Consider the following 56434-nt stretch of genomic DNA (forward strand, 5'->3'; position numbering starts at 1 on the left):
GATGGAGACAGCACGCCTAGCCGAGCGAGATCATTCGGATCTCGTGCACCGGCTCGTCCGGGCGGCACATGTCGATGGTCCGCTCCTGCCCGATCCACTCGGTCAGCTCGATGCCCTTCATGCGGTCCAGCCGGAAGTTGCGTGGTTCGTCGCGCAGCCGGCACCAGGCCAGCAGGTACCAGCCATTGGTCCCGTGCAGCAGTGCCACCGGCTCCACCTCGCGCTCGCTGAGCACTCCGGAGCGGTCCAGATATTCGATGCGCAGCACGCGCCGCGCTACCACGGCCTGTTCCACTTCCGCCGGGATCGGCATCGGCGCGACGGCCTCCGGTGACTCCAGCAGGCGCACCCGCAGCGCCAATTCTCTTGCCGCGTCGGCATTCTGCTGTGACATGGCGGCCAGGATCTTGCGCAGGGCGCTGTGCCCGGCCGCCGCGAACGGCGCGTCGTCGGAGCGGGCCACGGCGACCGCCAGCGCCACCGCCTCGGCCGCGGTGAAGTTCAGCGGCGGCAGCGACATGCTCTTCTCCAGCGCGTACCCACCCCGCCGCCCCACGTCGGCGTAGATGGGTACCCCCGACTGCTGGAGCGCACTGATGTCCCGCTCGACGGTGCGCACGCTCACCCCGTGCCGCGCCGCCAATTCCCGTGCGGTCCGCAGGCGCGGGGAGACCGCCCGCAACTCCTCGACAATCGCGTAGAGCCGATCCGTGCGGTTCACGCCCACACCGTAGCGGCGCCCACCGACAATCCGGGATCAGCGCAGTGGTTCTTCCTGGTCAGCGCCCCGACTTCCACGGCGGATCGGGCGGCACCTGATCGCCCTTCTGGTCATAGGTGTCGTTGTACTGCTTCTCGGTCTCGGGATCGTCCACCGGCTGATCACCCTTGCCCGTCGGATCCATGCTCACTGCCTTTCTCGAAAACCCTTGTCCCGCAGGCTAATCATCCGTTCATGACCGATTCGTGACGACGAACGGAAACCCCGGTCCGATCGGGGATCGAACCGGGGTTCCGAGGGTGAGCGCTACTGCCTCAGGCGGTTTCGCCCGCGGCGGCCTCCGCGCGGCGGCGGACGCGGCGAGCCGCGGCGACCATATTGCGCAGGGACGGGTCGAGCTGCCAGTGGTGGCGGGTCTTCAGACCGCCGTCCGGGTTGGCCCACAGGCGTTCCGGGGTCACGGCTTCCGCCGCGGCGGTGAGCAGTTCGTCCAGCTCGTCGATGTCCGGGATCCGGGCGGACCGAGACTCGTAGACGCCCGGGCCGACGCCGTGGGTGAGCCCGCGGCCCTCGGCACAGTCCTCCTTCAGCGCCTCCAGCACCCACTCGATGGAGCGGGTGGCGACGATGGCGGTGACGTCGGCGTCGAGTTCCTCGATGGCCTCCACCACGTCACCGCGGCTGGAATAGCCGATATGCGTGTGGATCTGGGTCTCCGGGCCGACGCCGGAGGTGGCCAGCTTGAACGCGCCGACGGCCCAGCGCAGGTATTCGGCCTGGCCCTTCTTGCGCAGCGGGAGCAGCTCGCGGATGGACGGCTCGTCCACCTGGATGATGGCGATGCCCGCCTTCTCCAGATCCACCACCTCGTCGCGGATGGCGAGCGCCACCTGGTCGGCGGTCTCGTAGAGCGGCTGGTCCTGGCGCACGAAGGAGCGGGCCAGCATGGTGACCGGGCCGGTGACCATGCCCTTGACCGGCTTGTCGGTGAGCGACTGCGCGTAGGCGGTCCACGACACCGACATGGGCTCGGGGCGCGACACGTCGCCGTACACGATCGGCGGTCGCACACACCGGGATCCGTACACCTGCACCCAGCCGAAGTGGGTGGTGGCGAAGCCGTCCAGCAGCTCCGCGAAGTACTGGATCATGTCGTTGCGCTCGTGCTCACCGTGCACCAGCACGTCGAGGCCGATGTCCTCCTGCAACCGGATGGTGGACTCGATCTCGGCTTCGATGCGCTTGCGGTACTCCTCGTAGGACAGCCGGCCCTGACCGAGGTCGTGGCGCGCCTGCCGGGCCGTCTCGGTCTGCGGGAACGAGCCCAGCGTGGTGGCGGGCACCAGCGGCAGCCGCAGCCTGGCCTGCTGCGCGGTCTTGCGCGTCTCGTAGGGCTCGCGCACCCGCATCTGCGGAGTGACGGCGTAGACGCGCTGGCGCACCGCGTGTTTCTGCTTGAAGTGCACCGAGGTCGGCTTCTTGCGCCACTTCTCCGAGGGGCCCTCGGTGAGCGCCTTGGCCAGCGAAACCACTTCCAGCACCTTCTGTTTGGCGAAGGCGAGGCGGTCGGCGACGGGACCCTCGAGCTCGTATTCGACGAGCACGTCGTAGGGCACGTGCAGCAGCGTGGCGCCGGTCGACACCACCATGTCGGGGCAGACCTGGGCGAGCTTGTTGAGGTATTCCAGCGTCACGTAGCGGTCGGCGCGCCACACATTGGTGCCGCTGATGACGCCGGCGTAGAGGCGCTTGCGCTTGATGCCGGGGATCTTCGCCAGTTCCTCGGGCACCACGCGGTAGCCGGCCAGGTCGAGTCCGATGGCCTCCACCGAAGTGCGGCACAGGATTTCGATCGCCTCACCGAAATCGCCGTACTGTCCGGTGACCAGAATGCGCGGGCGCAGCGGGGCCTTGGACAGCCGCTGGTAGGTCTTCTCGAACAGCTCCATGGTCGAGGGCGAGCGGTCGCTGGTGAAGCAGGGCTCGTCCAGCTGCACGCAGGTGGCGCCGCGCTTGGCGAGGATCTCGAACAGTTCCTCGTACACCGGGAGCAGCTTGTCCAGCAGCACCAGCTTGTCGAATTCGGTCTCGCCGGGAACGTGGCCGGTCTTGGACAGCAGCAGCAACGACAGCGGGCCCAGCACGACCGGCCGCAGCTCGATGCCGACGGCCTTGGCGCGGTCGAACTCGTCGAGCAGCGCCTCGGGATGCAGGGAGAATTCGGTGTCGGGCTCGAGTTCCGGCTGTCGGTAGTGGTAGGGCGTGTTCAGCAGCTTGACCAGCTCGAGCGGCGGCAGGTCCGGCCGCCCGCGCGCCATCAGGAAGTAGAAGTCCAAGGGGTGCAGGCCTTCTCGTTCGGCCTCGAACCGCTTGGGGACGGCGCCGAAAAGCAGCGCGTTGTCGAGAATGTGGTCGTAGAAGGAGAAGGTGTTGCCGGGGACCTGCGTCAACCCGGTCGCCGCCAGCTCCAGATACTGGCTTTCTTGAATCTCGCGCCCGACGGCCAGCAGCTCGTCGCGCGACAGCGTGCCGTGCCAATAGGACTCCAAAGCACGCTTGAGTTGCCGGTGCTCGCCGATTCGCGGGTATCCCAGGATGCTGGATCCGAAACCATCGGTGACGTTGACCATGAACGGACACTCCTTCCGAGCTGCCGGTCCCGCTCGACCTGTTTGCAGCTTATGCCCGGTTGAGGTGGACGCCGCCACAAGCCCGGCGACGCGCACCTTGGGTAAAAGACGCGCTCCCCGCCTCCCCGCGAACCCAGCGGGCGGCCGAGAGCCGTCGACGTTGGGCACCCGTGCCGCCAGTCGAGTGACCTCTCAGATTTTGGACGTACCCGGCGAGCTACCCGAACCGCACGAAATCAGTTGTCGCGTTGGGACGTGGTGCTCGCCGGGCTGAGTTCGCGATCGGCGGCAGGGAGACCTGTTAGGTACGAGGGGAGGAGGGGGAGTTGTACTGGTAGAAGCCCGCACCGGCCTTCTTGCCCAGCAGGCCCGCCTCGACCATGCGCATCAGCAGCGGCGGCGCGGAGTACAGCGGCTCCTTGAACTCTGCGTACATGGAGTCCGCGATGGACTTCACGGTGTCGAGGCCGACCAGGTCGGTGAGCGCCAGCGGGCCCATCGGGTGGGCACAGCCCAGCACCATGGCCTTGTCGACGTCTTCCTTGGTGGCGAAACCGGATTCGACCATGCGGATGGCCGAGAGCAGGTACGGCACCAGCAGCGCGTTCACCACGAAGCCGGAGCGGTCGGCGGAGCGCACGACCTGCTTGCCCAGGACGTCGGCGGCGAACTGCTCGGCGCGCTTGGTGACGGTCTCGGTGGTCTTGAGGGTGGTGACCAGCTCGACGAGCGGCAGCACCGGCACCGGGTTGAAGAAGTGCATGCCCACGACCCGCTCCGGGTTGTTCGTGGCCACGGCGATCTTCATGATCGGAATGGAGGAGGTGTTGGAGGCCAGCACCGCGTTCGGATCGGTGACGACCTTGTCGAGTTCGGCGAAGATGGCCGTCTTGACGTCCTCGTTCTCCACGACGGCCTCGACGACCAGCTGGCGGTCGGCGAAGTCGCCGAGGTCGGAGGTGAAGCGCAGCCGCCAGGCGGCCTGCTCGCGCTCGCGCTCGGTGATCTTGCCGCTGGACACCCCGCGGTCCAGCGACCGCAGGATGCGGGCGCGGCCGGCGGCGGCGAGTTCCCGGGTCTGCTCGAAGACGAGCACGTCGACGTGCGCCCGCGCGCAGACCTCGGCGATGCCCGCGCCCATCTGTCCGGCGCCGATGATGCCGACGCGCTGAATCTTTTCGCTGCTCACGTCCCGCTCCGTTCCGCCTCCCCGCAACTCTTGCGGGCGGCTGAGTGCCGTTGCCACTTCTGCATCCGTGCCTGCGTCGAGTGCCGAACCGATTTCGGTCGTACCCGGTGAGTCACCCCTACCGGTACGAAATCGGTTGTCTCGTATCGAACGCCGCCAGTCGGCCGTCGTGGCTGTGGGTGAAGGCGTCGGACTAACTTTTTCGACCCTGCGCCTTCTTAAGGTCTTCGCAAAAAACGCTATAGGAAAATGCCCTCCCCGCCGGGGCTGTCGACGGGAAGGGCGGATGAACTCCGCCGGGAGGGGGCTTGCCATCCCCTCCCGGCGGGGTTCCGGGTCCCCGGGGCGGCCGAGGTTGTGATGCGACTGCCGGCCCCGAGGGTTTTGTCCACTCCACCGCCTCCCCGGGTATTCAGCGGACGGCCGAGAGCCGTCGTCGCCATGCACCCGTGTCGGCGGTTGGGTGGCGAACCACTTTCGATCGTCCCCGGGGAGTTACCCGAACCCTCACGAAATCAGTTGCCACCGTGGGAAACTCAGTGGAACTGGCCCTCTTCGGTGGAGCCCTTCAGCGCCGCGGTCGAGGTGTTGGGGTCGACCGTGGTGGCGATGGTGTCGAAGTAGCCGGCGCCGACCTCACGCTGGTGCTTGACGGCGGTGAAGCCACGCTCGGCGGCGGCCTTGAACTCGCGCTCCTGCAGGTCGACGAAGGCGGTCATGCCCTCGCGGGCGTAGCCGTAGGCCAGGTCGAACATGCCGTAGTTCAGCGAGTGGAAGCCGGCCAGGGTGATGAACTGGAACTTGAAGCCCATGGCGCCCAGCTCACGCTGGAACTTCGCGATGGTCGCGTCGTCCAGGTGCGCCTTCCAGTTGAAGGACGGCGAGCAGTTGTAGGCCAGCAGCTGGTCCGGGAACTCGCCGCGGACGGCCTCGGCGAACTTGCGCGCGACCTCGAGGTCCGGCACGCCGGTCTCCATCCAGATGAGGTCGGCGTAGGGGGCGTAGGCCTTGGCACGCGCGATGCAGGGCTCGATGCCGTTCTTGGTGCCGAAGAAGCCCTCAGCGGTGCGGGTGCCGTCCAGGAACTCGCGGTCGCGCTCGTCCACATCGGAGGTGATGAGGGTGGCGGCCTCGGCGTCGGTGCGGGCGATGATCACCGACGGCACGTCGGCGACGTCGGCGGCCAGACGCGCGGAGGTCAGGGTGCGGATGTGCTGCTGGGTGGGGATCAGCACCTTGCCGCCCAGGTGGCCACACTTCTTCTCGGAGGCCAGCTGGTCCTCCCAGTGCACGCCGGCCGCGCCGGAGGCGATCATGGCCTTCTGCAGCTCGTAGGCGTTCAGCGCGCCACCGAAGCCGGCCTCGGCGTCGGCGACGATCGGGGCCAGCCAGTTGGCGACCGAGGTGTCACCCTCGACCTTGGCGATCTCGTCGGCGCGCAGCAGCGCGTTGTTGATGCGGCGGACCACGGCCGGAACCGAGTTGGCCGGGTACAGCGACTGGTCCGGGTAGGTGTGGCCGGAGAGGTTCGCGTCACCGGCGACCTGCCAACCGGACAGGTAGATGGCCTTCAGGCCCGCGCGGACCTGCTGCACGGCCTGGTTACCGGTGAGGGCGCCCAGGGAGTTGATGTAGTCCTCGTTGTTGACGAGATCCCAGAGGATCTCGGCACCGCGGCGGGCGAGGGTGTGCTCCTCGACGACAGTGCCCTGCAGCTTCACGACCTGCTCGGCCGTGTAGTTGCGGGTGACGCCCTTCCACCGGGGGTTGGTGTCCCAATCCTGCTGGATCTCCGCAGCGGTCTTCGGGGTGCCGACCTTCGACATCTCTGACTCCACTTCTTCGTTCGGTCTCGGTAGCCCCGCGAGTCGAACCTGGCGCCGGATGAGAGGGAGCCGGATGTTCGACCACTGCTGGAGCGGCAATTTGCAGACTTGCTAGGCCCGCGAGGTGTACTTCCACACGATGGCACACGAAAAAATATGCGTCTACCTGTTGCAAGTGTGAATACACGCTAGCTTTCGCCCGCATTTTGCTAACTCTGCAAAATTTGCTTGCGAATAGCAGCGGTGAAATCTACTTGCCAGTAGCGCTGACGTGCGGTTTTGCATAACGCCCGTACTGTTTGCGTGACGGGGGCCACCGGCACATGACGCGCCGACGGCCGTCCAGGTGTGAGCATCTTCACAGCACATTGTGATCTTGATGGTTGTGAGGCGGGCCACCGGGCGTCCATTTCAGACCATTCGGTCAGCTGGCAAATCCGAAATCTAGCATCGCTAGACAAGCTAGCTTCGGGTTGATATCGTTGCTTCAATTCCTAGCAACGCTAGACACAAGCCGAAAGAAGCCCCCGATGCTCGTCCTGACCGGCCAGTTCCTCGCCGCCCTCGCCGTCCTCGCCAATGCCGTCGTCTACGGCACCGACTGGTGCGCCGCCCTCATCACCCGGTCCGTCTATCGCCGCCTCGACGACGCCGCCGTCACCGTCAGCGCCGGCTGGGGCCACTACTACGGCGACAAGCGCATGCCGATCTTCGGCGCCGGCGGCGTCGTCACCGCCGCCCTCACCCTGATCGTCGCCGCGGTCTCGGGCCATGCCGGCGCGGCCGTCGCCGCCGCCGTCGCGCTGGTCGCGCTCGTCAGCTGGCTGGGCTTCTACGTGAAGGTCGCCAAGCCGGTGAACACCGCGCAGAAGGCCGCCGCCCGCTCCGGCGTCATCCCCGCCGATGCCCGGGCCCTGCAGGACCGGTGGGACAGCATCATCGACCTGCGGGTGGCCCTGCAGTTCATCGCGCTGTCGGGCCTGCTCGCCGCCCTGGCCCTCTTCTGATCGCTCCGGAAGTGGCGGGCCCCGCACCGAATCCGGTGCGGGGCCGAGCCGTGTTCAGTGGCTGGGCAGTGGCCGCCGGTCCCGGCTCGGCGGCAGGTGGCATCGCTCGACCGGCCGCCGGAGCTGCCGCGCGTCCTGCGCCGGATCGCCCGAGCGCTCGGAACCGTTGTCCCGCAACGCGAGCAGGCACATGGCATCGGTGACCGTGAGCCCGATCATGCCGGCGTGCAGAGCCGCGACCTCGCCGTCGAATTCCCCGCCCGGGCGCAGCAATCCGAGCAGGATCATCTCCGCGAGCACCACCCCGGCCACGGCCTGATCCCGCGTCAACCGGCGGCTGGTCGGGAGATACGACAGCACCCACCGCCCCCGGTTCTCCTCGGGCACGTCCACCCGGAACGCGACCTCGTGGGCCACATCGCTGGTGATGAGCCATCCGAATTCCGTCACTGCCATCGATCCGATCCTCCGTTCGATTCGGACCCCGCCCCGACCCGGCACCGCCCGACACCTCCATTGGACCGTCCCGGACCGACCGGACCGCTACCCGATCGGCGCGGGATTTGTTCCCCGCCGAATCCGGCCGTGACCTGCGGGGAGCTGCCTGACGGCGGGCTTTGTTTCCCCGCGAGGGGATGATTTCTTCGCTACCGTCGATAGCGAATCAAGCTGTCTGCCAACTGAATACGGCCCGGTCCCCGATCTGCCGAGCGCGGCCGGGCGGGCGAGGAGGTCTCCGATGACTCAGGCCGCCACTTCCGCACCCGAGATCGCTCGGCTCGGCCGGTCGCTGCGGGCGATCGGGCTGAGCGACTACTGCCTGGTCGAGCCGCTGGCCGTCGAACTGATGCGGCGCGGACTGCGCCCGCGCATCGCCTGGCGCAAGGCCAACGGCCTCAATCAGCGGCAGGCCGCGGATCGGTTCAATCAGATCGCGCCCCTGGTGGATTCGGACGGGCACCGGGAACCGCGGATGAAGAACAGCCGGTTGTGCGAGATCGAGAAGTGGCCCGCCCGCACCGCGGAGGGCAACCGCTATCGGCCGCCGGCGCTGCACACGCTGGAGCTGCTCGCGCTGGTCTACAACACCACCTGGGATCGACTCATCGATATCGAGGACCTCGCGTGCCTGGCGCACGACGAGCGGGCCGCGTATCAATCCATCCGGGAACGCCTCGGGCACAACCGAATCGGGACCGGGCAGCCCTTCGTAGCCTCCTTCGACGCCTCGACGTTCGTCGGGCGGCGCGGGCCGATGGAGGAACTGCGCCGCCGGGTCGACCTGCATATCCTGGGTGACACACGCGCGCAACTGATCACGGGGGTGGCCGGGGTCGGCAAGACCGCCTTCACCCGGCAGCTGGTGGCGAGATTCGCCGATCGCTTTCCGGACGGCTCGGTGTGGCTGGAGATGCGCAGCCATGACCGGGACGCCGGATCCAACACCACCTCGCGCCTGCTGGCGTCCGCGCTGAACCAGCTGGGGGTGCGGCCACGCCTGCACGCCGACCAGGCCACGCTGCTGCGGCAGTGGCATCACGAGACGACGGGTCGCCGGCTGATCGTGGTGTTCGACGATGTGCTGGAGAGCAAGCAGATTCGGCCGCTGCTGCCGAAGTCGGCGAGCTGCTTCGTGGTGATCACCAGCCGGCGGCCGCTGACCGGCATGGTGCGGGTGAACCAGCTGGAGCTGACCCCGCTGGACCTCGACGAGGCCGAGGAGATGCTGGCCACCCTCGGCAATCTGGGCGCGGGCCACGATTCGGCGGCGGTGCGCCGGATCGTGGAGGTGGCGGGCGGGCTGCCGCTGCCGATCCGCCTGGTGGCGGGGCGGATCAGCCGGACGCCGGGCCTGCTCGATGATCTCCGCGACGAACTCGACACCCTCACCATGCTGCTGACCCTGCCGACGACGGCGCCGCGCGCCGGGCACTGCCCGGCCGAGCTGATTCTCGACAAGTTCTCCGCCGAGGACGAATCCACCCGGGACGCCTTCGCCCAGTCCTACGCACGGCTGCGCGACGAGGAGGCGCGGCGGGCGGTGCGGCTGCTCGGCTGGTTCCCGAGCGCGACGGTGTCGGCCGACGATTTCGCGGCCATGGCGCAGGCCGAGGATTCCGCCGCGAAACGCCTGCTGCAGCGGGTCTTCGAGGACGGCATGATCGATCAGCTCACCAGTCGCCCGGGCCATCAGCGCTACCGGATGCACAATCTGCTGCACCTGTACGCCCGCTGCCGCGCGGATGCCGAGAGCCGGCCCGGCGAGCGCGGCGCGGCCGTGGGCCGGCTGCTGCGGCACTATCTCGAGACCGCGAGCGAGATCGGCAAGCCGCGTCCCTTCGACACCGTGCACCATTCGGCCCCGCACGCGCGCAATCCGAACATGGCCGTCATGCAGGCCCGGCTGTGGTTCGAGGAGCGGCTCGACACCATGCTCGCGTGCGCCCGCACCGCCGAACGCACGTCGGACACCGCGCGATTCGCGGATCTGCTGGCGAGCCAGCTCGCGACACTCGGCTATTTCACCGAGAGCCGCAGCATGTTCGAGCTCGCGGGCGGGATCGACCACGCCATCGGGGACCGCGCCGCCGAGTGCGACGCCCACTTCGGGCTCGGCCATCTGCTCCGCACCATGCGCGAATATGCCAGGGCGGCTTCCTGTTTCGAGTACGCGCACCGGCTGGCGGCGGACCTCGGGGACGATGCCCGGACCGCGCGCACCCTGCTGTGGCACGCCGTCGCGCTGCGCCACCAGAACAGCTGTGACGCGGCGCGCGCCGAGGTCCGTCAGGTGCTGCGCATCGCGCATTCGCTCGACGATCTGCACCTGGAGTGCGATGCCCTGCGGGAGCTCGGGCATCTCGATCGGCTCACCGAGCAGTACGCGGCCGGGGACGAGAACTACCGGGAGGCGCACGCCATCGCGCTGCGGATCGGCGACCGCTATTGCGAGGGCTGGTCGGTGTGGGGCCTGGGCGGGATAGCCGGAGTGCGCGGCCGGCTGGACGAGGCCTGGGCGCTGTTCGAGCAGGCGTATCGGATCAGCAAGGAGATCCCGGACCCGCTGCTGCAGATCGACACCCTGCGCGGCTTCGGCCACATCCACCGCCATCGGGGCGAATTCGATGCCGCCCGGATCAAATACGAGGAGTCCCGGGCTCTCACCCGGGGAATCTCCGACGCCGACGGCGAGGCCGCCGCCTGGTGGGCCCTCGGGGAGCTGGAACGCCGCGCCGACAATCCGGCCCTCGCCCTGGTCTATCTGGAGAAGGCCCGCACCCTCTGTGAGGGCATCGACCCCGGCCGGCTGCTCAAGGTCCAGCAGACCCTGACCGCTCTCGGCAGCTGAGGCGGCGTGCTCGCGCCGGCCGGTTTGCCGGGCCACGGCCGGTCAGGCAATCCCTGATGGTCGCTTGATCAGCGAAGCCGCGCGGACGGGATTACCCTGCTCGCGTGAGTCCCGAACGCTGCGATGGAATTCTGCTCGCGGCCGGTGCCGGTCGGCGATATGGCATGCCGAAAGTGCTGGCCGAGGACGGTCGCTGGCTGCGCGGGGCGGTGGCGGCGCTGCGGGACGGCGGCTGCGCGCGAATCTTCGTGGTATTCGGGGCGACCGGGCCCGCCTACCGCGCGCCGGACGGCACCTGGCAGGTGTCGCAAATCTCGGGCATCAGCCTGCCCGCCGGAGTCCGCCCGGTCTGGGCATCGGACTGGGATCTCGGCCTGAGCGCCTCCACGCGGGCGGGCCTGGCGGCGGCCGCCACCCCCGGACTGGGTATCAGGCAGGCGGTGGACCAGGGCGGCGAGCCCGCGGAACTGGTCACGATCATGCCGGTGGACACGCCGGACGTCGGACCCGCGGTGGTCGAGCGGGTGATCACGGCGGCGCGGGCGAGCGCGAGCCGGTTGGCCCGAGCGTTCTTCGGAACAACGCCGGGGCATCCGGTGGTACTGGGGCGGGCGCACTGGGCGGGGGTCTGCGCGAGCGCGGCGGGAAATTCGGGGGCGGGCACTTATTTACGGCAACGAGCGGATATGGTGTGCGTCACGTGCGATGACCTCGCAACGGGGATCGATCGGGATTATCCGGCGGACAGCGCACTGTGAGCGGGAGCATGTGATGCGGGAAATCGTCGACGACCTTCTTCGAATTTGGCACAGCGGACGCACCGGGGGACTGGCCACTCTCGTTCGGGCACAGGGCGCTACGCCCGTGCCGATCGGATCGGCCATGGTGGTGGACGCCGACGGGCGCGCCTTCGGATCGATCTCGGCCGGCTGCGCCGAGGCCGCCGCCTACGAGGCCGCCATCGAATCGGCACACACCGGACGGCGCGGACTGCAGCGGTTCGGTCCGGGCAGCGGACTGGACGCCCAGATGGACTGCGTCGGCACCCTGGACGTGTTCACCGAACCCTTCTCGCGCAGGCACTTTCCCGAATTCCCGGACGTGGCCGCCGATATGGCGGCACAGCGACAGGTCACGGTGTTCACCGTCGTCTGGCATTCGGACCCGGATGTGATCGGCCAGCACCTCATCACCGACCGCAAGCACGGCACCGAGCTGGTCTCGCTCCCCGACTCCGATGTCTTCGTGTCCTCGTTCGCGCGGCCGCCGCATCTGATCCTGGTGGGCGCCAATGCTTTCGCGAGCGCGCTGGCCACCCAGGCCCGGCTGCTCGGCTACCGGATCACCATCGTCGACGCCCGCCCCACCTTCGCCAACTCGACCGCCTACCCGGGCTGCGAGGTGGTGGTCGACTGGCCGCACCGTTACCTCAACACCCTGGCCTCGGCCGGCGAGATCGGCGGCGACACCGCCATGGTGGTGCTCTCGCACGACCCCAAGTTCGAAATCCCGTTGCTCACAGTCGCTTTGCGACTACCCGAGCTGGGGTACCTGGCCGCTCTGGGCACCCCGGCGTCACACGGACATCGGCTGGAGGCCCTGCAGGCGGGCGGCTTCACCGACGAGATCCTGTCCCGTCTGCACTCCCCCGCCGGTCTCGACGTGGGCGCCCGGACCCCGGCCGAGACCGCCGTCTCGATCGCCGCCGAACTGCTGGCGGTCCGCAACGGCACCTCCGCCGAACCGCTGTCGGTCACCCCCGGCGGAGGGCGGCGGCACGTGCAACTCGTGCGCTGACCCGCCGCCGGCCCTCGATCCCGCTGCGCTACTTCAATTCCGGGTGCTCGGCGAAAACCTCTTTCAGCACCGACAGGTCGAACAGTTTGTCCGCCTTGATATCTATCTTGGCCTTGCCCAGCGCGGCGATGTTCTGTTCGATCAGCGCGTCGGTCATGGTGAACAGCCCGTTGGCCTTGGAGTCGGCCGATTCGACCAGCCCGTTCTGCGCCTGCGCCTCCATGGTCTGCTCACGCAGCTCCAGGCGCTGATCCTTGCCGTACACCTCGACGGCCAGCCGCGCCGCCTCGCCCGGGTCGGCGACAGCGTCCTTCCAGCCCTTGATCTCTGCCATCAGGAACGCTTTGAGCTTGTCGCGCTCCTTGTCGATGGTCTGCTGACTCACGGTCAGCGTCTCCGCGACCAGCGGCAGCCCGAAGTCGGCGAACAGGAAGTTGAAGTTCTGAAACCCCTTGGTGGTCAAGGTGATCGGCTCATTGGTGGCGTAGCTGACCCAGCCGTCCACCTCACCGTTGGCCAGCGGCGTCGGATCGTATTGCGCGGGCACGATGGTGACGTCGGAGGGCGACATGCCATTGGCGGTCAGCAGGGCATTGAAGATCAGCTGATTGGTGTCCTGCACACCGATCTTGCGCCCTTTCATGGCCTGCGGATTCACGATCGGGCTCTTGCCGGAACTCACGATGCAAAAGGGATTCTTCTGATACGTGGTGCCGACGATCTTGGCGGACAGGCCCTCCAGAATCGCGGGCGCGGTGGTCTGGGGCGCGGACATGCCGATCCAGATCTTGCCGGTGCCCAGCCCGGCCTCCACCGAGGTGCTGGCCGCGCCGCCCGCGATCAGATTCACCGACCCGAATCCGGCGTCCTTGTAATAGCCCTTGGAATCGGCGAAGTACTCACCGGCGAATTCGATGTTCTTCAACCAGGACAGCTGCACGGCCACCGTCCCGTACTTGGAACCGTCGGCGACCGAGCCATTGCCGGAACCCGAGGAGTCCTTACCGCACGCGGCCAGCAATCCGGCCCCGCCCACCGCCGCACCGGTCAATCCGGCATAGCGGAGGAAGGATCGCCGACCCATGGACAACTGCGAGGCCGAACCCGGCCGGAGCAAACCACTCATGCGGCGAATGTAAGCCGTTTCGATTTCCGATTTTTTGCTTTTCCGCAGGTATTTGTGTGCGCCGCGTTAACTCGTGTGCTCATTCCCGGCTCCGTTCCGGCGAGAACCGCGCCAGCACCAGGTTTTCCAGCACGCCCACCACCGCGTAAGCGAACACCGACACGACCGTGACCAGCGCGATCGACGCCCACAGTCGGTTGTACTGGAAGGTGGGGATGGCCCGGATCAGCCCCGCACCCAAACCTGTTCCGCTGCCCAGCCATTCGCCGATCAGCGCGCCGATCAGCGCGCCCGGTACCGAAACCCGGGCGGCCGCGAACACCGCGGGCAGCGCGGCCGGGACGGCTACCATGCGCATGGCGGTCCAGTTCGAACCCCCGTAGGCCAGTACCAGTTCCGTGGCCCGCCGGGGTGCGGACCGTAGGCCGGTCATGATCATCACCAGGGCGGGGAAGAACACCACGATGGCGCCCATCACGGTGACACCGAGCAGCCCACGCCCGAACACCAGCACGATGATCGGGGTGATGGCCACCAGCGGCACCGATCGCAACAGCATCGCCACCGGCATGAACGCCTGCGCCGCCGCGGGAACGCCGATGAACAGCGCCGCCACCACCAGCGCCGCGCCCATGCCCAGGCCGAAGCCGATCAGCGCGTCCCGCAGGGTGATTCGCATTTCGTCGAAGATCACCTGACGGGCGCCCGCCGAGGTCGGTCCGGTCACCAGGTATCTCCACACGTCCCCGGGGCTCTTGCCGACCAGCCCGACCTGCGGATACAGCTTCAGGAAGCCGTACCACAGCGCCACCAGCAGAATCAACGAAACCAGCAGTGGCAGCAGGAATCTCCCGATCGGCCGCAGCAGGTCCAGCACCTGCGCGGCCCGGCCCGCCGCCGGGTTCGCCACCTTGTCGGTCATCATGCCTCCGCTCGCGTCCACGGCACCGCCACCCGCGCCACCAGCGCCACGATCGCGTAGCCGAGCCCGGCCAGCGCGGCCGCGGCCAGCGCCGTGCCCCAGGTGCGCGGCACGTTGTAGGCGGTCTGCGCGGCCGTCAGGGCCACCCCGATGCCGCTGTCCACGCCACCCAGGTACTCGCCGATGATGGCGCCCAGCACCGCAGAGGGCGCGGCGATCTTCAAGGCGGCCAAGGTATTCGGCAGCGCCGCGATCAGCTGCACCCGGGTCAGCCGCTGCCAGCGGCCGCCACCGTAGGCGCGCACCAGATCCAGGCTGGTGCGGTCCGCGGACCGCAACCCGGATACGGTGCCGACCATGGTGGTGAAGAAGCAGTACATGGCCGCCAGGAACACCGTCGGCGTGCGCCCGCCGAACACCACCAGGATGATCGGCCCCAGCGCCAGCAGCGGCGTGCAATAGCTCAGGATGGCCAGCTGGGTGACCAGCATTTCGATGGGCGGAATCAGAACCACCAGCACCGCCAGCGCGATGGCGAGCACGTTGCCCCACAGAAACCCTTGCAGCGCACCCCAGGCCGTGATCCGGAAGTTGGGTCCGTACAGCGCCCAGCCGTCGGTGTACATGGTGTGCAGCACGTTCCACGGGCTCGGGACGGTGCCGCCCGCGACCCGGAGTTCGGCCAGCAGGGTCCATACCGCCACCAGGATCAGGATGCCGGCCAGGCCGCCGAACCGGGTGATCGTAATACGTTCTCGCAGTGTGCTTCCGGTCGCGCTCGACAGGTTCATTCCGCCGCCACCCCGCCGTGTCCGCCGCGCCCGAACAGCAGTTCCGACAGATAGTCGTTGAGCTTGTGGAATTCGGGCGTGCGCATCATCTCCGGGGTGCGCGGCCGCGGCAGGTCGATGTCGACGACCTCCACCACCCGGCCGGGCCGCGGGCTCATGACGGCCACCACGTCGGAGAGGAAGACCGCCTCGGCGATGCCGTGCGTGACCATCAGTGTGGTGGCGGGTTTCTCGGTCCAGATGCGCAGCAGCTCCAGGTTGAGCCGCTGCCGGGTCATATCGTCGAGCGCGCCGAAGGGCTCGTCCAGCAGCAGCACGGACGGCTTGACCACCAGGGCGCGGGCGATCGAAACCCGTTGCCGCATACCGCCGGACAGCTGGGCGGGTTTGGCCTTCTCGAAGCCCTCCAGGCCGACCAGCCGGATCAGGTCGGCGACCAGCTCCCGGTCCGCGGGCAGCCCCGCCACTTGCAGCGGCAGCTTGATATTGGATTCCACACTGCGCCAAGGCAACAGCGCCGAGTCCTGGAAGGCGATCCCGAACTCGTGCCGCCTGCGCAGCTCGGCCGGGGTCTCACCATTGATCTTCGCGGTCCCCGCCGACGGCGATTCGAGATCCGCGAGAATGCGCAGGATGGTGGACTTCCCACATCCGGAGGGTCCCAGCAGCGACAGGAAAGCGCCCCGCTCGGTATGCAGATCCACCGCCTCCAGGGCCGGCACCACCCGCCGTCCGGAGCGGAAGGTCTTGCTCAGCCCGCTGATGTGAATACCCGTGCCCGCGGCGGCTTCCGAACTCATAGGGCCAACGGTAGGTGCCCGCAATTGCACTCAGATTGCGAATGAGCAGACGAAATGACCGACTTGTTACACCCGGGACTACCACCAGGCCGGTGGTTCGAACCAGTCCCGCGCCTCCCGGCGGAACAGCAGCACGATCACCACCAGCGAGATCAGCGGACCCAGCGGGCCCGGCGGCCGCCCCTCGGTGATCGACGGCACCGTCCACAGCATGTTCATGACCGCCACCAGGATCGCCCCGATGCGGACCGACTGCCCCTCGGAGTTGAACGTCAGCGCGACCAGCCCGAGCAGGAACGCCGGGATGAACGGCACTCCGGTCCCGATGGCGGCCTTGGCCCCGAGTAGCCAGCCCGACGCGGCCACGCAGGTCAGGCCCAGCACCGCGAGTCCCAGTGCCAGGACCTGCGCGGCCCGCACCACCCGTGGCATTCGATAGCTGTCGTCCATACCCGTCCCCCGATCGGGTTGAATTCCCAGGTCCGACACGCCCTTAACCTAACCCCGTACAACGCCCCGAACCGCGCCACCACGCCGCCGCCGGTCGCAGTTCACAGCTACCTCACATACGGCGTGTCCCCCCGGAGTGTCACGGGCGGGCGGTGACGGATTCCAGTTCTCGCACCCGCACCGTCGGCAGCAGCCGATCCCGCAGCACCCGGTCGATCTCCCCCGCGACCGGAATGACCACGGCGGCAGCCGAAGTGGCGACCGCGTCGGCGAGCAGGACCGGCCAGTCCGGCGTCGCGCCGGTGGCCAGCGCGGCGATGATGGCCGCCACCGCCGCGTCGCCCGCCCCGGTGGGGTTGCCCGCCAGCGGTTTCGGCAGCGCCGCCGTCCAGGCCCGGGTCGGGGTGACCGCGACCATGCCCGCACCGCCCCGGGTCACGATCACCGCGCCCACGCCGTCGGCGATGAGTGGGTCGACCGCCGCGAGAATTTCCGAAATGGTGGCCGCCGGGCGGCCGGTGAGGCGTTCCAGCTCCTCGACATTGGGGGTGAGCACGACGCCCGGCACGCGCGCGGCCAATTCCAGCGGCTGGCCGTCGAAGTCACAGACCGTGGGCACTCCCCGGGCGATGGCCGTGCGCGCCAGCTCGGCGGGCAGGCCCGAACTCACTCCGCCCGGCAGTGAACCCGAGATGACCAGGCCGCTCATATCCGAGAGCAGACCACCCACCCGCACCCGCAGCTGATCCACCGCGTGCGGTTCGGTGACGCGCGGCCCGGGCTCCCACAGCGCGGTGGCGGTGCCGTCATCGGATTCGCTGATCACCACCGTGCGCCGGACCCACGGCAGCGCGTGCACGAAATCCACCGGCATCTCGAGTTCCGCGGCGGCCGCGAAGGAATGGTCCGAGAAGCCCGTGGCGCGCGCGTATTTGCCGAGCTGATTCAGCACCCGCGTGACATTGATGCCGCGCCCGCCCAGCCGCTGATCCACCGATCGCACCCGCTGTGCCCGGCCCCGCTCGAAATGTTCCACCCGATACGTCATGTCGTAGGCCGGGTTCAGGGTCACGGTGAGGATCACCCCACCATCTCGGCACGTCACGGCACCGGATGCAACCCCTGCATCGCAAAGTGGCACCGAATGTCGTTGCCATTCGGAGATATTCGACGGGCAGGATGTCGGCCGTGCATCCGCTCCCACCGAAACATCTGCTGCTGCAGGCCTGCCGCGGCCTGCCCCCCGACGACCATCCGGTGCTGCGCTGCGCCGGCCTACTCGCGGACCTGCACGAGCGGCGGCTCACCACGGCGAACGGCACCGGTCGGATCGACCACGACCGGGCGCGGCTGGTGCACGACATCGACAGCTGGGTAGCGGCCGAACTCCCCAAGGCCGCCCGCGACGCCCACCTGCACACCGAAACCGTCGGGACGGTGGTGGACCGGCTCGCCCAGTTCTCCGCACTCGCCTATCTGACCCTGGCCATGTCGCCCGACGACGCGGTGCACGAGGCCGCGCAGCGGCTCACCGAACTGGCCATCGCCTATGAGGATCTGGCGGGAGAGCTGGCCGCGGGCCGCCGCCGGCTGCCGAATCTGACCGGCACGCACGACTACGAATCCTGACCGCGAAGAATCCTGACCGCGCAATGACCGCGGCCGGAGGTGCCCGGCGAGGGGCGGGGCACCACCGGCCACACAGGTGGACCATGCGCAATCCACCGTCGAAGGCCCTCGGACCGCACGGGCGCACAGGGAATCCGCGTGGGAGTGCGGTGGCAGTACCCCGTGACCCGTCACCTGACAACCGTCCGATCGCGCGTCGACAGGTGAATCATGTCGCCCGAAACTCGGAGCGTCCCCTATTCCAGCTGTGAATCCTCTGTGAGCATGGAGCTATTCCGTAACGGGTAGCAGGGCGCGAATGGCATCGATCGTGTCGGCCTGATGCGGTTCCTTGTCCGGGCGATACCGCACCACGCGAGCGAAACGCAGCGCCACGCCACCCGGGTAGCGGGGGCTGGTCTGGACGCCGTCGAGCGCGATCTCCACCACCAGCTCCGGATAGAGGTAGACGGTGTTGCCGTCGCGTTCGCGTTCGTGACGGGGGAATTCGACTGTCTGCCAATGGAGTAGGGCATCCGTCAGGCCCTTGAAGGTCTTGCCGACCATGATCGGCTCGCCACCATCCGGGTCGCGGGCGCCCAGATGGAGGTTGGAGAGGTAACCGGTGCGGCGGCCGTAGCCCCACTCCGCGCCGAGCACCAGGAGGTCGAGGGTGTGGGTGGGTTTGATCTTCTGCCAGGAACGGCCGCGCCGGCCCGCCGCGTACGGGGCGTCCAGGGATTTGATCATGATGCCCTCGTGGCCCGCGGCCAGCGCGCCGTCGAAGTATTCGGCGGCCGCCTCCGCGTCGGGGGCGATGAGGGCCGGAATGGTCAGGCCGCCGGCCACCGCGGTGAGGGCCTCGCGGCGGGTGCGCAGCGGGGCGTCCAGCAGGTCGGCGCCGTCGAGGTGGAGGCAGTCGAAGAAGTAGGGGTGCAGCAGCAGTTCCCGGGAGGTGGTGGCGCCGAAGCGGCTCATGGTCTCCTGGAAGGGACGCGGGCGGCCGGAATCGTTGAGCGCCAGCGTTTCTCCGTCCAGGACCACACTGGTGCAGTCGAGTTTCCGCACCACCTCGACCAGTTCGGGCACGCTGGCGGTGATGTCGCGCAGGGTGCGGGTGAACACCCACACCCGCTCACCGTCGCGGTGCACCTGGACGCGGGCGCCGTCCAGCTTGTGCTCGACACTGGCCCGTCCCTCGAATTCGGCCATGGCCTCCTCGAGGGTCGCGCCGGGCGAGGCCAGCATGGGCTGGATCGGGCGCCCGACCTCGAGCCGGAACGCGGCCAGCGCCGCGGCGCCGCCGGTGCGTGCCGCGACCGCGGTGACCGGCAGCCGCCCCGACAGCATGTGGGCCCGGCGCACCGCCGCGAGCGGCACCTCGAAGGCGACGGCCACCGCCTCGGCGACGATCGCCGTCAGGGCGCCCTGCCGCATCTCCCCGGTCAGCAGGCGCAGCAGGAATTCGCGCTCGCCCGCGGTCGCGGACCCGAACAGGGTGACCAGCAGTTCTTGCCGTCGGGCCGCGGACCCGCTGCCCGCGACTTCGGCGAGTGCGCTGAAGGATTTGTCCACATCGTCCACGGACAGCGTGGGCGCGGCGGCCGACCCGACCTCGAGCGTGGTCAGCGTCCGCCACCCCGTGCCGATCCGCCCCTGCGGCAGCTCGCCGGACAACCAGGCCACGACCTGCGCCAATTCCTCCGGCGCGGCCTGTTTCAGCAGCTCGGCGAAGAGATTGATCTTGTTCTTACGCGACGACGTCGCCCGCACACTCTGTGACGCCTCAACCACATCGGACAAGAGCACCCTGTGACGGTAACCCCGGCGACCGACAACGATGTGACACAGAGCTCAACAGCTCTGCTAACTCTCACATTGGCAATGATGCGAATGCCCCAATAAACTTGGGCGCATGGCCAAGACTTACGTCGGTGCGCGGCTGCGTCAGCTGCGCACCGAGCGCGGTTTGAGTCAGGTCTCGCTGGCCAAGAAGCTCGAGATCTCCGCGAGCTATCTGAATCAGATCGAACACGACGTGCGCCCGCTCACCGTACCGGTCCTGCTGCGCATCAGTGAAGTCTTCGGCGTCGACGCCGGCTTCTTCTCCTCCCAGGACGACACCCGGCTCATCGCCGAACTCCAGGAGGTCGTGATGGATCAGGAGCTCGGGGTGGAGGCCGACGCGCAGGAGATCGCCGAAATGGTCTCCGCGCACCCGGGTTTGGCGCGCGCCATGGTGAACATGCATCGCCGCTACCGGAATACGACCGCGCAGCTGGCCGCCGCCACCGAGGACCGTTTCGCCGACGGCAGCGGTTCGGCGGCCATCTCGAAACCGCACGAGGAAGTGCGCGACTACTTCTACCAGCGGCAGAACTACATTCACGAATTGGATACCGCCGCCGAGGAACTCACGCATCGCATGCGATTCCACGGCGGTGACCTGAAGCGCGAGATCCCGCGTCGGCTGTCCGACGCGCACGGCGTGCAGATCGTGGAGCGCATCGATCTGGGCGACGGCGTGCTGCACCGTTTCGATCCCGATCAGCGCCGCCTCGAGATCGCGCCGCATCTCTCGGGCGGGCAGCGAGTCTTCAAGCTGGCCGCCGAACTGGCCTATCTGGAATGCGGCGATCTGATCGACAAACTGGTGGCGGAGGGCAATTTCAGCGGCCACGATTCGATCGTGCTGGCGAAACTGGGCCTGGCCAACTATTTCGCTGCCGCCACGGTGCTCCCGTACACCCATTTCCACGAGGTGGCCGAGGATTTCCGCTACGACATCGAACGCCTGTCAGCCTTCTTCACCCAGAGCTACGAGACGATCTGCCACCGCCTGTCGACGCTGCAACGCCCCAAACTCCGCGGTGTCCCGTTCTCGTTCGTCCGCGTGGACCGGGCCGGCAATATGTCGAAGCGCCAGTCCGCCACCGGTTTCCACTTCTCCTCCAGCGGCGGCACCTGCCCGCTGTGGAATGTCTACGAAACCTTCGCCTACCCCGCGAAGATCATGACCCAGATCGCCCAGATGCCCGACGGCCGCAAATACCTGTGGATCGCCCGCACCGTGGAACGCCGCGCCACCCGGTTCGGCGACCCCAGCAAAACCTTTGCCATCGGCCTCGGCTGCGAACTCCGCCACGCCGGCCGCACTGTCTACGCCGACGGCCTCGACCTCATCGAACCCAAGGCCACCCCCATCGGCGCCGGCTGCCGAGTCTGCGAACGCTCCAACTGCCCCCAGCGCGCCTTCCCACCCCTGGGCAAAACCCTCGACATCAGCGAACACCGAAGCTCCATCTCCCCCTATGTGATTCAGTGAGGCGGCGCGATCAGAACCGACCACGATCCTGTGGTGGGCACCCCACAGCAGCGGCGCAGGTCCCCTCGGGCGCAGGTATTTCCAAGAGATCCCCCCCCCGCCAAACCGGCCATGGCCACCGCCCGCACCATCAGCAGGACCGAGATTGTCCGCCAGCGCGAAGACACCTGTCCCGGACCGGGATCCAGGGGCGGAAAGGCCGAGGGATTCCAAAGGGTCGGCGGCGGAGCCGGAGCCGGGGGCTGCGGTATCCGGACGACCGTGGCCGCGACCGAGCTCGGAGGGGATGTCGTCTCCACCCTACGGAGCCGCCGCCGTCCCGGCGCACCCGGCCGAGGTGGCGCGCTGCACCGAAGTCGCGTTTCGCTGTAGATCATTCGGTGACGGATTCAATGACCTATCCGGGTGGGAAACGCTCGTTGAACCCGGCGCGAACACGATCGTGTGAAATTCGAGAAAGTAATCGCTACGGCCGCGCTCACCATTGCTGCGCTGGCGATCTCAGGGGGTACGTCCTATGCGTCGCCGACGCCGAATCCGGCTGCGGTGCAGTCGATTCGGCATCCCGCTCGCGATCAGGACGATGTGGGGTATTCCATTGTTCGGTCGGATTCGGACAAAACAGTTACTACGACTCTCAGCGGTGGGACATTTCGGCTGACCGACGCATCGGTGGATGTGCTCGATGGTTCCGGAGTGGTGGTGTCGAGCATGCCGTTGGCGATGACCGCGACTGGCACGGATTTGGTGGTTTCGATGCATCCGAGCATCGAGGACAACGGCACCAAGCTGGTGGCGCATCCGGATGCCGCGGCGGTCGCGCAGCCGGGGGCCGCGGATATCGGGCGGTGGGTGCCGACCTCGCCGAAGCAACGCGCGATCCAAACCGGTAGTGCCATCGGGGCGCTGGGTGGTGCGCTCGGTGGTCTCGTGGTCGGTGTCGTGATCGCGGTGGCGACGGGCGGGCTGGGCATCATCGCGCTGCCGTTCGCGGCCATGATCGGCGCGCTGATCGGTGGCGGCACCGGCAGTGCGGCGGGCGCGGGCACCACGAACGATGACCGCCAGGACGGGTGGACCTGGGAGCAGGACTGCCACACCGACTACTACACGCACGACCAGTACTGCTACTGACCGATCTCACCACCGCGCTCGAGCCGGTGTCAGCTTTCGCTGATACCGGCTCGAGCCGTTTCATATGCCTTGACCTGCAAGGACATTCTCCTCACGCCTTTCGAACCGCACTGCGGTGAGCAGAAATTCACCTCACGGCAATGCAGGAAATCGGGCATTCATCGGGAGTCATTCCGGCGCAACACTTCCCGTTTACCTTTCGTTCCACGAATACAGCCGCTGTATACGCGGCGGTATTCGCAAGCGGCGCAGGTGGCGTCGCCGAACACCGTGAAGTGAAGGATCCGCCCATGCACGACTCTCCCCACCGGGACAGGGCCGCCCGCCTGATCAAGGCGATCACCATTCCGACCGCGCTGGCGCTGTCCGCCGTCATGATCGCCGGGTGTGGTTCGCGCGACAGCGACACCGCCTCCGGCTCCAATGCCAAGTCCTGCGTGGATACTTCGAAGGACACCATCAAGATCGGCTCCCTGCACTCGCTGACGGGCACCATGGCCATCAGCGAGGTGACCGTCGCCAATGCCACCAAGCTGGCGGTGGACCAGATCAATGCCGCGGGCGGCGTACTGGGCAAGAAGCTGGATGTGGTGCTCGAGGACGGCGCCTCGGATCCCAAGACCTTCGCGGAGAAGGCGGAGAAGCTGATCAGCTCCGACTGTGTGGCCGCGGTCTTCGGCGGCTGGACCTCGGCGTCGCGCAAGGCCATGAAGCCCAAGTTCGAATCGCTGAATTCCCTGCTCTACTATCCGGTTCAATATGAGGGTCTGGAGGATTCGAAGAACATCTTCTACACCGGCGCCACCACCAATCAGCAGATCATTCCGGCGCTGGATTACCTCAAGCAGAAGGGCATCACCTCCCTCTACCTGGTGGGCTCCGACTACGTCTTCCCGCAGACCGCCAATCGCGAGATCAAGGCGTACGCCAAGGCCAATGGCATCGAGATCAAGGGCGAGGACTACGCGCCGCTGGGATCCACGGATTTCTCCACCATCGTCAACAAGGTCCGCAATGCCAAGGCGGGCGCGGTGTTCAACACCCTCAACGGCGACTCGAACGTCGCCTTCTTCCGCGAGTACGCCAATGCGGGCCTGAAAGCCGCTGACATGCCGGTTGTCTCGGTGTCCATCGCGGAGGAGGAGGTCGGCGGCGTCGGCGTGCAGAACGTGGCGGGCCAGCTGACCGCCTGGAACTACTACCAGACCGTCGACACCCCGCAGAACAAGGCGTTCGTCGCCGCGTACAAGGCGGCCTACGGCGCGGCCAAGCCCACCTCCGATCCGATGGAGGCCGCCTACACCTCGGTCTACCTGTGGAAGGCGACCGTCGAGAAGGCGAAGTCGTTCGCGGTGGCCGACATTCAGCAGGCCGCGGACGGCGTCAGCTTCGACGCGCCGGAGGGCACCGTCACCATCGACGGCTCCAACCACCACATCACCAAGACCGCGCGCATCGGTGAGATCCACCCCGACGGGCTCATCTACACCGTCTGGGACTCCGGCAAGCCGATCCAGCCGGACCCGTACCTGAAGAACTACGACTGGGCCAAGGGCCTGAAGTAATTCGGCGATCGCCGATGAGGGGCGGCTGGTGCGGTGCGGCGGCTGGCATTTTCACCGCTACTTCGCACCAGCCGTACGGCGTTCTCCACCAAACGAATTCACGAGGTACACATCATGGACGTCGCTGTCGGACAGCTGTTCACGGGCCTGAGTCTGGGCTCGATTCTGCTGCTCGCCGCGCTGGGCCTGTCGCTGACCTTCGGTCAGATGGGCGTCATCAATATGGCGCACGGCGAATTCATCATGGCCGGGTGTTACACGACCTACGTTGTGGAACAACTGATCTCGGCGACGGGCGTGGCGCTGATCGTGTCGCTGTTCGTCGGCTTCCTGGTCGGCGGCCTGCTGGGCGCGGCCCTGGAAATGGGGCTCATCCGCTGGATGTACGACCGACCCCTGGACACCCTGCTGGTCACCTTCGGTGTCGGATTGATCCTGCAGCAGGCGGTGCGGGACGTCTTCGGCGCGCCCGCCAAGAACGTGGTCGCGCCGGATTGGCTGACCGGCGGCCTCACCATCGCGGGCACCGTGGTGCCCAAGACCCGCATCTTCATCATGGTGCTGGCCGTGGCGGCGGTGATCGCGCTTGCCGCCGCGCTCGAGACGACGCCGCTCGGCCGCCGCATCCGGGCGGTGGTGCAGAACCGCAGCCTGGCCGAAACCTCCGGCGTCTCTTCACGTCTCACCGATGTGAGCACCTTCTTCATCGGTTCCGGGCTGGCCGCGGTGGCCGGTGTGGCCCTGACCCTGATCGGCTCCACCAGCCCCACCATCGGGCAGTCGTACCTGGTGGACGCCTTCCTGGTGGTCGTGATCGGCGGTCTGGGGCAGATCAAGGGCACCGTCATCGCGGCCTTCGCCATGGGCCTGCTGAATTCGTTCGTCGAGTACTCGACCACCGCGACGGTCGCCAAGGTGATCGTCTTCGTCGTGGTCGTGATCTTCCTGCAGGTGCGCCCGCAGGGCCTGTTCACCGTCCGGACGAGGAGTCTGGCATGACCACCATCCAGCGGCTGAGTGCCAACTCTTCCCTGAAAGCCCTGGGCGGCTTCGTCATCGCCGCCATAGTCCTGTTCGGTCTCGCACCGGCGATGCTCACCGACTTCCGGTTGAGCCTGCTCGCCAAGTTCCTGTGTTTCGCCATCGTCGCGGTCGGCATCGGCCTGGCGTGGGGCCGCGGCGGCATGCTGACCCTCGGGCAGGGCGTGTTCTTCGGCATCGGCGCGTACATCATGGCCATGCACATGCAGATGGCCGATGCCGCCAAGGCGCACGAGGATGTGCCGGAGTTCATGACCATCGCGGGTGTGGACCAATTGCCCTCGTACTGGCGGCCTTTCGAGTCCGCACCGGTGGCGCTGCTGGCGATCGCGGTGCTGCCCGCCGCCATTGCCGCGGTGCTCGGCTTCGGGGTGTTCAAGCGCCGGGTCAAGGGCGCGTACTTCGCCATCCTGAGCCAGGCGCTGGCCGCGGCGCTGGCGATCCTGCTCACCGGACAGCAGACCATCGGCGGGTTCACCGGATTGAGCGACTTCCGGTCGTTCGTCGGCTTCCGCCTGGACGATCCGGTGAACCGGCGCATGCTGTTCTTCATCGCGGCGGGCACGCTGCTCATAGTGGTGGCTGTGGCGCGCCAGCTCATGCGCAGCCGGTACGGGGAACTACTCGTCGCCGTGCGTGACCAGGAGGAGCGGGTTCGTTTCCTCGGCTACGACCCGGCCAATATCAAGATCGTCGCCTATGTGGTGGCCGCGTTCTTCGCGGGCATCGCGGGCGCATTGTTCACCCCGATCGTCGGCATCATCTCCCCCGCCGACATCGGTGTGGTCCCGTCCATCGCGTTCCTGATCGGCGTCGCCATCGGCGGTCGCACCACCCTGCTCGGACCGGTGCTGGGCGCGATCGGCGTGGCCTGGGCGCAGACCACGTTCTCCGAGCATTTCCCGTCGGCGTGGACTTATTTCCAGGGTGCGCTGTTCGTCGTGGTGGTCGGCTTCATTCCGGCCGGACTGGCCGGATTCGGTCCCATGGCCAAGCAGCTGCTGGAGCGGCTGCGGCCCACGGCAGCGCCCGACGCCGCATCGGAATCGGCCGCCGAGCCCGAGATCGAGGCAGCGGCCGAGGCCGAGCCGGAGGCCGAGGCGGAGGCCGAGCAGAAGGTGGAAGCACGATGACCGCACCCGAACCGAAAATCGGCGGCAACGCCGGAATGGAAAGCGAATACCTCGAAATCCGCGGCCTGTCGGTGAGTTTCGACGGCTACAAGGCCGTCTCCGACGTGGATCTGACCGTCCTGCAGGGCGATCTGCGCTTCCTCATCGGACCCAACGGCGCGGGCAAGACCACCCTCATCGACGCCATCACCGGCCTGGTGCCCGCGACCGGCTCGGCCCAGAAGACCGGCGCCGAACTGATCGGCCGGAAGGTGCATCAGATCGCCAGGCTCGGGGTGGGCCGCACCTTCCAGACGGCGAGCGTGTTCGAACAGCTCACCGTGCTGCAGAACCTCGATATCGCCGCGGGTGCGGGACGTTCCTCGCTCACCCTGCTGCGCCGGCGCAGGTCGGTGCTGCCCGCCATCGAGGAGGCGCTCGAGACCACCGGGCTCGCCGCGCTGCGCGACAAGCCTGCCGGGGTGCTCGCGCACGGTCAGAAGCAGTGGCTGGAGATCGGCATGCTGCTGGTACAGAACGCCTCGGTGCTGCTGCTGGACGAACCGGTGGCGGGCATGAGCGCCGAAGAACGCGAGGAGACCGGAAACCTGCTGCGCCGCATCGGCGGTGAGCGGGTGGTCATCGTTGTCGAGCACGATATGGATTTCATGCGCGCGTTCGCCAGTTCGGTGACGGTGCTCGCGGGCGGCCGCGTCCTCAGCGAGGGCACCGTGGCGCAGGTGCAGGCCGATCCGAAGGTGCAGGAGGTCTACCTCGGCACCGCCGCGGCCGGCGAGCTGCCGGCCGCGGAGACCAGCACTACCGAATCCATTGGCGCGGAGCAGGAATCGGACGAGGCGAAGGAGGCCGCGGATGCTGGAACTCGTTGACCTACACACCGGCTACGGCCGCACCGAGGTGATTCACGGTGTGTCCCTGACGGTTCCGGACAATGGCGTGGCGGCCATCATGGGCCACAACGGGGCCGGAAAGACCTCGCTGCTGCGCGCGGCGGTCGGCCTGCTGCCCGCCAAGTCGGGGCGGATCCGCTTCGGCGGCGAGGACATCACCAAGATGTCGCCGTCGCGGCGGGTCACGCGCGGCCTCGCCTATGTTCCACAGGGGCAGCAGAGTTTTCCACAGCTGTCCACAATGGAGAACCTCCAGGTGGTGGCCGACGGCCGCAAACGCGGCAAGGTGCTCATCGACGAAGCGCTGGACCTGTTCCCGGCGCTGCGGGAGCTGTTGTCCCGCAAGGCCGGGCTGCTCTCCGGCGGCCAGCGCCAGCAGCTGGCCATCGCCCGCGCCCTCATCACCGAACCGGCGCTGCTGATCCTCGACGAGCCGACCGAGGGCATCCAGCCCTCAGTGGTCGCCGAGATCGAACGCACCATCATCGAGCTCACCGGCCGGGGCGGACTCAGCGTGCTGCTGGTCGAACAGCACATCGGCTTCGCGCTGCAGGCCGCGCAGCAGTTCTACGTCCTGCGCTCGGGCCGTGTCACCTCCTCCGGGGCGGGCGGCGCCAGCGCGGAATCCGCGGTGCGCCAGGCCATGGCGATCTGATCGGACACTCCGTGAACGCGCGCAGGGGGCGTATTCCGTTGTCCGAGCGGGTCTATCGATCCTTGCAGCGCGATCTCGCGGCCGGGACGCTGGTACCGACCGAGCGACTCGGCGAGGAACGCCTCGCCGAGACCTACGGCGTCTCCCGCACCCCGGTCCGCGAGGCGCTGGCCCGGCTCCTCGCCGACGGCCTGTTGGAACGCCAGACCGACGGCCTCTACCCGTACCGCCCCCGGGTCGACGAACTCGGCGACCTCTACGAACTCCGAATCGTTCTGGAAGCCAGAGGAATCCAACGGCTGCAGGCCACCGAGGCGGCATTCCCGGAGCCGCTGGCCACAGCCGCCGTGCCACCGGTCGCCGCGGCCCACCCCGCGGTCGCGCTGCACGACAAGGGTGCGGTCGAGCGGGAGCTCGACATCTGGCGCCGGGTGCGCGAGCATCCGCCCGAGCCCGGGGCCGAGCTCATCGCCGCCGACGAACGATTCCACACCACGCTCCTGCTGGCCGCCGGTAATTCCGCACTGGCCGACGCGCTCTCGACGGTGCACGCCCGGGTGCGACCGGTGCGCGCTCTGGACATGCCCACTCCGGCGCGGATCGCCGCGATGGCCGCGGACCACATCACCCTTGCCGAGCATCTGCTCGCCGGGGATCTGGACAGCGCCCTGCGCACACTGCTGGCCCACCTCACCAGCTCCCGAGCGCACGTCCTCACCCGCGCTCGCCGCGCGCTGGAGCTCACCAAACTCGGCCAGGCTGTCCGTGAATGACCCCGACCGCGCTGAACGGGACTACACAATTCCCGACACGCGAGTGATACACCGCAAATCGGGACAGTCTTCAGCGTTTCACCAGAATTCGAACATAGTTGCGAAAACTGCAGATAGGTTCGGCTCGAATAGTCAGCGTTGAACTAGTAGAGGACGGGTGCTGCGAGGTGAACAAGTTCGAGCGATGCCCGAGGCCGATCGTGATGCGCGCCTACCTGCTGCCGACCTCAGCCACCTACGCAGTTGGATCGGGGATTCACCGTCGCATGGCGATGCGATCCGACCCGGTTACGGGAGCGTCCCACACGACGCGGTCGCAGCGCCGCTGCTCCGTCACCGACGGAGTTGATAACGATCCAGGAGTACACATCCATGCTTCGGATGCTGTTGACTAGGTCCTATGCTGTCGACGAAGCCACGCATCGCTCCTGGTCGCCTGCGGGAGCTCGGTCCGGTGAACTGGGTTGTCTGGCAGGCGCTCTCCCGCGCCGCGGGCACGGAGGACGCGCATCTGTTCAGCACGCTGGGGCGGACCGGCGGTCTGTTCCGGGGCTGGCTGCACTTCTCCGGCCGTCTCATGCCGGGCGGCAAACTGCGCCGCTACGAGTCCGAACTGGTGATTCTGCGCGTCGCGCACCTGCGCCAATGCGAGTACGAGACCGACCACCACATCCGGCTGGGCCGCCGCGCGGGCGTCACCGCCGACATCCTGGACCGCCTCCGCGAGGGCCCGGCCGCCGCCGGATGGTCCGCCAAGGAGCGCGCGTTACTCACCGCCGTGGACCAGCTGGTCACCACCCGCGACCTCGACGACGCCACCTGGCAATCCCTCGCCGAGCATTACGACGAACGCCGCCTCATCGAGATCGTCCTGCTGACCAACCAATACGAGGGCCTGGCCAGCACCATCACCGCCCTCCGCATCCAGACCGACCGCTGACCCCGCCCGCCGACCGGGCCGTGGAGTCAGCGGCGGAGGCGGTAGACGGGCTGGGTGGCGGCCTCGGGGACGATCTCGGGGTGGCGGTAGGCGGGTTCGGCGGGGCGGGCGGGCTGGATGCGGGCGTGCAGGTGCATGTCGTGCCAGCCGTCGGCGTGCAAGCCCGCGCTGCGGTTGATGCCCTCGAGGACGAAGCCGGATTTGTGTGCCACCCGGCAGGATTGGGCGTTGTGGACGGAATGCCGTAATTCCAGGCGGTGGAATCCGGCCACCTCGAAGGCCCAGCCGACCAGCGCCTCCACCGCGCGCGGGGCGATGCCGCGACCGCGCGCCGCCGGCACCACCCAGTACGCCACCTCCGCCTCACCGTGCCCGAGCTCGATGTGATGCAGGGAGGCCCGGCCCATCAACCGGCCGCTGTGACTGTCGGCGACGGCCCAATTGGCCGCGGTGCCACCGCTCCACGAGCGCGCCCAGGTGTCGACCCAGTCGCCCGCCTCCTCCACGGTGTCCGCGGTGCGCACATGCCAGCGGCGGATGGCGGGATCCTGGAAGGCCGCGTACACCTCGGGCCCGTCTCGGCGCAGCCAGGGCCGCAATACCAGCCCATCTCCCACCGGGAGCACCGGCTGCGCTGCCCGACTGAAGGTTTCGGCGGCGACGATTGCCGGGGTTGATCGCGGCATGGATGGAATTCTGCCCGCGAACGCCCGGTCCGCGCGGCGAAATTGAGACCATCGTCCCGATCGGTCTGTCTTCCGCGTGTCGCCCGAGCCGCCCGGCTGCGCTCAGGGCCTGCGGTTTTCGATGAGAACGGCCAATCCGTCCAGGACCCGGGCCAGTCCGAACTCGTAGGCGTGGTCCGCGCTGTAGGCACTGTCGTGAGCCCGTCCCGCGACCGCGCCGACGCGGGCCGCCAGGGGATAGCGGCCGGCGTCGAAGACCCGCGCCAGCAGCGGGGCCGCCCGTTCCCACCACTCGTGATCGGAGGTCCCGCTGTCGGCCGCGGCCCGCGCGGTGTCGATGGCCAGCTGCGCGGTCGAGGTCACGAAGCCCAGCACATAGGTGAGCGCGGCGTCCATTTCCAGATCCGCGAGGCCCAGCCCGTCGAAGGCGCGCAGCTCGTGGTCGTATTTCGCGGCCACGCCGGGACCCAGCGGCGGCCGCGTGGTCGGCAGATACGCCACCCACGGATGCTCGGCCAGCAGGGCGCGATTCTCGGCGGCGATCGTGGAAACTCGTTCCCGCCAAGGCATTCCGGTGAGATCGTGGCGCGGCATGCGCTGGTAGACGGTGTCGAGCATGAGGTCCAGCAGTTCGGCCTTGCCCGGCACGTAGGTGTAGGTGGCCATCGGCGTGATACCCAGCTTGGCCGCGACCGAGCGCATGGTGAGCGCGTCGATCCCCGTACTGTCGGCGATCTCCAGCGCGGCCGCGACAACGGCGTCGAGGGTGGTGCGCTGTTTGGGCCCGCGCGTGGATCCGCCGGATCCGGGCTCGCGCCACAGCAGTTCCAGCGTGCGCACCGGGTCGCCCGCGCTGCTGCGTTCTCTGCCCTTTCCGGCCATTCGCCTCACCTCCGCCGCCGATCGTATCGGTGTGGCGGTCCTCACATTGCAGCCTGTCCGGAATTTACGTACAACGTACAGCGTACGTTGTACAGAGTTAATCGGCGCCTAGGAGAACCCATGAACATCACCGCATCCGCGATCTCCCTGAACGTGCCCGACCCGATCGCCTCCGCGAAATTCGTCATCGACCACTTCGGCTTCGCCGAGAAGATGTCGGCCGACGGCTTCGTGAACGTCACCCGCGAGGACGCCGGTTTCGATCTCATCTACCTGCGTACCGGCCTCGGCAGCTTCAAGCCGGAGCGCATCGCGGGCAGCGCGGGCGAGGGCCTGCTGGTCGTCCTCGTGGTCGACGACATCGACGCCGAATACGAGCGGGTACAGCGGGAGGGCGTGCCGATCGTGACGCCCATCGAGACCGAGCCGTGGGGCGAGCGCTACTTCCAGACCCTCGACCCCAACGGCATCGTCATCCAGCTGGTCCAGTGGGTCTGACCGCGAACCGCTGAAAAACTTCTGTCGGAGGTGTCGAATCCGCCCGGGCCCGTTCGAGGAGTAGTCGAGGACCGATCACGGTCCACCCTCTCGACGGAAGGATTCCGATGCGCAAGGTAGTCGCTTTCGACCACATCACCCTCGACGGCTTCGCGGCCTCGAACACCGAGTTGGGGCTGGAGTTCACCTTCCGCTCCTACAGCCCGGACATGGCGGCGTTCCACGACGAGCACATCCGGGCCGACATCGGGACGACGATCTACGGCCGCAAGACCTTCGTGGGCATGCGCGATCACTGGACATCGGTGCCCGGCAACCCGGAGGCCACCCCGCACGACCTCGAGCACGCCGAATGGGTCGGGAACATCGACAAAATCGTCTTCTCGACCACGCTCGAGTCGCCGGGGTGGCGCAATACTCGCATCATCGACAAGGACGGGGCGGCGCGTATCGCGGAACTGAAGGCGGAAACCGGCGGCGCGCTGGTCATCTACGGCAGCCCGACGCTGGTGCACTGGTTCGCCGAGGCCGGACTCATCGACGAGTACCGCCTCATCATCCATCCGACGACGATCGGGTCCGGCACCCCGCTGTTCCGCGACAAGACCGCGATGGACCTGAACCTGCTGGAATCGAAAACCTTCGATTCCGGCGCCGTTTTCGTCAAGTATGAAGTCGCCTAGAGAGAGGATCGAACGATGCGACATCTGGCGCTGATTCGCCTGGACCCCACTCGGATGCCCGAGGACGGCCCCGGTGACGACCTGATCGCGGCGGTCAACGCGATCATCGAGGAGATGACCAAGGCGGGCGTGCTGCTCGACACCGCCGGGCTGCGCCCGATCGAGGAGGGCACCCGGATCCGGCAGACGGGCGGGACGCAGACCGTCATGGACGGACCGTTCACCGAATCCAAGGAGATCATCGGCGGCTACCTGCTGATGCAGACCCGCTCGTCCGAGGAAGCGGCCGAGTGGGCCGCCCGGTTCCTGCGCGTGCACGGACCCGAGTGGGAGCTCGAGATCGAGATCCGGCAACTGGACGGGCAGAACTGAATTCGCCGCGGGAGCGGGCGCGCCGGGCCGTCGAGGCGGCCTGGCGCATCGAATGGCCGCGGCTGGTAGCGAGCCTGACCCGCATGGTCGGGGATATCGCGACCGCCGAGGAGCTCGCGCAGGACGCCCTCGTCGCGGCGCTGGAACAGTGGCCGCGCGACGGCGTCCCGCCGAATCCGGGCGGCTGGCTCATGCTGACCGCGAAACACCGCGCGGTGGACCGCATTCGGCGCGATGTGAACTTCGCGCGCAAGCTGGAGCTGCTCGGGCGGGAGGCGCTCACGGCCGAGCAGCCGCCCGGTGAGCCCGAACCCGCCATCGCCGACGACCTGCTGCGCATGATCTTCACCGCCTGCCACCCGGTGCTGTCGCCGCCGGCACGGGCCGCGCTCACCCTGCGCATGGTGGGCGGCCTGACCACGACCGAGATCGCCCGGGCCTATCTGGTCCCGGAATCGACCGTGGCGCAGCGCATCGTGCGCGCCAAACGCACGATCGCGGCCAAGCGGATCCCCTACGAGGTGCCCGCGGGCGAGGAGCTGACCGCGCGCCTGGAGTCCGTGCTCGAGGTCATCTACCTGATCTTCAACGAGGGCTATACCGCGACCTCCGGCGAGCGCTGGGTGCGGGCCGAATTATGCTCGGACGCACTGCGTCTGGCCCGCATCCTGACCGGGCTGCTGCCCGCGGAACCCGAGGCGCACGGGCTGGCCGCGCTGCTCGAGTTGCAGGCCTCCCGCACCACCGCCCGCAGCGACGCGGACAACGGCCTGGTGCTGCTGCCGGATCAGGACCGCTCGCGCTGGAATCGGCTCTCCATCGACCGCGGGCTGGCCGCGCTGGCCCGCGCGCACACGCTGAACCGGACGCGGGAACTGCCGCCGGGCCGGTACGCGCTGCAGGCCGCCATCGCGTCCGTGCACGCCGTGGCCCCGACCGCCGCGCAGACCGACTGGCGGCGTATCGCCGGACTGTACGCGGTGCTGGCGCAACGGTTTCCGTCACCGGTCGTGGAGTTGAACCGGGCGGTCGCGGTGGCCATGGTGCACGGACCGGCCGCCGGGCTGGGACTCCTCGACGTGATCGTCGACAGCGGCGCTCTCGACGACTATCACCTGCTGCACGCGGTGCGCGGGGATCTGCTGTCCCGGCTGGGCCGGGACGCCGAGGCGCGGAAGGCCTTTCGGCGCGCGGCCGAGCTGACGGCCAACGAGACCGAGCGCGAACTGCTGCTCGGCCGGGCGCACTGACGCCGTCCTTCCACTGCGATCGGGCATTTCACCGCGTGTCGCTGACCCCCGCACCGAAATACCGGGGCGTACGGTCGATTTCTAACCGAACACCGGTGGGTCTGTTTTTTCGTGACGACACGGAAGGACCAGGCGTTGCCCATTCTCGACACGCGTCCGCTCCGAGCCGCCGCCCTGGGACTGCTCGTGGCGGCCCTCGCCCCGCTCACCGTCGCCGTCGGCGCCGCCGACGCGCGCACCGAAATCGCCGATCCCATCGCTCAATCCGCGCTCCCGGCCGCCCTGCCGGTGAATCCGGCGTCCCTGCTGCAGCTGGTCGGCGCGGCTCAGCGCTTCTCCAAACCGGCCCTGCAGACACTGTCCCGCTTCATCGTGCCCGCGGACCAGTGGGGGTCGTTCAACCAGATCATCACGCATGAGAGCGACTGGCAGGTCTTCGCCATCAACCCGACCTCCGGCGCCTACGGGCTGGCCCAGGCTCTACCCGCGCACAAGATGTTCAGCGAGGGCCCGGACTGGATGTTCAACCCGCTCACCCAGCTGCGCTGGGCCTACCGCTACATGGTCGCGCGCTACGGCAGCCCGAACGCCGCGTGGGACTTCTGGCAGGCCCACAACTGGTACTGAGCCCGCCGGTCCGGAACCCGATCGGCCCCGCGCTAATTCGATCAGCCGAGAGCGGCCCGGAAGACCTCGGCGACCGGGGTCGACGGGCGGCCCAGCAGCCGCCGCAGGTCACCGGAGTCGACGGCCAGGATGCCGTCGGCGATACCGGCGTCGGCATCGGCCAGGGCGGCCGCGTAGCCGGCCTCCAGACCCGCGGCCCGCAGCGCCGCGGCGTAGTCGGCCTGCGACAGGTCCTGGTAGCGGACCGGCTTGCCGGACACCTCCGAGATGACCTGCGCCAGTTCGGCGTACGAGAGCGTCTCGTCGCCGCCGAGTTCGTAGACCTTGCCCTCGTGGCCGTCGGTGGTGAGCACGCGGGCGGCGGCCTCGGCGTAGTCGGCCCGGGCCGCGCCGGTTACCTTGCCCTCGCCCGCCGCGCCGTGGAGCACGCCGGTGTCGATGGCGTGGGCCAGGCCGCCGGTGTAGTTCTCCCAGTACCAGCCGTTGCGCAGCAGCACGGTCGGGATGTTCGCCCCGGCCAGCGCCGCCTCGGTGCCGATGTGCTCCCGGGCGAGGATGAGCGGGTTGCGGCCGGCCTGCGGAATGCTGGTGTAGGCCAGCAGCTTCACGCCCGCGCGCTCGGCGGCGCGCAGCACCTTGGTGTGCTGGGCGACGCGCTGACCGAACTCGTTGCCGGAGACCAGCAGCACCCGGTCGACGCCCTGGAAGGCGCGTTCCAGCGCTTCGGGATCGTCATAGCTCGCGGTCCGCACCTCGACGCCGCGCGCGGCCAGATCGGCGACCTTCGCGGGATCGCGGACCACGGCCACCACCGGCTGCGAACCGTCCTTCAACAGCGCCTCGACGACCAGGCGACCCAGCTGTCCGTTTGCTCCGGTGACTGCGACGGTCATGACTACCTCCAGCTTTCAGGGAATGAACTGCACCGCTGACATGCACTAACTAATAGTAAGCACATGCTATTCCCGAACCACTACCCGAATGACAGGTAACCTGGATCTCATGAATGCTCGGCCTTCCGACCGGTCCTACCCGGACGACCCCACCCTGGAAGCCGACGTCTTCGCCCGCAACTGCGCCTCCCGCCCGGTCCTGCAGGACGTCGCCAGCCGCTGGGGCGTGCTCGCCCTGGCCGCCCTGCGCGAGGGCCCCTACCGGTTCTCGGCGCTGCGCCGCCGCGTGGACGGCATCTCCGAGCGCATGCTCTCCCAGACGCTGCAGACCCTGGAACGCGACGGCATGGTCAATCGCGAAGTCCAGCAATCCATCCCGCCGGTCGTCGAGTACACCCTCACCGACCTGGGCGCGCAGGTGGCCGACCAGCTGGTGGGACTGATCGAGATCCTCGAATCCAACATCGCGAAAATCGAAGCGGCACAGTCCGCCTATCACCGCACCTGAACCGACGAACGGAGCCGCATGTCCGCCGACACCGATCTGGGCTACCTCGAACGCTGCGTGGAGCTGGCCGCCGAGGCGCTGGACGCGGGGGACGAGCCGTTCGGGTCATTGCTGGTCGGCGCGGACGGCACCGTACTGGCCGAGGACCGCAACCGGGTCTCCGGCGGTGACGCGACCCGGCATCCCGAATTCGAGCTGGCCCGCTGGGCCGCGGCGCACCTCGCCCCGGAGGACCGGGTGACGGCGACCGTCTACACCTCGGGCGAACACTGCGCCATGTGCTCGGCCGCGCACGCCTGGGTCGGCCTGGGCCGCATCGTCTATGCCGCCTCCACCGCGCAGCTCATGAAGTGGCTCAACGAGTTCGGCGTTCCCGCGGGCCCGATCCGCCCGCTCGCCATTCAGGAGGTGGCGCCGGGCATACCGGTCTCGGGCCCCTTCCCGGAACTGACCGACCGCGTCTACGCCCTGCACCGCCGCCTGCACCTGGCGAACTGAGCAGCGAACTGACGAAAATGGCCCGCCGCCAGCGGTTCTCGCCAGCAGCGGGCCGTTGTGGTACTTCGGGCCGGATCAGAAGTTGATCATGTGGCCGGCGAGGCCGTGGATCGCTTCCTGGATGGCCTCCGACAGGGTCGGGTGGGTGTGGACGTTGCGGGCCACCTCGTTGACCGTGAGGTCCCACTTCTGGGCCAGGGTCAGTTCGGGCAGCAGCTCGGAGACGTCCGGTCCGATCAGGTGGCCGCCCAGCAGTTCGCCGTGCTCGGCGTCGGAGACGAGCTTGACGAAGCCCTGCGCGTCGCCGAGGCCGTGGGCCTTGCCGTTGGCGGTGAACGGGAAGGTGGCGACCTTGACGTCGTAGCCCTCGTCGCGGGCCTGCTGCTCGGTGAGGCCGAACGAGGCGACCTGCGGCTGGCAGAAGGTGGCGCGCGGCATCATCCGGTAGTCGCCCAGCGACATGGTCTCCGCGCCCGCGATGGTCTCGGCCGCGACCACGCCCATCGCCTCGGCGACGTGCGCGAGCTGCAGCTTGGCGGTGACGTCGCCGATGGCGTAGATGCCGGGGACGTTGGTGCGCATGTACTCGTCGATCGCGATGGCGCCGCGGTCGGTGAGCTGCACGCCGGTGTTCTCGAGGCCGTAACCCTGCACGCGCGGCGCGAAGCCGACGGCCTGCAGCACCTTGTCCACGGTGACGGTCTCGATCGCACCGGACGTGTTGTCCTTGATCGAGACGGTGACCTTGGACCCGTCGTCCTCGATGGACTGCACGGCCGCACCGGTGGTGATGGTGATGCCGAGCTTCTTGTACGCCTTGGTGATCTCCTTGGAGACGTCGGCGTCCTCGTTGGGCAGTGCGCGGTCGAGGAATTCGACGATGCGCACGTCCACGCCGTAGTTCTTGAGGACGTAGCCGAACTCCATGCCGATGGCGCCCGCACCCACGATGAGGATGGAGCCCGGCAGGTCGCGGGTGAGGATCTGCTCCTCATAGGTGACCACGTTGGCCGACAGCGAGGTGCCCGGCAGCAGCTTGGTCTCGGTGCCCGCGGCGATGATCACGTTGTCGAACGTGATGTCCTCGGTACCGCCCTTGGTGAGCGCGACCGAGAGCGACTTGGGACCGGTGAAGGCGCCCGTGCCGTCGAACTCGTCGATCTTGTTCTTCTTCATCAGGAAGTGGACGCCCTTGACGCGGCCGTCCGCGACCTTGCGGCTGCGGTCGAACGCCGCGCCGAAGTCGAAGGTCGCGTTACCCGAGATACCGAAGGTCTTCGCTTCCTTGGTGAAGATATGAGCCAGCTCCGCGTTGCGCAGCAGTGCCTTGGACGGAATGCAGCCCACGTTCAGGCACACGCCACCCCAGTATTTCTGCTCGACGATCGCTGTTCGCAGGCCGAGTTGAGCGGCACGGATCGCGGCGACGTAACCGCCGGGACCAGCGCCGAGAACGACGACATCGTAGTGGGAAGTCACGGCTTCGAGACTAGACCTGTTGCCGGGGCCTCACTCAGCCATCCCCCGCCCGCGTGAGACGCGGAACACGTGAGAGCGGTCACGCCCGCGGTCTGGATGCGACCGTTCAGTCCGCCGTGCCCGGTGGACCGGCGAAGATCTCCGGCGGACCGCTGATCCGGCCGGACCCGCCGCGGCTAATCCCGCCAGACCTGTCGCGCCACGCGCGCGAAATTGCCGCCGAAGACGGCCGCCCGGTCGGCGGCGGTGAAGCCGCGCGCGGCCAGCACCTCGTCCAGCCCCCGCACCCCGGACGTGCCGAGCAGGTCTTCCGGTGGCGCCCACTGCAATTGGCCGTAGCGCGTGTACTCCTCGGAGTAGCTGTCCGGATTGTTGGCCAGTTCGGCGTTGAAATCCTCGGCGTCGAAGGAGTAGTCGGAGCCGATCCCGATGTGCTCGATGCCGACCAGTTCCGCGCCGTAGGCGATGTGATCGGCCATGGCCTCGATCCGCCCGGCCCCGTCGGCGGGTTCGTTGCGGCCCAGGAAGATGCCGACGCCGTTGATGCCGATCACGCCGCCGGTGGCCGCGCACGCCTTGGCCTGGTCGTCGCCGATATTGCGCGGATGTGCCCACAGCGTCGCGAAATTCGAGTGGCTGTAGATCATCGGCACGGTCGTGGTCTCGGCGATGTCGAGTCCCGTGCGCCACGAGCAGTGCGACCCGTCGGCGAACACCCCGACCTCGTTGAGCGTACGGATCAGGTCGCGCCCGTAGGCGGTGAGTCCGGTGTCGTCGGTGTCGAGGCACCCGCAGCCGGCCGCGTTGGAGTGGTTGTAGGTGGGCAGCAGCGAGCGCAGGCCCAGTTCGTGGAACAGCTCCACATTGTCGAGATCGCCGCCCAGCGGGCCGGCGTCCTCGAGGTCGAAGGCCAGCGCGAGGGTAGCGTCGGTCTCCGTCGTGGGGACCTCCGGCCAGGCGTCCTCGATGCTGTGGACCAGGCGGAATCGGCCGTCGGTCAAGGCATCCCGCCGGAACTGGGTGACCAGTTCGAGCGACTCGCGGGTGGATTGCGGCGCGTAGCCGATATTGACCGAGAGGTACGAGCCGAGCGGGTACCGCGTCAGTTCGGTGAGGTCCGCGGTCGGCAGCAGCGGCAGGCAGCAGTGCTGTTCCCACAGCCGGGGCTCATACGACACGCCGAGGCCTCCTGGATCCGATCGGTATCGAAACCGCAATCCTACTGACCTCCCGGCGGGGTGCCCCGCAACACGTTCGCGACCGGCGAACGCACCCCTCGGCAACAATGAGGGCATGACCGGTGTTGGACAGGACGTGACAGATCCCTACCTGTGGCTCGAAGAGGTCGAGAGCGAGCGCGCCCTGGCCTGGGCGGAAGAACGTAATGCGGTGTCCCGCGAGCGGTTCGCGTCCACCGAGCGCTTCACCGACCTCGAGGCGCGCGTGCTGGCCATGCTCGATACCGACACCCGCATCGCCTATCCGGGCCGGCGCGGCCCGTGGCTCTACAACTACTGGCGCGACCGCGAGCACCCGAAGGGCCTGTGGCGGCGCACCACCTTCGCCGAGTACGCGAAGGACGAGCCGGACTGGGAGATCCTCATCGACCTGGACGCACTGGCGGCCGCCGAGGGCGAGAACTGGGTCTGGGGCGGCGCGGCGGTGAAGCGGCCGGAGCAGCGGCGCGCGCTCATCAGCCTCTCGCGCGGCGGTGCGGACGCCAAGGTGGTCCGCGAATTCGACATCGAGGCAAAGGCTTTCATCGCGCCGGAGGACGGCGGCTTCCATCTACCCGAGGCCAAGTCCGACTTCGCCTGGATCGATCACGACACCCTGTATGTGGGAACCGATTTCGGCCCCGGGTCGCTCACCGACTCCGGCTACCCGCGGGTGGTGAAGCGCTGGCGGCGCGGAACCCCGCTGGCGGACGCGGAATTCGTGTACGAGGGCGAGGTCACCGATGTGGCCGTCTCCTCGGGCTACGACCGCACCCCCGGCTACGAGCGGCACTTCGTGAGCCGTGCCACCGACTTCTTCAACGAGGAGGTCTACCTGCTGGAGTCCGACGGCACGCTGCGCTTCATCGACGTGCCGACCGACGCCACCGAGACCTGGTACAAGCAGTGGCTGCTGGTGCGGCTGAAGTCGCCGTGGGAGATCGCCGGCACCACCTATCCCGCCGGTTCGCTGCTGGCCACCGACTTCGAGGCGTTTCTCTCCGGCGCACGCGATTTCGACGTCCTGTTCACCCCCGACGCGCACACCGCGCTGCACGGCTACGGCTGGACCGAGAACCACCTGCTGCTGGTCACCCTGGAGGACGTGCAGACCAAGCTGCACGTGCTCACCCCCGGCCCCGAAGGCTGGGCCCGCGAGCCGCTGGCCGACACCCCGGCCATGGCCAGCACCAGCATCATGAACCTGGACCGCCTCGAGGGCGGCGACGAATTCATGCTCTCCACCAGTGGTTTCACCCGCCCGACCACGCTGATGTCGGGAGCGGTGGGCGGCAGCGTGCAGGTGCTGAAGCAGGAGCCGGAGTTCTTCGACGCCGACGGCATCGTGACCGAGCAGTTCTTCGCGCGGTCCGACGACGGCACCCGCATCCCGTATTTCGTGATCCGCCACCGTGATCGCGTGGGCACCCCCGGCCCGACCGTCATGTCCGGCTACGGCGGTTTCGAGGTCTCCCGCACCCCGAGCTACAGCGGCACGGTCGGCATGGGCTGGCTGGAACGCGGCGGCACCTACGTGATGACCAATATCCGCGGTGGCGGCGAATACGGCCCAGAATGGCATACCTCGGTGCTGAAGGCCAACCGGCACAAGGCCTTCGAGGACTTCGCGGCCGTGGCCCGGGACCTGGTGGCGCGCGGCATCACCACCCCCGATCAGCTGGGCGCGGTGGGCGGCAGCAATGGCGGCCTGCTCATGGGCGTCATGCTGACCAGGTACCCGGAACTGTTCGGGGCCATCGTGTGCCAGGTGCCGCTGCTGGACATGCGGCGATACCACCTGCTGCTGGCGGGCGCTTCCTGGATCGCCGAGTACGGCGACCCCGACAAGCCGGAGGAATGGCAGTACATCGCGAAGTACTCGCCGTACCAGAACACCAGCGCGGACCGGACCTACCCGCCGATTCTGCTCACCACCTCCACCCGCGACGACCGAGTGCACCCCGGCCACGCGCGAAAGATGGCCGCGCGCTTGGCCTCCGAGGGCCACGACGTCTGGTACTACGAGAACATCGAGGGCGGCCACGGCGGCGCGGCGGACAACAAGCAGTCCGCGTTTCAGGCGGCCATAATCTACGAGTTCTTCACCCAGCAGTTGATGGACTGACCGCCCGCGAGGAGCCGACGTGGACCCACTGGATGAGCTGATCGAGACCACCGCCGCGGCCACCGGGCTGGATCTCGACGATGTCCGGGCCTTCACCGCCACCGCCCACCGGCGCGAATATCCGGCCGGCGCAACCCTGTTCCACGAGGCCACCCCGCGGGAGTGGGCGGGCATCGTGGTCGAGGGCGAGGTCCAGATCATCTCCGGGCTCACCGGTCAGGAGATCCAGCTCGCGCGCCTGGGCCCCGGCAGCCTGGTGTCCGAGGTCGCGCTGGTGGACGACACCCCGCACACCGCCAGCGGCCGCACCCGCGACGGCGCGGTGGTGCTCGTGGCGCCCCGGGCCACCCTGCGCGAACTGGCCGGGCAGCAGCCGGATCGCTACTACCGCATCGTCGCCCGCGTCGCCGGGCTCATCGCACACCGCATGCGGACCGTCTCCGAGCGGCAGGCGGCGGCGATCGCGGCCCAGCAGCCGCTGGTCGGCATTCGCACCGAACACGATTCGCTGGGCACCCGGGAACTGCCCGCCGACGCCTACTACGGCGTTCAGACCCTGCGCGCGATCGAGAACTTCCCGATCTCGGGCGTCAAGCTGCGCCGGTTCGGGCACCTGGTGTCCGCGCTCGCCTACGTGAAGAAGGCCGCCGCACTGGCGAACGCGGAACTCGGGTCGATCACGCAGGAGAAGGCGACGGCGATCATCGGCGCCTGCGACGAGCTGCTGGAGCCCGGCAGCCCGGCGGCGGTGCGCCTGCGCGAGGGCTTCATGGTCGACATGGTGCAGGGCGGCGCGGGCACCTCGACCAATATGAACGCCAACGAGGTCATCGCCAACCGCGGCCTCGAGCTGCTGGGGCATCACAAGGGCGAGTACCGCTACCTGCACCCCAATGACGACGTGAACTGCTCCCAGTCCACCAATGACGTCTACCCGACCGCGGTGAAGCTCGGCGTGTACCTGTCCGTCCAGGACGCCGCCGCGGCGCTGACCGAACTGCAGAATGCGCTGCGCGCCAAGGCCGTCGAATTCGGCGACGTCATCAAGATGGGCCGTACCCAGCTGCAGGACGCCGTTCCGATGACGCTGGGCCAGGAGTTCGGCGCGTACGCGGTCATGGTCGGCGGGGCCGTCAGCCATCTGCAGCGAATCGCACAGGACCTGCTCGCGGTGAACCTTGGCGGCACCGCCATCGGGACCGGGATCACCAGCCCGCCGGGCTACGCCGAGCTGGTCAATCGGAAACTCGCCGAGATCACCGGACTGCCCATCCGCGAGGCGGAGAACCTGGTCGAAGCCACCCAGGACTCGGGCGATTTCGTGGCGGTGTCGGGCACCCTCAAGCGCGCGGCGGTCCAGCTGTCCAAGATCTGCAATGATCTGCGCCTGCTCTCCAGCGGCCCGCGCGCCGGGCTGGGCGAGATCAATCTGCCGGCGGTGCAACCGGGTTCGTCGATCATGCCCGGCAAGGTCAACCCGGTGATCCCGGAGGTGGTGAACCAGGTCTGCTTCCAGCTCATCGGCTACGACATGACCGTCACCATGGCCGCCGAGGCCAGTCAGCTGGAACTGAACATGGCCGAGCCGATCATGGCCTACGACCTGCTGATGGGCCTGATGATGCTGCGCAACGCGGCCATCACCCTGACCAGCCGCTGCATCACCGGCATCACCGCCAACCGGGACCACTGCCGGGATCTGGTGGCGCACAGCATCGGCCTGGTGACCGCGCTGGTGCCCAAGCTCGGATACGAGCAGTCGGCGGCGATCGCCAAGGAGGCGTTGCGAACCGGCGGCAGCGTCTACGACCTGGTGCTCGAGCGCAGCGCCCTGAGCAAGGACGAACTCGACGAACTGCTGAGCCCGGAGAAGATGACCGCGCCACGCTCGCGCACCCTCTGACGCTGCCCGCGAATCACCGCACCTGCCCGCATATCACCGCACCGGATCGCGAATCAGTGGTCCCGGAGCCATTTTTCGACATGGTCGAGCGTGGAATCCGGATCGCTGATCCAGCCGTTGTGCCCCAGCGGGTCCGGATTGTGCCAGGTGGTGATGTCGGCCCGGGGCAGCTTGGCGAGCAGCTGCCGCGCCGACCCGCGCGGGGTCAGCTCGTCGCCGGTCATGGTGATCGACAGGACCGGGAGTTTCAGGCGCGCGATGCGCTCCTCGTAGTCGATATCGGCTCCGGCGGGCTCGAATCGGCCGGTACGGGCCAGCCGCGCCCAGTCGGCGATGAGCGCCTTCGACTGCCGCCCGAACCCGCCCGCGGTGATCGTGTCGCCGGGCCAGAACCCGGCCAGGTTCGCGGTCAGCGACAGCGCCGCGCTGCCCAGCGCGCCCAGACCGGTATAGCCGCGGAAATGCGGCGTGCCGGAGGCGACGAGGATCAATCCGCCCAGCCGCCCGCGGATCCGGGACGCGTACATGACGCCGAGCTGGCCGCCCATGCTGTGCCCCAGCAGGTAGGGCGTGCTGTCGGGGAACCGCTCGCGCACCACCTCGAACATGGCGGGGAAGTCCACCGCCACCAGCTCCTGATAGCCGTACGAGCCGGCCGAGCCGGATTTCGGCCTGCTATCCCCGTTTCCGCGGATCTCCAGCAGGGCCACGTCGAAACCCCGGTCCGCCAAGGGGTTCCCGAACAGCGAGTAGTACTCCCCCGGAACACCCAGGCCCGGTGCGATTACCACGACCGGGCGGGGACTGTCGGCCGTAATCGGATGCCGGTGCGGGCCTTTCGCCGGTATCAAGCGCACCGGCACCATAGTCCCGTCGGGCATCTGGATGGGCACGGTCTCCATGATCGGCACGCTACCCGTAAAGGTCGCGCCCGTCCGCGAGGCAGCGGACGGGCGCGAAATCGAGTCGGTGGACGGGGGTTCGGACCGGGTCAGGCGCTGACGGCGCCCATGATGATGCGGCGCAGCACCCGGATCACATCGTCGAGCGGCTGGCGCGGTTCGGAACCGCTCCAGGCGTCGACCACGTAGTTCACGGCGCCGATGATGGCCAGCACGCGCATTTCGTAGTCACCGGGCGGGATTTCACCGTGCAGGGCGGCATCCTCGGCGGCGCTGGCCAGCAGCGCGCCCCAGGCGCGCCGCAGTTCCAGGCGGAACTTCTCCACCTTGGGTCCCGCCCCGACGACTTCGACGAGGGCGACTCTGGCCTTGCGCGGATCTCGCCCGATGGACTCGATGTAGGCGCGTACCGCGGCGTCGATGATGTCGATGGCGCTGGCGTCGGAGTGCTCGGCGATGGTGGCCGCCACGGCTTCCCGGGATTCGCGATCGATCTGCTCGTAGAGCTCGAGCAACAGCGATTCGCGTCCGGTGAACTCCTCGTAGAACTGCCTGGAGGAGAGACCGGCGTCCTTGCAGATGGCTCCGACAGAACTATTGGCGTATCCATCGCGCGCGAACACCGTGAGCCCGGACTCCAGAAAACGCGCACGACGCTGCCGCTGCCGGTCTTCTACGGGCTGCCCGGCGTACATTCTTCCCGCGTTCGTTTCCTGTGACATTGCGCCAGACAATACCGAAGGGCCCGATCCCCTCGTCATGGATCGGGCCCTTCGTTTGAACCTTCGACTTACCGCGCGATAGCCGAAAGATGGCTCAGTGACTTCGGGCTGGGCGGCGCACCCGAGACGGTGGGTATAGGCAGGGGAACCGTCCCGGGTTCGGAACGCGGGTCCGGGGGGAGAGACTCGCGGCCCGATGTCGCGTTGACCCGAAAGTCACTGATCGTTTGCCGTTCAACACGATACAGAGCAGGCGAACTGGACGGAATACTTTTCGAGGATCTTTTTAGTTTTAATTTGTCCGACCCTCGCGACGCCCGGCCGGACCAGGGCGGGAGCATCTCGCCGGAGCGGAGTACCCAGGGCGTCGCCGGCTGACACGGGCATAAAAAAGGACCCGATCCCCTCGTCAAGGATCGGGCCCTTCACCATCACCCCGGCATCCGCGCAGTAGCCGAAAGATGGCGCTCGCGTGGCTACTTGGCGGAAACGCCCGAGGAGCCGGTTGCCGGCAGCTCGAGAATGGTCTGCACTGGAACACCCGAAAGGAAGTTCGCCATGGTGGTGCTCCGATCCGCCAGATCACCAGTACCTTCACTGACTGTTTGCCATCGGGACGATACCGACCAGATACCCACGCCGGGAAGATTTCGGATGAACTTTCTAAGATTTTTTCGAGAGAGCGCTAGATTAGGCCGGGACCTCCGGCTCCCCCAGGGTGAGCATGAGCCGGTTGGCCCAGGAGAACGAGGCGGCCGACAGCACCAGATCGTGCAGCTCGGCGGCGTCGAAACCCAGCTCTCGCAGCCGCTTCAGGTGCCCGGCGGACGCGCGCGGCGGGTTGGCGGACAGCGCGTCCACGAAATCGATGACGGCGTCCCACCTTTCGTCGATCCGCACCTCGGCGCCCTCGTCCAGCAACCGCTGCACGTCCTCGGCGCGCTTGGACAACGCAGAAGTGAAACGTGAATGAACGGATGCGCAGTACTCACACCCGTTGTGCCGGGAGGTAACGGTCGCCGCGAGTTCGCGCTCGGCGCGGATCAATCCCCCTCGACCGTAGAAGATCGCTCGGTCATTGGCGCTGCGATGCGCCAGCACCTCGGCGTTGCGCGCGAGTAGCCGGAAATAGGGGCCGACACCGCGGTCCCCCTCGAGCAGCGGGCGCTGCAACTCATCGGCATCGGCCAGCGCGATGGGTTCCACCCACGGCACCCAGTCCAGCTGCTCCTGGGTGAATCCCGGTGGCCGCCGCGCTGTTTCGACGCTGCGCACCTCGCGCCCCGGTTCACTCATGCTCCGCTCCGATCAGTCGCAGCCCGGCCAGCAGCCGGACCTGGAAGTGCACGAATCCGATGAGCTGCGCCACCGTCACGATGTCGCGCTCGGACAGCCCGGCCGCGGCCAGGGCCTCGATATCCGCGCGGGCGAGGGACGCCGGCGCGCTCGTCACCCGGGCGGCATGGCGGAGGATGGCCGCCAGCACCGGATCGCCCTGCGCCGGAGTCGTTCCCAGCGCCGCGTAGTACGCCGCCAGCTCGGGCGCGCCGGCCAGCTCGGCGACGGCGACGGCCGCCGCGATCAGTCGTTCGCGGCCGACGCTCGCGGTGGCCGGACCGTCCAGCAGCGCGTCGAGAACACCCTGCGAATGTTCTATTACCTCCGGGCGTGTCGCGCGCACCGCGCGCACCGATTCGGCCCGCGCGCCCAGCACGACGTCGATGACATCGGCCCGGCGACCCCCGGCGCCGCCGGGATCGGCCGCTTCCCCCGGGGCAGGCGGCGCGTCGCCGTAGGCGGTGGATACCTCGGTCACCTGATGGTCCTTTCGTCGAGACGCCGGCCCAGTCGCGGCGCGACCTTGGTGGCGATGAGTTCGATGGAGCGCAGGGTGGCGGCGTGGCCCGGGTCGACCGGGTGCGCCTGCACGATGAAATCGGTGGCGTGCCGCAGCGCGGTGTCCTCCGACAGTCGCGCCACCACCTCGTCCGGGGTACCGATATAGATGTCGCGCAGCACCTCGGCGACCGAATCCGCCACCTCGGGCCCGCCGTTGCGGCCCAGCCGATCCAGGAACCGGGCCGCGCCGCGCTCGGCGAGGGCGACCGCCTCGTCGTGATCGTCGGCCACGAAAACCCCGCGGGACGCGCCGATGCGCGGTGCGGCACCCGGCGGCAACGCGTCGAGATAGGAGTCGACCAGCGGCTGCTGGATCTCCCAGAGGGTGGCGTCCGGTGCGGCCGGATTCCGCGGCTGGGCCTTCGAGAGCAGCAATCCGTCACCGGCCCGCCCCGCCCGGCCCGCGCCCCCGGCCGAGAAAGTGGCCTGCCACAGGCGACTTCGCAGGCCGGTGGCGGGCGGGTTCAACCCACGGTCACCGACCAGCGGCGTCCCGTCCAGGGCCGCGGTCACCCGCGCGAGCTTGCTCGCGTACACCTGCTGCCGGTCCATGCCGGTCGACTCGAACAGCTCGAAGGCGTGCCGCGACCCGCCCGCGCCGAAACCCAGTTCGAGCCGGCCGCCCGAGAGTTCGTCCAGCACCGCCGCGTCCTCGGCGACCCGGATCGGATCCTCCAGGGCCAGCGTCACGATGGCGGTCCCGAACCGGATGCGCGGGAAGCGGGCGGCCACGTGGGCGAGGAACACGAACGGGGACGGCAGCCCGCCCTCGGCCGGATCCAGATGATGCTGCGCCACCCAGGCGGTGTCATAGCCGAGCCGTTCGGCCAGCCCGATCTGTTCGAGCGCCTGCCGGTAGACGGTTCCCGCGTCCTCCGCCGGATCGGTGCGGACCAGGCGGGTGAAGAAGCCGAGCCGTTGCGGGGTCATGCGGTCACCTTTCCGAGGTAGGCATCGCGCACCGTCGGATCGCCGACGAGTTCCGCGGCCGGGCCGTGCAGCACGATCCGCCCGGTGCGCAGCACATTGGCGGTGTGCGCGATGCTCAGGGCCAGCTCCGCCTGCTGTTCGACGATCAGGATGGCCAGGCCCAGCTCCCGATTGAGCCGGGCGATCTCCTCCAGCACCCGATCCACGAACAGTGGCGACAATCCCATGGTGGGCTCATCCATGCAGATGAGGCGAGGTTCGCTCATGAGCGCGCGAGCGAAAGCCAGCATCTGCTGCTCACCGCCGGAGAGCGTGCCCGCGCGCTGGGCGCGTCGCTCGGCCAGGCGCGGGAAGTGTTCGAACAGTTCGGCGGCCCGCGCGGCCAGCACCGCGCGCCGTTCCTTCCGGATGTAGCCGCCGACGAAGAGGTTCTCCTCGACGGTCATGGCCGGGAAGACCCGCCGGGCTTCCGGGACCGAGGCCAGCCCGGCTCGGATCCGGGCGGACGGGGGTGTGGCGCTCACGTCGACGCCGTCGACGCGCACCGCGCCGGCGGACGGTTTCAGCAGGCCGAGCGCGGTTTTCATGGTGGTCGACTTGCCCGAGGCATTGCCGCCCAGCAGCGACACGATCTCGCCGGGCCGCACCCGCAGGGAGACCTCGTCGAGGGCCCGGGACGGACCGTAGTGCACGACCACCCGGTCGAATTCCAGGATCGGGGTAGCGTTCTCGTCGAATTCAGACATCCGCGCCGACCTTCCCGCCGGCCCGGCCGCGCCCGAGGTAGGCCTCGATGACGCGCGGATCCGCCAGCACCTCGGCGGGCGGGCCCTCAGCGATGATGCGGCCCTCGTCGAGCACCAGTACCCGGTCGGACAGGTCGTGGACCAGGTCCATCTTGTGCTCGACCAGCAGCACCGTCTGGCCCTGGGCCTTCAATTCGGCCAGCTGCCCGCCGATTTCGGCGGTCTCGGTCTGGTTCATGCCGGCGGCCGGCTCGTCGAGGAGCAGCAGGCCGGGCGCCGAGGCGAGCGCCCGGGCGATCTCGGTGCGGCGGCGATTGGCGTAGGACAGGGTGTGGGCCGGAGTGCCGGCGCGCGGGACGAGACGTTCCCCGAAGCGCGCGAGCTGGGTGTCGATCCGCGCCGCCGACGCCCGCCGCTCGGCGCGCGCCGCCGGTGTCGGGACCAGCGCCACCCCGAGCTCGGCGAGCAGCGAAATCCATTTCAGCACCGGCACATTCGCGAGCGCACGCAGCGGCCGGGTGGCATGCAGCGTGGGCTGCAGGCCGACGTCCACATTCTCGCGGACGGTCATGTTGCCGAAGACACGGCCGTTCTGGAAGGTCCGGGCGATGCCCGCGGCGGCCGCCGCCCCGGGACGACCGGGTCGAATCATGTTGCCGTGCACCAGGACTTCCCCGGCATCCGGCTTCAGCACGCCGGAGATCAAATTGACCGTGGTCGACTTCCCGGACCCGTTGGGCCCGATGATCGAGACGAATTCACCGGGCGCGATCGAGAATTCGACGCCGTCCACGGCCCGCACGCCGCCGAAGGAGCGGCACAGACCCGTGACCGTGAGCACCTCAGGCGTGGACGGGGACACGATTCCTCCTCACCAGGATTCCCTGCGGCCGGAACCGCACCACCAGCAGCAAGACCAAGCCGTACAACACGATTCGCCACGAGGGCGCCAGTCGCAGCAGCTCCGGCACCCCGATCAGCACCGCCGCGCCCAGCACCGCGCCGTACGGCGAGGCGGCGCCGCCCAGCACCAGGATGGTCACCACCAGCAGCGACATCGGCAGGTTGAAGACCGTCGGGTCGATGTAGGAGTACTGGTGGGCCAGCAGCGCGCCGCCGATGCCGGAGAAGAAGGCCGCCACCGCGAAGGCCAGCGCCTTGTAGTCGCGGACCGGCACCCCCGCCGAGCGGGCCGCCACCTCGTCGCCCCCGATGGCCCGGATGGCGAGGCCCAGCCGGGACCGCTGCACGCCGAGGATCACCGCCAGCACGATGGCCAGCACTACCAGCTCCAGCCGGAAAATCTGGGTGTGCGTGGTGAATTCGTACCCGAACAGGCTCGGCGCGGGGATCCCGAAGATGCCGTAGCTGCCGCGGGTCACCGGCTCCCAGTTGCGGATGATCGCCACCGTCACGATGCCGATACCCAGCGTCGCGATCGCCACATAGTGCCCGCCCAGCCGCCACAGCGGCGCGGCCAGCACCGAGGACACCACGGCCGCGACGATTCCCGCCGCGAGCAGGGCGGGCAGGAAGGCCCAGCCGTGCGACACCGTCAACACCGCCGAGGTGTACGCGCCGAGGGCGATCGGCCCGGCCTGCCCGATGGCCAGCTGCCCCGCGGACCCGGCCACCAGCGTCATGGAGACCGCGATGATGGCGTAGGCCAGGATCTGCGTGCCCACCGAGATGCCGTAGTCGTCGGCGAGCAGCGGAATCGCCACGCCCGCAACGGCGAACGCGACCGCCGCGTGCCACGGCCGGATCCGCAGCTCCCGCCCGGCGCCGAGGAAGGTGCCGGTCATGGGCTCGGATTCGATGGCCGGCGGCCGCGCCAGCAGCCCGCCGGGCCGCAGCACCAGGAACACCACCAGCAGACCGAAGGTGATCAGATCGCGGTAGCCGTCCCCGAACCAGTAGATGCCGAACGCCTCCACCAGGCCGAGCACGAAACCGCCCAGCACCGCACCGGGAATCGAGCCGAGACCGCCGATAGTGGCGGCCACGAATCCGGTCATGCCGACGATGCCGCCGCTGGTCGGCGAGATATTCGAGTTGTAGAGGCCGACGAAGACGCCCGCCAGCCCGCCCAGCCCGGAAGCGATGGCGAAGGCCAGCGACTGCACCCGGCCCACCCCGATCCCCATCTGCGCGGCCGCGTCCGGGTCCTGGGCGGTGGCGCGGATGGCCAGACCGTGGCGGCTGTAGCGCAGGAACGCCCACAGCCCCGCCATCACCGTCACGGTGAGGGCGAACATGACCACGTCCGAGGTGCCGAACCGCACCCCGCCGACCCGGAAGTTGTTGGTGGGCAACACCTGCGGGAAGGGCCGGGTGTCGGGCCCGAACACCAGCGCGACCACGTTCTCGATGATCAACCCGACCGCCACCGTCGCCAGCAGCGCGGCAATGGCCGGGGCCCGCCGCAGCGGGCGCACCGCCAGAATGTCGATGGCCACGCCGACCAGCGCGGTCGCCGCCACCACCACGGCCGGCGCCGCCCACCAGGGCACGCCGTGCTGGGCGATCAGCCACCAGCCCAGCACCGAACCGAACGCGAAGATCGAGCCGTGCGCGAAGTTGATGACATTGCTGACGCCGAAGATGAGGGTGATGCCCACGGCGATGAGCGCGTACGCATTGCCGTGCACCAGACCCGCGATGAGGGTGTCGAACATCTATCCGGCGCTTCCGACCGGCACGAACTTGCCGCTGCGCAGTTCCAGCTCGATCGGCTTCACGCCGCTGGGGCGCCGCGTCTGCTGATCGAAGGCGAAGGTGCCCAGGCCGATGCCGTCGAAGTCCTTGATCTCGCGCAGACCCTTCAGCACGCCCTCGCGGGTCGCGCCGCCGGACCTGGCGGCCTTCACCAGCACGTTCAGCGCGTCATAGGCGTAGACATTGAAATCGCCGGGATCCGCGTCGAACTTGGCGCGGAACTTGGTGACGAAGTCCTGGACCTTCGGGCTCGGATCCGACGGCGTGAAGACGCCGTTCACGATGTCGCCCTCGGCCGCCGCACCCGCCAGCTGGATGAACTGCGGGGTGTTCTGGCCGGCGAAGAGCTGCCCGGTGAACCCGACATCACGCAGCTGCTTGACCACCAGCGCGCCGTCCGGACCGTACCCGAGATGCACGAAGGCATCCGGATTCGCGTCGCGGCCCTTGATCAGCACCGGCCGGAAATCCTGCGAATCCGGCAGGATGGCCGAGGAGTAGGCGATCTCGATGCCCTTCTCCTTGGCGAACTGCTGGAAGAACTGGAAAGCCTGCTTGCCCCAGTCGGTTTCGAGGTAGACGACGGAGACCTTCCTCGCCTTGGACCGCATCCACTCGGCATTGCGCTCCATGTATACGTCCAGGGTGATGGACGGGCTCCACGAGTAGTCGCCGGCCTTGGTGAAATCCACCGACGAATTGGTGAATCCGTATTGCACCAGCTTGCCGCGGTTGTACACCGGCGAGGCCGCGATGGAGGCGGGCGAGGAGAAGTCGCCCAGCTCGGCGATGATCGACTTGTCGCCCACGAACTTGGTGGCGATCGGCACCGTCTGCTTCGGATCCGACTGCGAATCCTCCCATTTCAGCGCGACCTTCTTGCCGTCGATCCCGCCCGCGGCGTTGATCTGATCCAGGGCCAGGTCGAAGCCCTGCTGCCAGAGCCGCCCGTATTCGGCCGACCCGCCCGTCTTCGGCCCCGACACCCCGAAATACACGGTGTCGGCCTTGCTGTCCGACGCGCTGTTCCCGCACGCCGACAGCAGTCCCGCCACCGCGGTCGCCGCCACGACACCCGCCACTACCCGGAATCCACGCGACCCGGACCACTTCCTGCTCATCGCCACCTCTGTGTTCGCGCACCCGACACCGCGTCGGGGCAGGGGGACACACCGCGATCGCCGCAGGCGCGCGGTGCGGGAAAGAGAATCGCCCGTGGGGAATTCGGGCGCGGGCCTCAGCCGTCGGCCGGGCGGCATCCAGACATGACCGGTACTCCTTCGGCTAGCGCTTGCGGGGCCCGCGCGGGCGCCGCCTGGTCGTCACCCGGGGCACCCCACCGCCGCGCGAGGGTTGCCGATCAGCGAGCCGGGGCTCGATCATGCTGATACTCGTGACCGTGGGCAGAAAGATAGCCTCGAACACCCACCACCCGACACCATTCGAATCACCCTGATGCCAACGACCCGCCCGCACCGATGAGAGGAAAGCCCTTGCCGCCCCTGCAAATTGCCGTCTGCGGCCCCAGTACCTGCACCGACACCGAGTCCACGGCCGCCCGCGAGGTGGGCCGGCTGCTCGCCTCGGCGGGTGCGAGCGTGCTGTGCGGCGGCGGCTCGGGTGTGATGGCCGCCGTCGCCGAGGGCGCTTCCGGCGCAGGCGGACTCGTGCTCGGCATCCGCCCCGACACGGACCGTGACGCGGCCTGCCCGGGCCTGTCCGCGGCGATCTACACGAACATGGGCGAGGCCCGCAATGCCATCCTGGTGGCCTCGGCCGACGCGGTCATCGTCATCGGCGGCTCGTGGGGCACCCTGTCCGAGCTGGCACTGGCGAACCACCGCGGCATTCCCGTCGTATCACTGCACGGCTGGCAGGTACGGGACGTCGCAGGCCACGCGGTCGACGCCTCGATCCCCGCCCTCGACCCATCGCACGCCGTGGCCCTCGCGCTCGCCCCGCCGATCTATCCGTGAACGCCTGAACCGCGCCCGGCCGGTGTGCCGAGAACGGTTGCGAGTCAACCGGTTACGCGGCGAGATGGGCAGCCAGCCAGCCGGGGAACTCGGTGAGATCGCCGAGCACCGCATCCGCGCCCGCGGCCGACAGCTCCTCGGACGCATAGGGCCCGGTGGTCACCGCCACCGACACCGCGTCGGCCACCTTCGCCGCCCGCACATCGCCGAGATGGTCCCCCACATAGATCGAGGCCCCGCGCTCCCGCAGCACCTCGCCCTTCTCTTCCGCCCAGGCCCCGCCGACCAACTCGTCGACCGCCAGCCCGAGATGGTCGAGATGCAGCTGCGCGTGCGGCCCGTTCTTCGCCGTGATCACCAGCACCCGCCCGCCGGCCCGATGCACCGCGGCCAGCGCGTCCACCACCCCCGGCAGATGCGCCGCCGCGTGCACCGCCAGATCCGGATACAGCTCCCGATACATGGCCACGATCCCCGGCACCTCGTGCTCCGGAAACCACTGCGCGGCCTCATGGGCCAGCGGCGGCCCGAGCCTCGACACCACCAGCTCCGAATCGATCGCGACCCCGGTCCTGGCGGCCACCGCATCCCACACCGCCGCAATCCCCGGCCGCGAATCGATCAGCGTCATATCCAGGTCGAATCCGACCACCAGCCCACCGGCGACTGCACCCGAACGATCAACACGCACCCCCAGACCCTACGACCCGCCCGACCACGGCCACACCCGACCACCGTCGCACCGGCTCAGGACCGTGCACGGTTCGATACCCACCGGCCGCGCCGACCCGACCGGCGCAGCCCGGCCCCTGAGTCGGTCCGCACCGCCCGTGCTCGACTGGCCCGCGGCATTCGTGGGATCGGGCAGGCCATGACGTGACGACCTGGGCAGCAGGGCTCGCCCGGGGCGGAAATTCGCGGGCATGTCCATTGCCATCCGAATTAGGCTCGGGCGCATGCCTAGCGATCAGGGAACACTTTTCTGTGGGACGGAGCTGGCGGCGCGGATCGAGCGGGTCGAGACCGAGCTCATCGCCAAGGGCGGTGCGGCGGCCGCGGCACGGCTCGGGGCCGGGTTCGTGCTGCCGGTCGCGGGCGGGGTGGCGTCGTTCGCCGAGGACGGGTCGCCGTTGAACAAGGTGGCGGGGCTCGGCTTCGCGGGCATCCCCGGCACGCCGGAACTCGACGAGATCGAGCGGCTGTTCGCGGAGCGGAAGACGCCGGTGCAGGCCGAGGTCTCGCAGCTGGGCGATCCGGGTGTGGGCGAACTGCTCACCGGGCGCGGATATCTGCTGATCGCGTTCGAGAACGTGCTCGGGCTGGAGCTCGGCGCCGAACGTGCGGCAGTGGTCGCCGCGGGTGTCGACGTGACACCGAGCGGCGAGGACGAATTCGACACCTGGCTCGACGTGGTGGCGGACGGATTCGCGCACCCCGATGCGCAGGGCGTGGCCTCGCACGAGGAATTCCCGGCCGATGTCATCGCCCGGGCCATGCGGGATCTCACCGGGGCGGCCGGGGTGCGGCGGTATCTGGCCAGGCGCGAGGGGCAGGTGGCGGGCGGGGCGAGCCTGCGCATGTCGCAGGGCGTCGCCCAACTGACCGGCGCGGCAACCGATCCCGCGCACCGGCGGCACGGTGTGCAGTCGTCGCTGCTGTCGGTACGCCTCGCGGAGGCGACTGCGGCGGGCTGCGATATCGCGGTCGTGACCACCCAGCCCGGCTCGAAATCGCAGCAGAACGTTCAGCGGCTGGGCTTCGGGCTGCTCTACACGAGGGCGATCCTGGTCAAGCCCTGAGCTGCCGCGGCCGCGCGGCGAGCGGCACGACCGGATTCGGTCAGCCCGGCAGCCGGTGCGCGGCAATCGGTTTCAGATGCTCGCGGAGCAGATCGCCGTCGTCGCCGAAGAGCTCGGCATCGGTGTCGACGGCGGTCTGCACGCCCTGGCTCACCAATTCCCTTCCGGCGGAGGTCAGCTCGATGCGCAGGGCGCGGGCGTCGGCGGGGTCGGCACGGCGGATGAGCAGGCCGCGCTCCTCCAGCGCTCGAATCACCTTGGACGCCATCATACGATCCGAGCCGGACATGTCGGCCACCTGCTGCTGGGTGGGCAGCTTCCCCTCCCGGCTCAACCAGCCCGCCGACGCGAGCAGGTTGAACTGGGTGGGGGTGAGTCCGAGCGGGCGCAGATTGCGTTCCAGCGTCGCCCGCCACTCCAGCGCGGCGTGGTGCAGCCAGAAGCCCGGACTCATGAGCGGTCCCCGTGGCACGCCGCGCGCCCGCTTCGATGATTCAGCCACGCCGTAGCGCCTCCTGTTCCAGTGCCGCGAAGGTCAGCGGCATGTCCGCGCGCATGGCCTTCTCCCAGACGAGTTTGAACAAGGGCCCGAACAACCCGTGCACCTCGACCTTCTCGGCCACCCGCACGGTGCCGTCGCCGAGGGCCTCGTAAGTGCGATGGCCGCGCAGCTTCCCGAACGGGATGCCCGCCTCACTCGTCCACGACTGCCCGGGCTCCACGGCCACGATGGTGAACGGTCCCGCCGGCGCCCCCTTCGGCTTGACCCAGCCCTTGGTCCCGGCCGCGAACTCGCCGTCGATGCGGGACTTCTCCTCGTGCGGGTCCCATTCCGACCAGCGCGCCACATCGGTGGCCACCGCCCAGATCTTGTCGATGTCTCCGGTGATCACGGCTTCTTCGGTGAACGAGTACATCATGACTGCCCTCTCCCCGTCGAGGAAATCTGTTGTTGTGACAACAGTAACTGTAGTCGCGACAACAATCAACCCTTCCCGGCGATGCGATGGCCACTCACGACACAGGGCCCGGCGACGGACGGCATCGCCGTGCCGACGTCACCGGGCCCCGGTCACCCATCCGCTACGGAGCGAGGGCGTAGCCCAGCGGGCGCGTGGTGAACGTACCCCGGCCCTGCGTCCGACTGCGCAAACGAGTTGCGTAGCCGAACAATTCGGCCAGCGGGACCGTGGCCGTCACCACCACGACGCCGGGACGGCTGACCGAACCCGTCACCCGCCCGCGCCGCGCGGCGAGGTCACCCAGCACCGCGCCGACATGGTCCTCCGGCACGGTCGCGGTCAGCTCCACCAGCGGCTCCAGCACCGCTACGGCACTGGCCCGCAGCGCTTCCCGCAGCCCCAGGCGGCCCGCGGTACGGAACGCCAGTTCCGACGAATCCTTCGAGTGCGTCGCGCCGTCGGTGAGCGTGACCCGGACACCCGTGAC

56 protein-coding genes, 1 pseudogene and 1 riboswitch (1 of these 58 cut by a window edge) are annotated in these 56434 nt (G+C 68.5%); of the genes and pseudogenes, 26 read left to right on the top strand and 31 right to left on the bottom strand.

What is annotated here, in order from left to right:
- Positions 1-16 precede the first annotated feature (16 nt).
- The 5 genes from ON33_RS28250 to aceA form a co-directional block, all read right to left on the bottom strand.
- Positions 17-721, bottom strand: coding sequence for a helix-turn-helix transcriptional regulator (locus tag ON33_RS28250; protein WP_040862201.1), 705 nt, complete (start codon positions 719-721; stop codon positions 17-19).
- 58 nt (positions 722-779) lie between these two features.
- The gene (locus tag ON33_RS44100) at positions 780-905 is read right to left on the bottom strand and encodes a hypothetical protein (RefSeq protein WP_281033245.1); all 126 of its coding nucleotides are present in this window, start codon (positions 903-905) and stop codon (positions 780-782) included.
- 130 nt (positions 906-1035) lie between these two features.
- Positions 1036-3351 (bottom strand): 5-methyltetrahydropteroyltriglutamate--homocysteine S-methyltransferase, encoded by a 2316-nt coding sequence (gene metE, locus ON33_RS28255; RefSeq protein ID WP_040862156.1) that lies wholly within the window; start codon positions 3349-3351, stop codon positions 1036-1038.
- Between the two features lie 301 nt (positions 3352-3652).
- Entirely contained in the window at positions 3653-4540 is an 888-nt protein-coding gene (locus ON33_RS28260) for a 3-hydroxybutyryl-CoA dehydrogenase (protein WP_040862157.1), read from the bottom strand.
- 536 nt (positions 4541-5076) lie between these two features.
- On the bottom strand, positions 5077-6366 hold the full coding sequence (aceA, locus tag ON33_RS28265) for an isocitrate lyase (RefSeq protein ID WP_040862158.1): 1290 nt from the start codon (positions 6364-6366) through the stop codon (positions 5077-5079).
- 530 nt (positions 6367-6896) lie between these two features.
- Between aceA and ON33_RS28270 the strand changes: the two genes are divergently transcribed.
- The gene (locus ON33_RS28270) at positions 6897-7373 is read left to right on the top strand and encodes a DUF1772 domain-containing protein (protein WP_040862159.1); all 477 of its coding nucleotides are present in this window, start codon (positions 6897-6899) and stop codon (positions 7371-7373) included.
- A gap of 54 nt (positions 7374-7427) precedes the next feature.
- On the opposite strand, the gene ON33_RS28275 is transcribed toward ON33_RS28270, so the two are convergent.
- On the bottom strand, positions 7428-7829 hold the full coding sequence (locus ON33_RS28275; protein WP_040862160.1) for a hypothetical protein: 402 nt from the start codon (positions 7827-7829) through the stop codon (positions 7428-7430).
- 283 nt (positions 7830-8112) lie between these two features.
- Between ON33_RS28275 and ON33_RS28280 the strand changes: the two genes are divergently transcribed.
- The 3 genes from ON33_RS28280 (at position 8113) to ON33_RS28290 (ending at position 12519) form a co-directional block, all read left to right on the top strand.
- Positions 8113-10722, top strand: coding sequence for a tetratricopeptide repeat protein (locus tag ON33_RS28280; RefSeq protein WP_040862161.1), 2610 nt, complete (start codon positions 8113-8115; stop codon positions 10720-10722).
- A gap of 104 nt (positions 10723-10826) precedes the next feature.
- Complete coding sequence (locus ON33_RS28285) at positions 10827-11480, top strand: nucleotidyltransferase family protein (RefSeq protein WP_040862162.1); 654 nt, start codon at positions 10827-10829, stop codon at positions 11478-11480.
- A 13-nt stretch (positions 11481-11493) separates the two neighbouring features.
- Positions 11494-12519 carry an XdhC family protein gene (locus tag ON33_RS28290; protein WP_040862163.1) on the top strand — a complete coding sequence of 342 codons (1026 nt, stop codon included), beginning with the start codon at positions 11494-11496 and terminating at the stop codon, positions 12517-12519.
- A 28-nt stretch (positions 12520-12547) separates the two neighbouring features.
- On the opposite strand, the gene ON33_RS28295 is transcribed toward ON33_RS28290, so the two are convergent.
- The 6 genes from ON33_RS28295 to ON33_RS28320 all read right to left on the bottom strand — a co-directional run bounded on the left by ON33_RS28295 (position 12548) and on the right by ON33_RS28320 (position 17692).
- Entirely contained in the window at positions 12548-13645 is a 1098-nt protein-coding gene (locus ON33_RS28295) for an ABC transporter substrate-binding protein (protein WP_040862164.1), read from the bottom strand.
- A 79-nt stretch (positions 13646-13724) separates the two neighbouring features.
- Positions 13725-14519, bottom strand: coding sequence for an ABC transporter permease (locus ON33_RS28300; RefSeq protein WP_040862202.1), 795 nt, complete (start codon positions 14517-14519; stop codon positions 13725-13727).
- Positions 14520-14566: 47 nt separating this feature from the next.
- Positions 14567-15358, bottom strand: a complete 792-nt coding sequence (locus ON33_RS28305; RefSeq protein WP_040862165.1) for an ABC transporter permease — start codon at positions 15356-15358, stop codon at positions 14567-14569.
- Complete coding sequence (locus ON33_RS28310) at positions 15355-16158, bottom strand: ABC transporter ATP-binding protein (RefSeq protein WP_040862166.1); 804 nt, start codon at positions 16156-16158, stop codon at positions 15355-15357. Before ON33_RS28310 ends, ON33_RS28305 begins: the two co-directional genes overlap by 4 nt.
- A 78-nt stretch (positions 16159-16236) precedes the next feature.
- Positions 16237-16647, bottom strand: coding sequence for a hypothetical protein (locus ON33_RS28315; protein ID WP_157184768.1), 411 nt, complete (start codon positions 16645-16647; stop codon positions 16237-16239).
- 100 nt (positions 16648-16747) lie between these two features.
- Positions 16748-17692, bottom strand: a complete 945-nt coding sequence (locus ON33_RS28320) for a hexose kinase (RefSeq protein ID WP_040862168.1) — start codon at positions 17690-17692, stop codon at positions 16748-16750.
- Positions 17693-17796: 104 nt separating this feature from the next.
- Between ON33_RS28320 and ON33_RS28325 the strand changes: the two genes are divergently transcribed.
- Positions 17797-18237 carry a DUF4254 domain-containing protein gene (locus ON33_RS28325; RefSeq protein WP_083869371.1) on the top strand — a complete coding sequence of 147 codons (441 nt, stop codon included), beginning with the start codon at positions 17797-17799 and terminating at the stop codon, positions 18235-18237.
- 270 nt (positions 18238-18507) lie between these two features.
- Here the strand turns inward: ON33_RS28325 and ON33_RS28330 are convergent, their stop codons facing one another.
- Positions 18508-20025 carry an ATP-dependent DNA ligase gene (locus ON33_RS28330; RefSeq protein WP_040862170.1) on the bottom strand — a complete coding sequence of 506 codons (1518 nt, stop codon included), beginning with the start codon at positions 20023-20025 and terminating at the stop codon, positions 18508-18510.
- A gap of 106 nt (positions 20026-20131) precedes the next feature.
- Between ON33_RS28330 and ramB the strand changes: the two genes are divergently transcribed.
- The 9 genes from ramB (at position 20132) to ON33_RS28375 (ending at position 29672) form a co-directional block, all read left to right on the top strand.
- Positions 20132-21541, top strand: coding sequence for an acetate metabolism transcriptional regulator RamB (gene ramB / locus ON33_RS28335; protein ID WP_040862171.1), 1410 nt, complete (start codon positions 20132-20134; stop codon positions 21539-21541).
- Between the two features lie 585 nt (positions 21542-22126).
- Positions 22127-22675: a DUF8020 domain-containing protein gene (locus ON33_RS28340; protein WP_505792447.1), complete on the top strand. Its 549-nt coding sequence runs from the start codon at positions 22127-22129 to the stop codon at positions 22673-22675.
- A gap of 374 nt (positions 22676-23049) precedes the next feature.
- Positions 23050-24240, top strand: a complete 1191-nt coding sequence (gene urtA / locus ON33_RS28345; protein ID WP_373281070.1) for an urea ABC transporter substrate-binding protein — start codon at positions 23050-23052, stop codon at positions 24238-24240.
- A 114-nt stretch (positions 24241-24354) separates the two neighbouring features.
- Positions 24355-25239 (top strand): urea ABC transporter permease subunit UrtB, encoded by an 885-nt coding sequence (gene urtB / locus ON33_RS28350; protein ID WP_040862173.1) that lies wholly within the window; start codon positions 24355-24357, stop codon positions 25237-25239.
- Entirely contained in the window at positions 25236-26414 is a 1179-nt protein-coding gene (gene urtC / locus ON33_RS28355) for an urea ABC transporter permease subunit UrtC (protein ID WP_051152948.1), read from the top strand. The genes urtB and urtC overlap by 4 nt, the downstream gene beginning before the upstream one ends.
- Positions 26411-27283, top strand: coding sequence for an urea ABC transporter ATP-binding protein UrtD (gene urtD, locus ON33_RS28360; RefSeq protein WP_051152950.1), 873 nt, complete (start codon positions 26411-26413; stop codon positions 27281-27283). The genes urtC and urtD overlap by 4 nt, the downstream gene beginning before the upstream one ends.
- A complete protein-coding gene (gene urtE, locus ON33_RS28365; protein WP_040862174.1) occupies positions 27267-27959 on the top strand; it encodes an urea ABC transporter ATP-binding subunit UrtE in 693 nt (230 codons plus the stop codon). Before urtD ends, urtE begins: the two co-directional genes overlap by 17 nt.
- 11 nt (positions 27960-27970) lie before the next feature.
- Positions 27971-28732: a GntR family transcriptional regulator gene (locus ON33_RS28370; protein ID WP_040862175.1), complete on the top strand. Its 762-nt coding sequence runs from the start codon at positions 27971-27973 to the stop codon at positions 28730-28732.
- A 400-nt stretch (positions 28733-29132) separates the two neighbouring features.
- Positions 29133-29672, top strand: coding sequence for a carboxymuconolactone decarboxylase family protein (locus ON33_RS28375; RefSeq protein WP_040862176.1), 540 nt, complete (start codon positions 29133-29135; stop codon positions 29670-29672).
- Positions 29673-29698: 26 nt separating this feature from the next.
- Here ON33_RS28375 and ON33_RS28380 read toward each other — a convergent pair whose 3' ends face one another.
- Both ON33_RS28380 and ON33_RS28385 read right to left on the bottom strand, forming a co-directional pair.
- Positions 29699-30358, bottom strand: a complete 660-nt coding sequence (locus ON33_RS28380; RefSeq protein ID WP_063711085.1) for a GNAT family N-acetyltransferase — start codon at positions 30356-30358, stop codon at positions 29699-29701.
- Positions 30359-30460: 102 nt separating this feature from the next.
- Positions 30461-31240, bottom strand: coding sequence for a TetR/AcrR family transcriptional regulator (locus ON33_RS28385; RefSeq protein WP_040862177.1), 780 nt, complete (start codon positions 31238-31240; stop codon positions 30461-30463).
- Positions 31241-31360: 120 nt separating this feature from the next.
- On the opposite strand from ON33_RS28385, the gene ON33_RS28390 reads away from it, so the two are divergent.
- The 5 genes from ON33_RS28390 (at position 31361) to ON33_RS28410 (ending at position 34670) form a co-directional block, all read left to right on the top strand.
- Entirely contained in the window at positions 31361-31738 is a 378-nt protein-coding gene (locus ON33_RS28390) for a VOC family protein (protein ID WP_040862178.1), read from the top strand.
- A gap of 107 nt (positions 31739-31845) precedes the next feature.
- Positions 31846-32421 (top strand): dihydrofolate reductase family protein, encoded by a 576-nt coding sequence (locus tag ON33_RS28395; protein ID WP_040862179.1) that lies wholly within the window; start codon positions 31846-31848, stop codon positions 32419-32421.
- A gap of 15 nt (positions 32422-32436) precedes the next feature.
- Positions 32437-32793 (top strand): YciI family protein, encoded by a 357-nt coding sequence (locus ON33_RS28400; RefSeq protein ID WP_040862180.1) that lies wholly within the window; start codon positions 32437-32439, stop codon positions 32791-32793.
- The gene (locus ON33_RS28405; RefSeq protein ID WP_040862207.1) at positions 32790-34043 is read left to right on the top strand and encodes an RNA polymerase sigma factor; all 1254 of its coding nucleotides are present in this window, start codon (positions 32790-32792) and stop codon (positions 34041-34043) included. The genes ON33_RS28400 and ON33_RS28405 overlap by 4 nt, the downstream gene beginning before the upstream one ends.
- A gap of 111 nt (positions 34044-34154) precedes the next feature.
- Entirely contained in the window at positions 34155-34670 is a 516-nt protein-coding gene (locus ON33_RS28410; protein ID WP_051152952.1) for an aggregation-promoting factor C-terminal-like domain-containing protein, read from the top strand.
- Between the two features lie 41 nt (positions 34671-34711).
- Here ON33_RS28410 and ON33_RS28415 read toward each other — a convergent pair whose 3' ends face one another.
- On the bottom strand, positions 34712-35563 hold the full coding sequence (locus ON33_RS28415) for an SDR family oxidoreductase (RefSeq protein WP_040862181.1): 852 nt from the start codon (positions 35561-35563) through the stop codon (positions 34712-34714).
- 109 nt (positions 35564-35672) lie between these two features.
- Here ON33_RS28415 and ON33_RS28420 point away from each other — a divergent pair, with 109 nt between their 5' ends.
- Positions 35673-36071 carry a winged helix-turn-helix transcriptional regulator gene (locus ON33_RS28420; protein WP_040862182.1) on the top strand — a complete coding sequence of 133 codons (399 nt, stop codon included), beginning with the start codon at positions 35673-35675 and terminating at the stop codon, positions 36069-36071.
- 18 nt (positions 36072-36089) lie between these two features.
- Positions 36090-36569 (top strand): nucleoside deaminase, encoded by a 480-nt coding sequence (locus ON33_RS28425; RefSeq protein WP_040862183.1) that lies wholly within the window; start codon positions 36090-36092, stop codon positions 36567-36569.
- Between the two features lie 75 nt (positions 36570-36644).
- Here the strand turns inward: ON33_RS28425 and lpdA are convergent, their stop codons facing one another.
- A complete protein-coding gene (gene lpdA / locus ON33_RS28430) occupies positions 36645-38048 on the bottom strand; it encodes a dihydrolipoyl dehydrogenase (protein ID WP_040862184.1) in 1404 nt (467 codons plus the stop codon).
- 176 nt (positions 38049-38224) lie between these two features.
- Positions 38225-39226: a dipeptidase gene (locus tag ON33_RS28435; protein WP_040862185.1), complete on the bottom strand. Its 1002-nt coding sequence runs from the start codon at positions 39224-39226 to the stop codon at positions 38225-38227.
- A gap of 115 nt (positions 39227-39341) precedes the next feature.
- Here ON33_RS28435 and ON33_RS28440 point away from each other — a divergent pair, with 115 nt between their 5' ends.
- The 3 genes and pseudogenes from ON33_RS28440 to ON33_RS28445 all read left to right on the top strand — a co-directional run bounded on the left by ON33_RS28440 (position 39342) and on the right by ON33_RS28445 (position 43293).
- Positions 39342-41390 (top strand): prolyl oligopeptidase family serine peptidase, encoded by a 2049-nt coding sequence (locus tag ON33_RS28440; protein ID WP_040862186.1) that lies wholly within the window; start codon positions 39342-39344, stop codon positions 41388-41390.
- Between the two features lie 19 nt (positions 41391-41409).
- A pseudogene (locus ON33_RS43620) lies at positions 41410-41742 on the top strand (cyclic nucleotide-binding domain-containing protein); the annotation flags it as partial.
- A gap of 126 nt (positions 41743-41868) precedes the next feature.
- Positions 41869-43293 (top strand): aspartate ammonia-lyase, encoded by a 1425-nt coding sequence (locus ON33_RS28445; protein ID WP_245550802.1) that lies wholly within the window; start codon positions 41869-41871, stop codon positions 43291-43293.
- A 53-nt stretch (positions 43294-43346) separates the two neighbouring features.
- Here the strand turns inward: ON33_RS28445 and ON33_RS28450 are convergent, their stop codons facing one another.
- The 9 genes from ON33_RS28450 to ON33_RS28495 form a co-directional block, all read right to left on the bottom strand.
- Positions 43347-44195, bottom strand: coding sequence for an alpha/beta hydrolase family protein (locus ON33_RS28450; protein ID WP_040862187.1), 849 nt, complete (start codon positions 44193-44195; stop codon positions 43347-43349).
- Between the two features lie 89 nt (positions 44196-44284).
- A complete protein-coding gene (locus ON33_RS28455) occupies positions 44285-44917 on the bottom strand; it encodes a TetR/AcrR family transcriptional regulator (RefSeq protein ID WP_245550798.1) in 633 nt (210 codons plus the stop codon).
- Between the two features lie 690 nt (positions 44918-45607).
- On the bottom strand, positions 45608-46213 hold the full coding sequence (locus ON33_RS28465; protein ID WP_051152954.1) for a peroxidase-related enzyme: 606 nt from the start codon (positions 46211-46213) through the stop codon (positions 45608-45610).
- A complete protein-coding gene (locus ON33_RS28470) occupies positions 46206-46733 on the bottom strand; it encodes a hypothetical protein (protein WP_051152956.1) in 528 nt (175 codons plus the stop codon). The genes ON33_RS28465 and ON33_RS28470 overlap by 8 nt, the downstream gene beginning before the upstream one ends.
- On the bottom strand, positions 46730-47746 hold the full coding sequence (locus ON33_RS28475; RefSeq protein WP_040862190.1) for a putative FMN-dependent luciferase-like monooxygenase: 1017 nt from the start codon (positions 47744-47746) through the stop codon (positions 46730-46732). Before ON33_RS28475 ends, ON33_RS28470 begins: the two co-directional genes overlap by 4 nt.
- The gene (locus ON33_RS28480; protein ID WP_040862191.1) at positions 47743-48492 is read right to left on the bottom strand and encodes an ABC transporter ATP-binding protein; all 750 of its coding nucleotides are present in this window, start codon (positions 48490-48492) and stop codon (positions 47743-47745) included. Before ON33_RS28480 ends, ON33_RS28475 begins: the two co-directional genes overlap by 4 nt.
- Positions 48485-49354 (bottom strand): ABC transporter ATP-binding protein, encoded by an 870-nt coding sequence (locus ON33_RS28485; protein WP_040862192.1) that lies wholly within the window; start codon positions 49352-49354, stop codon positions 48485-48487. Before ON33_RS28485 ends, ON33_RS28480 begins: the two co-directional genes overlap by 8 nt.
- Positions 49335-51170 carry an ABC transporter permease gene (locus ON33_RS28490; RefSeq protein ID WP_040862193.1) on the bottom strand — a complete coding sequence of 612 codons (1836 nt, stop codon included), beginning with the start codon at positions 51168-51170 and terminating at the stop codon, positions 49335-49337. Before ON33_RS28490 ends, ON33_RS28485 begins: the two co-directional genes overlap by 20 nt.
- Entirely contained in the window at positions 51171-52331 is a 1161-nt protein-coding gene (locus ON33_RS28495; protein ID WP_051152958.1) for an ABC transporter substrate-binding protein, read from the bottom strand.
- Between the two features lie 161 nt (positions 52332-52492).
- A riboswitch (SAM riboswitch) is annotated at positions 52493-52609 on the bottom strand.
- Between the two features lie 94 nt (positions 52610-52703).
- Between ON33_RS28495 and ON33_RS28500 the strand changes: the two genes are divergently transcribed.
- Entirely contained in the window at positions 52704-53186 is a 483-nt protein-coding gene (locus ON33_RS28500) for a TIGR00725 family protein (protein ID WP_245550800.1), read from the top strand.
- 52 nt (positions 53187-53238) lie between these two features.
- Here ON33_RS28500 and ON33_RS28505 read toward each other — a convergent pair whose 3' ends face one another.
- Positions 53239-53877 carry an HAD family hydrolase gene (locus ON33_RS28505; RefSeq protein WP_040862196.1) on the bottom strand — a complete coding sequence of 213 codons (639 nt, stop codon included), beginning with the start codon at positions 53875-53877 and terminating at the stop codon, positions 53239-53241.
- Positions 53878-54142: 265 nt separating this feature from the next.
- Here ON33_RS28505 and ON33_RS28510 point away from each other — a divergent pair, with 265 nt between their 5' ends.
- Positions 54143-54985 (top strand): GNAT family N-acetyltransferase, encoded by an 843-nt coding sequence (locus ON33_RS28510; RefSeq protein WP_040862197.1) that lies wholly within the window; start codon positions 54143-54145, stop codon positions 54983-54985.
- 40 nt (positions 54986-55025) lie between these two features.
- Here ON33_RS28510 and ON33_RS28515 read toward each other — a convergent pair whose 3' ends face one another.
- From ON33_RS28515 to fusA, 3 genes are all read right to left on the bottom strand, one after another.
- Positions 55026-55487 carry a MarR family winged helix-turn-helix transcriptional regulator gene (locus ON33_RS28515; protein WP_157184770.1) on the bottom strand — a complete coding sequence of 154 codons (462 nt, stop codon included), beginning with the start codon at positions 55485-55487 and terminating at the stop codon, positions 55026-55028.
- Positions 55480-55905 carry an SRPBCC family protein gene (locus tag ON33_RS28520; RefSeq protein WP_040862199.1) on the bottom strand — a complete coding sequence of 142 codons (426 nt, stop codon included), beginning with the start codon at positions 55903-55905 and terminating at the stop codon, positions 55480-55482. The genes ON33_RS28515 and ON33_RS28520 overlap by 8 nt, the downstream gene beginning before the upstream one ends.
- Positions 55906-56068: 163 nt before the next feature.
- On the bottom strand, positions 56069-56434 hold the 3' portion of the coding sequence (fusA, locus tag ON33_RS28525; RefSeq protein ID WP_040862212.1) for an elongation factor G. It continues 1662 nt past the right edge of the window; the window shows 366 of its 2028 coding nt (coding positions 1663-2028); the start codon falls outside the window, past its right edge; its stop codon occupies positions 56069-56071.

The sequence above is a fragment of the Nocardia niigatensis NBRC 100131 genome, from assembly GCF_000308655.1.
Lineage (GTDB): Bacteria > Actinomycetota > Actinomycetes > Mycobacteriales > Mycobacteriaceae > Nocardia > Nocardia niigatensis.

Coding starts and splice junctions, on each gene's coding strand:
- ON33_RS44100 (WP_281033245.1), bottom strand. CDS start 905: ATGGATCCGACGGGCAAGGGTGATCAGCCGGTGGACGATCCCGAGACC.
- metE (WP_040862156.1), bottom strand. CDS start 3,351: ATGGTCAACGTCACCGATGGTTTCGGATCCAGCATCCTGGGATACCCG.
- aceA (WP_040862158.1), bottom strand. CDS start 6,366: ATGTCGAAGGTCGGCACCCCGAAGACCGCTGCGGAGATCCAGCAGGAT.
- ON33_RS28270 (WP_040862159.1), top strand. CDS start 6,897: ATGCTCGTCCTGACCGGCCAGTTCCTCGCCGCCCTCGCCGTCCTCGCC.
- ON33_RS28275 (WP_040862160.1), bottom strand. CDS start 7,829: ATGGCAGTGACGGAATTCGGATGGCTCATCACCAGCGATGTGGCCCAC.
- ON33_RS28280 (WP_040862161.1), top strand. CDS start 8,113: ATGACTCAGGCCGCCACTTCCGCACCCGAGATCGCTCGGCTCGGCCGG.
- ON33_RS28290 (WP_040862163.1), top strand. CDS start 11,494: ATGCGGGAAATCGTCGACGACCTTCTTCGAATTTGGCACAGCGGACGC.
- ON33_RS28295 (WP_040862164.1), bottom strand. CDS start 13,645: ATGAGTGGTTTGCTCCGGCCGGGTTCGGCCTCGCAGTTGTCCATGGGT.
- ON33_RS28305 (WP_040862165.1), bottom strand. CDS start 15,358: ATGAACCTGTCGAGCGCGACCGGAAGCACACTGCGAGAACGTATTACG.
- ON33_RS28310 (WP_040862166.1), bottom strand. CDS start 16,158: ATGAGTTCGGAAGCCGCCGCGGGCACGGGTATTCACATCAGCGGGCTG.
- ramB (WP_040862171.1), top strand. CDS start 20,132: ATGGCCAAGACTTACGTCGGTGCGCGGCTGCGTCAGCTGCGCACCGAG.
- urtA (WP_373281070.1), top strand. CDS start 23,050: ATGATCGCCGGGTGTGGTTCGCGCGACAGCGACACCGCCTCCGGCTCC.
- urtB (WP_040862173.1), top strand. CDS start 24,355: ATGGACGTCGCTGTCGGACAGCTGTTCACGGGCCTGAGTCTGGGCTCG.
- urtC (WP_051152948.1), top strand. CDS start 25,236: ATGACCACCATCCAGCGGCTGAGTGCCAACTCTTCCCTGAAAGCCCTG.
- urtD (WP_051152950.1), top strand. CDS start 26,411: ATGACCGCACCCGAACCGAAAATCGGCGGCAACGCCGGAATGGAAAGC.
- urtE (WP_040862174.1), top strand. CDS start 27,267: ATGCTGGAACTCGTTGACCTACACACCGGCTACGGCCGCACCGAGGTG.
- ON33_RS28375 (WP_040862176.1), top strand. CDS start 29,133: ATGCTGTCGACGAAGCCACGCATCGCTCCTGGTCGCCTGCGGGAGCTC.
- ON33_RS28380 (WP_063711085.1), bottom strand. CDS start 30,358: ATGCCGCGATCAACCCCGGCAATCGTCGCCGCCGAAACCTTCAGTCGG.
- ON33_RS28385 (WP_040862177.1), bottom strand. CDS start 31,240: ATGGCCGGAAAGGGCAGAGAACGCAGCAGCGCGGGCGACCCGGTGCGC.
- ON33_RS28390 (WP_040862178.1), top strand. CDS start 31,361: ATGAACATCACCGCATCCGCGATCTCCCTGAACGTGCCCGACCCGATC.
- ON33_RS28395 (WP_040862179.1), top strand. CDS start 31,846: ATGCGCAAGGTAGTCGCTTTCGACCACATCACCCTCGACGGCTTCGCG.
- ON33_RS28400 (WP_040862180.1), top strand. CDS start 32,437: ATGCGACATCTGGCGCTGATTCGCCTGGACCCCACTCGGATGCCCGAG.
- ON33_RS28415 (WP_040862181.1), bottom strand. CDS start 35,563: ATGACCGTCGCAGTCACCGGAGCAAACGGACAGCTGGGTCGCCTGGTC.
- ON33_RS28420 (WP_040862182.1), top strand. CDS start 35,673: ATGAATGCTCGGCCTTCCGACCGGTCCTACCCGGACGACCCCACCCTG.
- ON33_RS28425 (WP_040862183.1), top strand. CDS start 36,090: ATGTCCGCCGACACCGATCTGGGCTACCTCGAACGCTGCGTGGAGCTG.
- ON33_RS28440 (WP_040862186.1), top strand. CDS start 39,342: ATGACCGGTGTTGGACAGGACGTGACAGATCCCTACCTGTGGCTCGAA.
- ON33_RS28450 (WP_040862187.1), bottom strand. CDS start 44,195: ATGGAGACCGTGCCCATCCAGATGCCCGACGGGACTATGGTGCCGGTG.
- ON33_RS28455 (WP_245550798.1), bottom strand. CDS start 44,917: ATGTCACAGGAAACGAACGCGGGAAGAATGTACGCCGGGCAGCCCGTA.
- ON33_RS28465 (WP_051152954.1), bottom strand. CDS start 46,213: ATGAGTGAACCGGGGCGCGAGGTGCGCAGCGTCGAAACAGCGCGGCGG.
- ON33_RS28475 (WP_040862190.1), bottom strand. CDS start 47,746: ATGACCCCGCAACGGCTCGGCTTCTTCACCCGCCTGGTCCGCACCGAT.
- ON33_RS28480 (WP_040862191.1), bottom strand. CDS start 48,492: ATGTCTGAATTCGACGAGAACGCTACCCCGATCCTGGAATTCGACCGG.
- ON33_RS28490 (WP_040862193.1), bottom strand. CDS start 51,170: ATGTTCGACACCCTCATCGCGGGTCTGGTGCACGGCAATGCGTACGCG.
- ON33_RS28495 (WP_051152958.1), bottom strand. CDS start 52,331: ATGAGCAGGAAGTGGTCCGGGTCGCGTGGATTCCGGGTAGTGGCGGGT.
- ON33_RS28510 (WP_040862197.1), top strand. CDS start 54,143: ATGCCTAGCGATCAGGGAACACTTTTCTGTGGGACGGAGCTGGCGGCG.
- ON33_RS28520 (WP_040862199.1), bottom strand. CDS start 55,905: ATGATGTACTCGTTCACCGAAGAAGCCGTGATCACCGGAGACATCGAC.